Source organism: Samsonia erythrinae (assembly GCF_004342665.1).
In the GTDB taxonomy this organism is placed as follows: Bacteria; Pseudomonadota; Gammaproteobacteria; order Enterobacterales; family Enterobacteriaceae; genus Samsonia; species Samsonia erythrinae.
The window spans coordinates 1-56,829 of sequence record NZ_SMBY01000014.1; the positions used below are offsets into that span (position 1 = coordinate 1).

At 53.2% G+C, this 56,829-nt stretch carries 53 protein-coding genes and 8 tRNA genes (1 of these 61 only partly in view); 29 read left to right on the forward strand and 32 right to left on the reverse strand.

Annotated features, from left to right (window positions below):
* Positions 1–17: 17 nt before the first annotated feature.
* Together EDC54_RS15870 and EDC54_RS15875 are read left to right on the forward strand one after the other, a co-directional pair.
* Positions 18–94 (forward strand) — tRNA-Asp (locus EDC54_RS15870).
* A 239-nt stretch (positions 95–333) separates the two neighbouring features.
* Entirely contained in the window at positions 334–1,125 is a 792-nt protein-coding gene (locus tag EDC54_RS15875) for an endonuclease/exonuclease/phosphatase family protein (RefSeq protein WP_132458543.1), read from the forward strand.
* 63 nt (positions 1,126–1,188) lie between these two features.
* Here the strand turns inward: EDC54_RS15875 and mltD are convergent, their stop codons facing one another.
* Both mltD and gloB read right to left on the reverse strand, forming a co-directional pair.
* On the reverse strand, positions 1,189–2,568 hold the full coding sequence (mltD, locus tag EDC54_RS15880) for a murein transglycosylase D (protein ID WP_132458546.1): 1,380 nt from the start codon (positions 2,566–2,568) through the stop codon (positions 1,189–1,191).
* A 70-nt stretch (positions 2,569–2,638) separates the two neighbouring features.
* Entirely contained in the window at positions 2,639–3,394 is a 756-nt protein-coding gene (gloB, locus tag EDC54_RS15885) for a hydroxyacylglutathione hydrolase (protein WP_132458549.1), read from the reverse strand.
* 43 nt (positions 3,395–3,437) lie between these two features.
* Between gloB and EDC54_RS15890 the strand changes: the two genes are divergently transcribed.
* Positions 3,438–4,148 carry a class I SAM-dependent methyltransferase gene (locus EDC54_RS15890; protein ID WP_132458552.1) on the forward strand — a complete coding sequence of 237 codons (711 nt, stop codon included), beginning with the start codon at positions 3,438–3,440 and terminating at the stop codon, positions 4,146–4,148.
* Positions 4,149–4,153: 5 nt separating this feature from the next.
* Here the strand turns inward: EDC54_RS15890 and rnhA are convergent, their stop codons facing one another.
* Positions 4,154–4,735 (reverse strand): ribonuclease HI, encoded by a 582-nt coding sequence (gene rnhA, locus EDC54_RS15895; RefSeq protein ID WP_165904330.1) that lies wholly within the window; start codon positions 4,733–4,735, stop codon positions 4,154–4,156.
* Here rnhA and dnaQ point away from each other — a divergent pair.
* Both dnaQ and EDC54_RS15905 read left to right on the forward strand, forming a co-directional pair.
* The gene (gene dnaQ / locus EDC54_RS15900) at positions 4,689–5,429 is read left to right on the forward strand and encodes a DNA polymerase III subunit epsilon (protein WP_132458727.1); all 741 of its coding nucleotides are present in this window, start codon (positions 4,689–4,691) and stop codon (positions 5,427–5,429) included. The two genes, rnhA and dnaQ, sit on opposite strands and share 47 nt — an antisense overlap.
* 169 nt (positions 5,430–5,598) lie before the next feature.
* Positions 5,599–5,675 (forward strand) — tRNA-Asp (locus EDC54_RS15905).
* Between the two features lie 100 nt (positions 5,676–5,775).
* On the opposite strand, the gene nrdF is transcribed toward EDC54_RS15905, so the two are convergent.
* From nrdF to EDC54_RS15940, 7 genes are all read right to left on the reverse strand, one after another.
* Entirely contained in the window at positions 5,776–6,738 is a 963-nt protein-coding gene (gene nrdF, locus EDC54_RS15910) for a class 1b ribonucleoside-diphosphate reductase subunit beta (RefSeq protein WP_132458558.1), read from the reverse strand.
* A 24-nt stretch (positions 6,739–6,762) separates the two neighbouring features.
* Complete coding sequence (nrdE, locus tag EDC54_RS15915) at positions 6,763–8,928, reverse strand: class 1b ribonucleoside-diphosphate reductase subunit alpha (RefSeq protein WP_132458561.1); 2,166 nt, start codon at positions 8,926–8,928, stop codon at positions 6,763–6,765.
* Entirely contained in the window at positions 8,907–9,314 is a 408-nt protein-coding gene (gene nrdI / locus EDC54_RS15920; RefSeq protein ID WP_132458564.1) for a class Ib ribonucleoside-diphosphate reductase assembly flavoprotein NrdI, read from the reverse strand. Before nrdI ends, nrdE begins: the two co-directional genes overlap by 22 nt.
* Positions 9,315–9,323: 9 nt before the next feature.
* A complete protein-coding gene (gene nrdH, locus EDC54_RS15925) occupies positions 9,324–9,563 on the reverse strand; it encodes a glutaredoxin-like protein NrdH (RefSeq protein WP_132458567.1) in 240 nt (79 codons plus the stop codon).
* A 619-nt stretch (positions 9,564–10,182) separates the two neighbouring features.
* The gene (gene speD, locus EDC54_RS15930) at positions 10,183–10,977 is read right to left on the reverse strand and encodes an adenosylmethionine decarboxylase (RefSeq protein ID WP_132458570.1); all 795 of its coding nucleotides are present in this window, start codon (positions 10,975–10,977) and stop codon (positions 10,183–10,185) included.
* 45 nt (positions 10,978–11,022) lie between these two features.
* Positions 11,023–11,886: a polyamine aminopropyltransferase gene (gene speE, locus EDC54_RS15935; RefSeq protein ID WP_132458573.1), complete on the reverse strand. Its 864-nt coding sequence runs from the start codon at positions 11,884–11,886 to the stop codon at positions 11,023–11,025.
* Between the two features lie 106 nt (positions 11,887–11,992).
* The gene (locus EDC54_RS15940) at positions 11,993–12,340 is read right to left on the reverse strand and encodes a YacC family pilotin-like protein (protein ID WP_132458576.1); all 348 of its coding nucleotides are present in this window, start codon (positions 12,338–12,340) and stop codon (positions 11,993–11,995) included.
* Positions 12,341–12,635: 295 nt separating this feature from the next.
* Between EDC54_RS15940 and EDC54_RS15945 the strand changes: the two genes are divergently transcribed.
* A complete protein-coding gene (locus EDC54_RS15945) occupies positions 12,636–14,243 on the forward strand; it encodes an ABC transporter permease (protein ID WP_132458579.1) in 1,608 nt (535 codons plus the stop codon).
* 4 nt (positions 14,244–14,247) lie between these two features.
* On the forward strand, positions 14,248–15,333 hold the full coding sequence (locus EDC54_RS15950) for an ABC transporter ATP-binding protein (RefSeq protein WP_132458582.1): 1,086 nt from the start codon (positions 14,248–14,250) through the stop codon (positions 15,331–15,333).
* On the opposite strand, the gene EDC54_RS15955 is transcribed toward EDC54_RS15950, so the two are convergent.
* The gene (locus EDC54_RS15955) at positions 15,334–15,768 is read right to left on the reverse strand and encodes a GNAT family N-acetyltransferase (RefSeq protein WP_132458585.1); all 435 of its coding nucleotides are present in this window, start codon (positions 15,766–15,768) and stop codon (positions 15,334–15,336) included.
* A gap of 151 nt (positions 15,769–15,919) precedes the next feature.
* Here EDC54_RS15955 and hpt point away from each other — a divergent pair, with 151 nt between their 5' ends.
* Positions 15,920–16,456 (forward strand): hypoxanthine phosphoribosyltransferase, encoded by a 537-nt coding sequence (hpt, locus tag EDC54_RS15960; RefSeq protein ID WP_165904331.1) that lies wholly within the window; start codon positions 15,920–15,922, stop codon positions 16,454–16,456.
* Between the two features lie 57 nt (positions 16,457–16,513).
* On the opposite strand, the gene can is transcribed toward hpt, so the two are convergent.
* Positions 16,514–17,155 carry a carbonate dehydratase gene (gene can, locus EDC54_RS15965; protein ID WP_132458588.1) on the reverse strand — a complete coding sequence of 214 codons (642 nt, stop codon included), beginning with the start codon at positions 17,153–17,155 and terminating at the stop codon, positions 16,514–16,516.
* 384 nt (positions 17,156–17,539) lie between these two features.
* On the opposite strand from can, the gene EDC54_RS15970 reads away from it, so the two are divergent.
* The gene (locus tag EDC54_RS15970; RefSeq protein ID WP_132458591.1) at positions 17,540–18,472 is read left to right on the forward strand and encodes an ABC transporter ATP-binding protein; all 933 of its coding nucleotides are present in this window, start codon (positions 17,540–17,542) and stop codon (positions 18,470–18,472) included.
* Positions 18,469–19,239, forward strand: coding sequence for an ABC transporter permease (locus EDC54_RS15975; protein ID WP_132458594.1), 771 nt, complete (start codon positions 18,469–18,471; stop codon positions 19,237–19,239). Before EDC54_RS15970 ends, EDC54_RS15975 begins: the two co-directional genes overlap by 4 nt.
* Positions 19,240–19,291: 52 nt before the next feature.
* Here the strand turns inward: EDC54_RS15975 and panD are convergent, their stop codons facing one another.
* The 9 genes from panD to thpR form a co-directional block, all read right to left on the reverse strand.
* On the reverse strand, positions 19,292–19,672 hold the full coding sequence (gene panD / locus EDC54_RS15980) for an aspartate 1-decarboxylase (protein ID WP_132458597.1): 381 nt from the start codon (positions 19,670–19,672) through the stop codon (positions 19,292–19,294).
* A 16-nt stretch (positions 19,673–19,688) separates the two neighbouring features.
* Positions 19,689–20,543, reverse strand: coding sequence for a pantoate--beta-alanine ligase (panC, locus tag EDC54_RS15985; protein ID WP_132458600.1), 855 nt, complete (start codon positions 20,541–20,543; stop codon positions 19,689–19,691).
* Between the two features lie 71 nt (positions 20,544–20,614).
* Positions 20,615–21,409 (reverse strand): 3-methyl-2-oxobutanoate hydroxymethyltransferase, encoded by a 795-nt coding sequence (panB, locus tag EDC54_RS15990; protein WP_132458603.1) that lies wholly within the window; start codon positions 21,407–21,409, stop codon positions 20,615–20,617.
* 123 nt (positions 21,410–21,532) lie between these two features.
* Entirely contained in the window at positions 21,533–22,027 is a 495-nt protein-coding gene (gene folK / locus EDC54_RS15995) for a 2-amino-4-hydroxy-6-hydroxymethyldihydropteridine diphosphokinase (protein ID WP_132458606.1), read from the reverse strand.
* Positions 22,027–23,439: a polynucleotide adenylyltransferase PcnB gene (gene pcnB / locus EDC54_RS16000; protein WP_132458733.1), complete on the reverse strand. Its 1,413-nt coding sequence runs from the start codon at positions 23,437–23,439 to the stop codon at positions 22,027–22,029. The genes folK and pcnB overlap by 1 nt, the downstream gene beginning before the upstream one ends.
* 137 nt (positions 23,440–23,576) lie before the next feature.
* The gene (gene gluQRS, locus EDC54_RS16005; RefSeq protein WP_132458609.1) at positions 23,577–24,527 is read right to left on the reverse strand and encodes a tRNA glutamyl-Q(34) synthetase GluQRS; all 951 of its coding nucleotides are present in this window, start codon (positions 24,525–24,527) and stop codon (positions 23,577–23,579) included.
* Positions 24,528–24,653: 126 nt separating this feature from the next.
* Positions 24,654–25,109, reverse strand: a complete 456-nt coding sequence (gene dksA, locus EDC54_RS16010) for an RNA polymerase-binding protein DksA (RefSeq protein ID WP_132458612.1) — start codon at positions 25,107–25,109, stop codon at positions 24,654–24,656.
* A 262-nt stretch (positions 25,110–25,371) separates the two neighbouring features.
* Positions 25,372–26,079: a DNA/RNA nuclease SfsA gene (gene sfsA / locus EDC54_RS16020; protein ID WP_132458615.1), complete on the reverse strand. Its 708-nt coding sequence runs from the start codon at positions 26,077–26,079 to the stop codon at positions 25,372–25,374.
* A 20-nt stretch (positions 26,080–26,099) separates the two neighbouring features.
* Entirely contained in the window at positions 26,100–26,630 is a 531-nt protein-coding gene (thpR, locus tag EDC54_RS16025; RefSeq protein ID WP_132458618.1) for an RNA 2',3'-cyclic phosphodiesterase, read from the reverse strand.
* 74 nt (positions 26,631–26,704) lie between these two features.
* Here thpR and hrpB point away from each other — a divergent pair, with 74 nt between their 5' ends.
* The 5 genes from hrpB (at position 26,705) to fhuB (ending at position 35,737) form a co-directional block, all read left to right on the forward strand.
* Positions 26,705–29,149 (forward strand): ATP-dependent helicase HrpB, encoded by a 2,445-nt coding sequence (gene hrpB / locus EDC54_RS16030; RefSeq protein ID WP_132458621.1) that lies wholly within the window; start codon positions 26,705–26,707, stop codon positions 29,147–29,149.
* Between the two features lie 101 nt (positions 29,150–29,250).
* Positions 29,251–31,722, forward strand: a complete 2,472-nt coding sequence (mrcB, locus tag EDC54_RS16035; protein ID WP_132458624.1) for a bifunctional glycosyl transferase/transpeptidase — start codon at positions 29,251–29,253, stop codon at positions 31,720–31,722.
* Positions 31,723–31,976: 254 nt separating this feature from the next.
* The gene (gene fhuC, locus EDC54_RS16040; RefSeq protein ID WP_132458627.1) at positions 31,977–32,774 is read left to right on the forward strand and encodes a Fe3+-hydroxamate ABC transporter ATP-binding protein FhuC; all 798 of its coding nucleotides are present in this window, start codon (positions 31,977–31,979) and stop codon (positions 32,772–32,774) included.
* Positions 32,775–32,790: 16 nt separating this feature from the next.
* Entirely contained in the window at positions 32,791–33,714 is a 924-nt protein-coding gene (fhuD, locus tag EDC54_RS16045) for a Fe(3+)-hydroxamate ABC transporter substrate-binding protein FhuD (protein WP_132458630.1), read from the forward strand.
* On the forward strand, positions 33,707–35,737 hold the full coding sequence (fhuB, locus tag EDC54_RS16050) for a Fe(3+)-hydroxamate ABC transporter permease FhuB (RefSeq protein WP_132458633.1): 2,031 nt from the start codon (positions 33,707–33,709) through the stop codon (positions 35,735–35,737). Before fhuD ends, fhuB begins: the two co-directional genes overlap by 8 nt.
* Positions 35,738–35,834: 97 nt before the next feature.
* Here the strand turns inward: fhuB and hemL are convergent, their stop codons facing one another.
* Positions 35,835–37,115 carry a glutamate-1-semialdehyde 2,1-aminomutase gene (gene hemL / locus EDC54_RS16055; RefSeq protein ID WP_132458636.1) on the reverse strand — a complete coding sequence of 427 codons (1,281 nt, stop codon included), beginning with the start codon at positions 37,113–37,115 and terminating at the stop codon, positions 35,835–35,837.
* Positions 37,116–37,287: 172 nt separating this feature from the next.
* Here hemL and clcA point away from each other — a divergent pair, with 172 nt between their 5' ends.
* The gene (gene clcA / locus EDC54_RS16060) at positions 37,288–38,703 is read left to right on the forward strand and encodes a H(+)/Cl(-) exchange transporter ClcA (RefSeq protein ID WP_132458639.1); all 1,416 of its coding nucleotides are present in this window, start codon (positions 37,288–37,290) and stop codon (positions 38,701–38,703) included.
* Between the two features lie 79 nt (positions 38,704–38,782).
* The gene (gene erpA, locus EDC54_RS16065; RefSeq protein WP_132458642.1) at positions 38,783–39,130 is read left to right on the forward strand and encodes an iron-sulfur cluster insertion protein ErpA; all 348 of its coding nucleotides are present in this window, start codon (positions 38,783–38,785) and stop codon (positions 39,128–39,130) included.
* Positions 39,131–39,240: 110 nt separating this feature from the next.
* Here the strand turns inward: erpA and EDC54_RS16070 are convergent, their stop codons facing one another.
* The 3 genes from EDC54_RS16070 to mtnN all read right to left on the reverse strand — a co-directional run bounded on the left by EDC54_RS16070 (position 39,241) and on the right by mtnN (position 41,259).
* Positions 39,241–39,519 (reverse strand): hypothetical protein, encoded by a 279-nt coding sequence (locus EDC54_RS16070; RefSeq protein WP_132458645.1) that lies wholly within the window; start codon positions 39,517–39,519, stop codon positions 39,241–39,243.
* A gap of 210 nt (positions 39,520–39,729) precedes the next feature.
* Positions 39,730–40,557 (reverse strand): vitamin B12 ABC transporter substrate-binding protein BtuF, encoded by an 828-nt coding sequence (gene btuF, locus EDC54_RS16075; RefSeq protein WP_132458648.1) that lies wholly within the window; start codon positions 40,555–40,557, stop codon positions 39,730–39,732.
* Between the two features lie 3 nt (positions 40,558–40,560).
* Positions 40,561–41,259, reverse strand: coding sequence for a 5'-methylthioadenosine/S-adenosylhomocysteine nucleosidase (mtnN, locus tag EDC54_RS16080; protein WP_132458651.1), 699 nt, complete (start codon positions 41,257–41,259; stop codon positions 40,561–40,563).
* 122 nt (positions 41,260–41,381) lie between these two features.
* On the opposite strand from mtnN, the gene dgt reads away from it, so the two are divergent.
* From dgt to EDC54_RS16120, 8 genes are all read left to right on the forward strand, one after another.
* A complete protein-coding gene (gene dgt, locus EDC54_RS16085; protein WP_132458654.1) occupies positions 41,382–42,893 on the forward strand; it encodes a dGTPase in 1,512 nt (503 codons plus the stop codon).
* Positions 42,894–43,080: 187 nt separating this feature from the next.
* Entirely contained in the window at positions 43,081–44,520 is a 1,440-nt protein-coding gene (gene degP / locus EDC54_RS16090; protein ID WP_132458657.1) for a serine endoprotease DegP, read from the forward strand.
* Between the two features lie 234 nt (positions 44,521–44,754).
* Positions 44,755–45,912, forward strand: coding sequence for a CdaR family transcriptional regulator (locus EDC54_RS16095; protein WP_132458659.1), 1,158 nt, complete (start codon positions 44,755–44,757; stop codon positions 45,910–45,912).
* A gap of 351 nt (positions 45,913–46,263) precedes the next feature.
* On the forward strand, positions 46,264–47,274 hold the full coding sequence (locus EDC54_RS16100; protein WP_132458662.1) for a sulfate ABC transporter substrate-binding protein: 1,011 nt from the start codon (positions 46,264–46,266) through the stop codon (positions 47,272–47,274).
* Between the two features lie 155 nt (positions 47,275–47,429).
* The gene (cysT, locus tag EDC54_RS16105; RefSeq protein ID WP_132458665.1) at positions 47,430–48,242 is read left to right on the forward strand and encodes a sulfate ABC transporter permease subunit CysT; all 813 of its coding nucleotides are present in this window, start codon (positions 47,430–47,432) and stop codon (positions 48,240–48,242) included.
* Positions 48,243–48,254: 12 nt separating this feature from the next.
* On the forward strand, positions 48,255–49,136 hold the full coding sequence (gene cysW, locus EDC54_RS16110) for a sulfate ABC transporter permease subunit CysW (RefSeq protein ID WP_132458668.1): 882 nt from the start codon (positions 48,255–48,257) through the stop codon (positions 49,134–49,136).
* The gene (locus tag EDC54_RS16115) at positions 49,126–50,118 is read left to right on the forward strand and encodes a sulfate/molybdate ABC transporter ATP-binding protein (protein ID WP_132458670.1); all 993 of its coding nucleotides are present in this window, start codon (positions 49,126–49,128) and stop codon (positions 50,116–50,118) included. Before cysW ends, EDC54_RS16115 begins: the two co-directional genes overlap by 11 nt.
* 70 nt (positions 50,119–50,188) lie before the next feature.
* Positions 50,189–51,295, forward strand: coding sequence for an NADH:flavin oxidoreductase (locus EDC54_RS16120; RefSeq protein ID WP_132458672.1), 1,107 nt, complete (start codon positions 50,189–50,191; stop codon positions 51,293–51,295).
* A 140-nt stretch (positions 51,296–51,435) separates the two neighbouring features.
* Here EDC54_RS16120 and EDC54_RS16125 read toward each other — a convergent pair.
* The 4 genes from EDC54_RS16125 to EDC54_RS16140 form a co-directional block, all read right to left on the reverse strand.
* Positions 51,436–51,511 (reverse strand) — tRNA-Lys (locus EDC54_RS16125).
* A gap of 7 nt (positions 51,512–51,518) precedes the next feature.
* A tRNA-Val gene (locus tag EDC54_RS16130) sits at positions 51,519–51,594 on the reverse strand.
* 45 nt (positions 51,595–51,639) lie between these two features.
* A tRNA-Val gene (locus tag EDC54_RS16135) sits at positions 51,640–51,715 on the reverse strand.
* A 45-nt stretch (positions 51,716–51,760) separates the two neighbouring features.
* Positions 51,761–51,836: transfer RNA gene (locus EDC54_RS16140), tRNA-Val, on the reverse strand.
* A 291-nt stretch (positions 51,837–52,127) separates the two neighbouring features.
* On the opposite strand from EDC54_RS16140, the gene gltX reads away from it, so the two are divergent.
* Positions 52,128–53,543, forward strand: coding sequence for a glutamate--tRNA ligase (gltX, locus tag EDC54_RS16145; RefSeq protein WP_132458675.1), 1,416 nt, complete (start codon positions 52,128–52,130; stop codon positions 53,541–53,543).
* A 73-nt stretch (positions 53,544–53,616) separates the two neighbouring features.
* Here gltX and EDC54_RS16150 read toward each other — a convergent pair whose 3' ends face one another.
* Positions 53,617–54,486 (reverse strand): alpha/beta hydrolase, encoded by an 870-nt coding sequence (locus EDC54_RS16150; protein WP_230514544.1) that lies wholly within the window; start codon positions 54,484–54,486, stop codon positions 53,617–53,619.
* A gap of 264 nt (positions 54,487–54,750) precedes the next feature.
* Here EDC54_RS16150 and EDC54_RS16155 point away from each other — a divergent pair.
* Positions 54,751–54,826 (forward strand) — tRNA-Ala (locus EDC54_RS16155).
* Positions 54,827–54,873: 47 nt separating this feature from the next.
* Positions 54,874–54,949: transfer RNA gene (locus tag EDC54_RS16160), tRNA-Ala, on the forward strand.
* A 129-nt stretch (positions 54,950–55,078) separates the two neighbouring features.
* On the opposite strand, the gene ung is transcribed toward EDC54_RS16160, so the two are convergent.
* Entirely contained in the window at positions 55,079–55,765 is a 687-nt protein-coding gene (ung, locus tag EDC54_RS16165) for a uracil-DNA glycosylase (protein WP_132458682.1), read from the reverse strand.
* 376 nt (positions 55,766–56,141) lie between these two features.
* Between ung and grcA the strand changes: the two genes are divergently transcribed.
* Positions 56,142–56,525, forward strand: a complete 384-nt coding sequence (gene grcA, locus EDC54_RS16170; protein WP_132458685.1) for an autonomous glycyl radical cofactor GrcA — start codon at positions 56,142–56,144, stop codon at positions 56,523–56,525.
* A gap of 91 nt (positions 56,526–56,616) precedes the next feature.
* Here the strand turns inward: grcA and srmB are convergent, their stop codons facing one another.
* Positions 56,617–56,829, reverse strand: partial view of an ATP-dependent RNA helicase SrmB gene (srmB, locus tag EDC54_RS16175; RefSeq protein WP_132458688.1) — the 3' portion only. Its footprint extends 1,113 nt past the window's final position; only the last 213 of its 1,326 coding nucleotides appear in the window; its start codon lies off the right edge, out of view — the gene reads right to left on this strand; the stop codon is at positions 56,617–56,619.

The window sequence follows — 56,829 nt, forward strand, 5'->3', positions numbered from 1 at the left end:
TTGTAGAGAAATTCGGTGGAGCGGTAGTTCAGTTGGTTAGAATACCTGCCTGTCACGCAGGGGGTCGCGGGTTCGAGCCCCGTCCGTTCCGCCACTTATTCGCACTAGCCTCAAGCATTGGCTTGAGGCTTTTTGCGTATATGCGGCATTAAAATTTAACGGGATTCTCTTTTTCCTCCCCCTCTTTGCTGACTATTCCTTTCTGGCTGCAACACTGCTCATCTTTTCTTTTTTGCCAGCAGGCATACATTGCAAGTCTGCGATAAAATCCCTATAACAGAGGAGTACCTTTTGGTGAGGTATTTAGCGAATTTAATGACTAGCGGATGAGGCGTGCGGAAAAGAACTTATGCAATGAGGTATGTTGCCGGCCAGCCAGTGGAACATATCTTTCCTCCTGGGGAGATGTATTACCCGGAACAAACAACGTTACCAACAGGCTCACTATTGCTGGAGGGCGATGTTTTACGCGTCATGGTATGGAATATTTTCAAGCAGCAAAGAACTAATTGGCTATCTGTATTGCAGAACTTCGGCAAAGATACTCAGTTGGTGCTTTTGCAGGAGGCGCAAAGTACGCCGGATCTTATTCGTTTTGCAACGACCAATTACCTTTCTGCTGACCAAGTGCCCGCTATCATTCTCCCGCAGCACCCCTCCGGAGTGATGACGCTCTCGGCCTCTCAACCTGTATATTGCTGTCCCTTACGGGAAAGAGAGCCTCTGTTGCGGTTGTCTAAATCGTCTTTGGTGACGGTCTATGCGCTTCAAAACGGTCAGAGGCTGATGGTGATCAATATCCATGCGGTGAATTTCAGTTTTGGCGTTGAGATCTATACCAAACAATTGGCCGCAATTGGCGAGCAGCTCACACATCACCAAGGTCCTGCGATTATGGCTGGCGATTTTAATGCATGGAGCCGGCAGCGTATCAATGCGCTTTATCGGTTTGCGGCAGAAATGAGGTTACAAGAAGTCCGCTTCGTTGATGATCACCGCCGCAAAGCATTTGGCAGACCGCTGGATTTTATTTTTTATCGCGAGCTGGCTGTCAAACAGTCTTCTGTATTGGAAACCGAAGCCTCGGATCATAACCCGTTGCTGGTTGAGTTTAGTCTGGTCTAGTCGCTATAAAAAAACGGCTCTCTGTGTGTAGAGAGCCGTTTCTTGTTTCTGAACCAGATTATACTAGGAGTCCGGTTTGATATTGCTGCTGACGTAGAGCGTCAGACGATCGCCTGGCTGGATATTAGCATTCTTGTTAATCACCGTATTCCAACGCATCACATCTGCAATATTCACGCCATGGCGTTTGGCGATGCTTGACAGAGAATCACCCTTACGAACCTGATAGGTGATAGAACTGCCTTGTGCATTGCTTTTGCCCGTAGCTTTGGCAACCTGCAGTGTCTGTCCCACTTTGAGTGAGTTAGTCCTGCGAAGATTATTCCAACTTTGCAAATCTTTCGTGCTGACATTGAGCCGTGCTGCTATCGTTGATAACGTATCGCCTGAACGAACCTTATACTGCTGAGGCGCAGTTGTTGACTGTGCCATACGCGTTGGTTGCACCGCAGCAATGTCGCCATCAGCCAGTGAGTCTTTCAACTGTTCAACATGCGCTTTAGGCACCATGATGTAATGTGGCCCGTTTGGGGCGGTAACATTACGCTTATAGCCCGAGTTATAGCTCTTTAGCTTATTCAACGACAAGCCTGCCATTTCAGCCGCTTGCGTCAACTCTATCTGCTGCCCCAACTCCACCTTCGCTAATGCCCGGCTTTCATTCGGTTTCGGCAGACTCACGCCATATTTTTTGCTGTTCTTGAGAATATCACTCAGAGCCAACATTTTAGGTACATAAATTGACGTTTCACGTGGTAACGCCAGTGCCCAGAAGTTGGTCGGTTTCCCTTTCGCTTTATTCGCTTTCATCGCCTGCATGACGCGACCTTCACCACTGTTATAAGCGGCAACGGTTAATAACCAGTCGCCATCAAACATTGTGTTGAGACGTTGCATCATATTCAGTGCTGCCGTTGTAGACGCAATCACGTCGCGGCGCCCGTCGTACCACTGGTTTTGTTTCAAACCATAATTACGTCCTGTACCAGGGATAATCTGCCATAGCCCTGCGGCGTTGGCGGATGATGTGGCACTGGGATCAAAAGCGCTCTCCACTATGGGTAGCAGTACCAGTTCCATCGGCATTTTACGTTGCTTAATCTGCTCGACTATCCAGTACATGTAGGGCTCTGCCCGTAATGTTACATCGTGGAGATAGCTCTTATGTTTCAAATAACGCATTTTTTGTTCGCGGACCCGGGCGTTATCCGGAACCTCCATCTTCAGCTCGTCGCCAATGAAGTTCCACAGATCTCGTTGCGCGAGGCTTTCATCATCCAGCCATCGCGCGGAGGTCTCTCGAGTTTCTGTGTAGTTTCCTGCTTCACTTTGACTTGCCGAAGACAAACTCTGTGCATGCTGCTTGGGTTGCGAGGTGTCATGAGGGGAGACCTGACAACCCACCAGCAAGACTGAGGCGATGATTATCGCTTTAGCCTTCATATGTTGGTCAATAGTTGCTTAAAAGACGAGCAAGGATACTTTGATTAGGGCGATAGTACAACCTAAACCTTCAGAAGCAGTCTTTCTTGCTGCGTAAGATCTCAAAAGCTCGCCAGTGTTCTATCTTTTCCGGTTCTGTTGATAATTTTCTTTTTAAATCAAATTCATGGCAACGGAGAAATAGATTGATTTTTCTCTCCAGCCCTAAGGTTGTCGGTAGACTTGATTGCGATTTTTCTCGTATCTGGCTGATTTTATGGAGGTAAGCTGCAATATTTGGCTCTTCTGGCCATATTGCATTAGAGAACGTTAAGTTTGCCAGCGTGTATTCGTGTGCGCAGCACACTACCGTATCATCAGGAAGATTGGCTATTTTTTGAATTGATTCATACAGTTGTTTCGGGGTTCCTTCAAAAATCCGCCCGCATCCTGCGGAAAATAACGTATCGCCGCAGAACAAAAAAGGGGCATTATAATAAGCAATATGACCAGAAGTATGCCCCGGAACCTCAAAGATAGAAAATTCCGAATTCAACACAGACACGTTATTTCCCTCTGCAACCAGATGGGTTGCACCGCATTTTGCGGTTTCCTTCGGGCCGAAAACAGGCAGGCCAGGGTAGTGATTAACGATTTCACTCACGCCCCCTACATGGTCAGCGTGATGGTGCGTGAGTAAAATTGCTTCGGGCGTAAGCTGGTTTTGGGTGAGAAAATTCAGTGCGGGCGCGGCCTCGCCGGGATCGACAATCGCACAGCGGTTTTCTTTATTACTCAATAACCAGATGTAATTGTCCTGAAGAGCGGGGATACTGGTAAGATTCATTCATCACCTCTTTTTGCTGGTAGCCTGAGGACGATAACAAAAGATGAAACTGGCACAAATCCCTCAGACCGTTATTGCGCCCGACTCATGGGATGATATCACCTGTGGGCGGTTTTATCGCGAATCGCTTGAGCAGGCTTTGCTGCCGTGGTGGCCGAAAATCTTTGGCTTTCATCTTGTGAAGGTTGGGGCATTGAGCGCGGAAGTGTGCGTGACGGAATGTGCGATCGCGCATCAGGTCAATGTGGCTCCGCACGGTGAAAACCTCCATGTTGTGGCTGATGTTCACCAATTGCCTTTCTCTGAAAAATCTATTGATGCCTGTTTGTTAGCTCAAACGCTCTCTTACTCTGCGGATCCGCATCGCATTTTGCGCGAAGTTGATCGTGTTCTGGTGGATGATGGTTGGTTAATACTAAGCACGTTTAATCCAATCAGTTTGGTCGGCATGGGGAAACTGATCCCCGGGCTGAATAAAAAGCACCCTTACTGTAGCCGTATGTTTACCCAAATGCGTCTTGTGGACTGGCTGGGATTATTAAATTACGAAATTATCTGCCAGACGCATTTTCACGTGACACCCTGGAGAAGAAACAAAGGAAAGCTGAACAAGCACGTGCCGATATTGGGCTGCCTGACGTTGATCATTGCCCGTAAGCGCACGATCCCTCTGACATTCACGCCGCTGCGGATGCGGTTGCGTAAAGCGCCGGTGCGCCGTACGCTGGGCGCAACAAAGATATATCGGCGGTAAGGTCGTTATCCTGCGGCGATCGACTCTGCCAGATAACCTGTGTCATCAAGCGTTGGCGCACCGGCGGCGGCGCGAGCCAGTTCGTCGCAGCGTTCGTTTTCCGGGTGCCCGGCATGCCCTTTCACCCATTCCCAATTCACCTGATGACGTTGAATCGCGATATCCAGCCTTTGCCAGAGATCGATGTTTTTTACTGGTTTTTTGTCGGCGGTTTTCCAGCCGCGTTTCTTCCAATTATGAATCCATTGGGTGATCCCCTGACGAACATACTGACTGTCGGTACTGAGTACGACGTCACAGGCGCTCGTCAGCGTTTCAAGCGCAACAATGGCGGCCATCAACTCCATCCGATTGTTTGTGGTAAGGCGATAGCCCGCGCTTAACATTTTTTCGTGCTGCTTATAACGCAGTAAGGCGCCATAACCGCCGGGCCCCGGATTACCGAGACAAGATCCGTCGGTGAAAATTTCTACCTGTTTACGCATCTCTGGTAGACTCTTCCTCATGGTGAAAACGGTAAGTCTGACATAAACGAAAATGATGAGCACTGAAATTACGCGACAAATCGTCCTGGATACAGAAACCACGGGTATGAACCGAGTGGGTGTTCATTACGAGGGACACAAAATTATCGAAATCGGCGCGGTTGAAGTGATTAACCGTCGTTTGACCGGTCGCCATTTTCACGTTTATATCAAGCCAGACCGTCTGGTCGATCCTGAAGCTTACCAGGTACATGGTATCAGCGATGAGTTTCTCGCGGATAAGCCAGCTTATGCCGATATTGCCGATGATTTTCTCGATTTTATTCGCGGTGCGGAATTGGTTATTCATAACGCGATGTTTGATATCGGCTTTATGGATTATGAGTTTCGCCTGCTGAATCGGGATATCCCCAAGACGGAGACGTTCTGTAAGATCACCGACAGTCTGTTAATGGCGCGGAAGATTTTTCCCGGTAAGCGCAACAGTCTGGATGCCTTGTGCGATCGCTATCAGATAGATAACAGTAAGCGTACTCTGCACGGCGCACTGCTCGATGCCGAAATTCTCGCGGAAGTCTATCTGGCGATGACCGGCGGCCAAACGTCTTTGGCTTTTTCGATGGACGGTGAATCGCGGCAACAGGAAAATGAGAGCAGCGAAACGATCCAGAGGATTGTGCGACCCCAGTCGGCGCTAAAGGTACTTTATGCTGATGAGGCTGAGCTGCTGGCGCATGAACAACGTCTGGATCTGATTGCTAAAAAAGGCGGAGCCTGTCTGTGGCGAGCTGAGTGATGTTTTCTAATCGTGTTTTTGCGTATGAAAATAGAGGCGATTACAACGGTATGGAGAGAGAATAATCAGCGAGATGAAATTATAAGCAAACGGAAGCGATTGGTTATAAAAAGGATTGACGTAATAGTGCCATCATCTTAGTATTCATCCCGCTTAAACAGCACAGAGTGGAGCGGTAGTTCAGTTGGTTAGAATACCTGCCTGTCACGCAGGGGGTCGCGGGTTCGAGTCCCGTCCGTTCCGCCACTTATTATGAAAAAGGCCTGAATCATTACTGATTCAGGCCTTTTTCATTGTCAGCCGCTATAGCGGAATGCGGTCACCGGGTTTGGTGACCGTCGTGTATTTAAAAATCCCAATCTTCGTCTTCGGTGTTGACGGCTTTACCGATCACATAAGATGACCCCGAGCCGGAGAAGAAATCGTGATTTTCATCGGCATTAGGTGAGAGCGCAGAGAGGATGGCGGGGTTCACGTCCGTCATACTGGCTGGGAACAGCGCTTCATAGCCCAGATTCATCAGCGCTTTATTCGCATTATAGTGGAGGAATTTTTTCACATCTTCCGTCCAACCCACGCCGTCATAGAGTTCCTGAGTGTACAGCACTTCATTGTCATATAAATCCTGTAACAGGTCATAGGCGAAATTTTTCACCTGCTGCTGGCGCGCGGGATCGGCCTTTGCCAGACCGCGCTGGAATTTATAGCCGATGTAGTAACCATGTACCGCTTCATCACGGATGATGAGCCGGATTAAGTCCGCCGTGTTGGTGAGCTTGGCGCGGCTTGACCAGAACATAGGCAGATAGAATCCAGAGTAGAACAGGAACGATTCCAGAAACACACTGGCGACTTTCTTCATCAGCGGATCGTCACTGCGATAGTGCGACAGGATGATCGCAGATTTTTTCTGTAGCGCCGGATTCTCTTCGCTCCAGCGATAGGCATCGTCCACTTCGCTGGTCAGGCACAGCGTCGAGAAAATAGAACTGTATGAGCGCGCGTGTACCGCTTCCATAAAGCTGATGTTAGAGAGTACGGCTTCCTCATGCGGGGTCACCGCATCCGGTATCAGTGCGGGGGCCCCCAGAGTGTTCTGAATGGTATCCAGCAGCGTCAGACCGGTGAAGACCCGAATTGTCAACTGGCGCTCGTGGGCGTTCAATGTACTCCACGACGGAATATCATTCGACAGGGGGACTTTTTCCGGCAGCCAGAAGTTAGAGGTTAACCGGTTCCAGACTTCCAAATCTTTATCGTCTTCAATTTTGTTCCAGTTAATCGCCTGGACGCGAGTGAGTGCGGTCATGCTTCGATTTCCTTCCGCGATGGCTTAGAGCGCACAGGACACGCAGCCCTGAACTTCAGTACCTTCTAATGCCATCTGCCGTATGCGAATGTAATATATGGTTTTAATGCCTTTGGTCCAGGCATAGATCTGCGCTTTATTGATGTCACGCGTGGTGGCGGTATCGCGGAAAAACAGCGTCAGCGACAGCCCCTGATCGACATGCTGGGTTGCGGCAGCGTAGGTATCGATAATCTTCTCCGGCCCAATGTCATAGGCATCCTGGTAATACGCCAGATTGTCGTTATTCATGTAAGGAGCGGGGTAGTAGACGCGGCCAATCTTGCCCTCTTTACGAATTTCAATACGCGAGACAATCGGGTGAATGCTGGATGTCGAATGGTTGATATACGAAATCGAACCGGTCGGCGGTACAGCCTGCAAGTTCTGGTTATAAAGACCGTGCACAATCACGGATTCGCGTAGCGCCGCCCAATCCTGCTGGGTGGGGATATGAATGCCGGCGTTTTCAAATAACTCCCGGGCACGCGCCGTGGTCGGCTCCCAACGTCGTTCCAGGTATTTATCAAAATACTCGCCCGATGCATATTTCGAGTGTTCGAAGCCCGAGAAGGACTGCTGGCGCTCTATGGCTAACTGATTGGATGCCCGAATCGCGTGGAAAGCGACCGTATAGAAATAGATATTGGTAAAATCAATGGCCTCTTCTGATCCGTAAAAAATACGCTCTTTCGCCAGATAGCCATGCAGGTTCATCTGCCCTAAACCAATCGCGTGCGATTCGTCATTGCCTTTTTCAATCGACGGAACAGAACGGATGTGGCTCATGTCGGAAACGGCGGTCAGCGCGCGGATTGCGATTTCAACCGTCTGACCGAAATCGGGTGAGGCCATGGCGCTGGCGATATTCATCGAACCGAGGTTACAGGAAATATCTTTACCGACATGGCGATAGCCAAGATCGTCGTCGTACAGGCTGGCGTCGTTGACCTGCAAAATCTCCGAGCACAGGTTGCTCATATTGATGCGGCCATGAATCGGGTTTGCGCGGTTCACGGTATCCTCAAACATCATGTAGGGATAACCCGATTCGAACTGGATTTCAGCGAGGATCTGGAAGAACTCACGCGCCTTGATCTGGGATTTTCGGATACGTTTGTCGTTCACCATCTCGTGATATTTCTCGGTGACGCTGATTTCCGACAGCGGTATACCGTAGACCTGTTCGACATCATAGGGCGAGAACAGGTACATCACCTGATTATTCTTTGCTAACTGGAACGTGATATCGGGAATGACGACACCCAAAGACAGCGTCTTGATACGGATTTTCTCATCCGCATTTTCCCGTTTGGTATCCAGAAAACGCAGAATATCCGGGTGATGCGCATGAAGGTACACAGCGCCAGCGCCCTGACGCGCCCCTAACTGGTTGGCGTAGGAGAAGGCATCCTCCAGCATTTTCATGATGGGGATAATGCCGGACGATTGGTTTTCGATGCGTTTGATTGGCGCGCCGGTTTCGCGGATATTACTGAGCATGAAAGCCACGCCGCCGCCGCGTTTAGAAAGCTGGAGCGCGGAGTTAATGGCGCGGCCAATCGACTCCATATTATCTTCAATGCGCAGCAGGAAGCAGGAGACCAGTTCACCGCGCTGCTTTTTACCGCAGTTGAGGAAGGTGGGGGTCGCAGGCTGAAAGCGCCCGCTGATGATTTCGTCCACCAGCGCACTGGCCAGCGCGGTATTACCTTTTGCGAGGGTCAGGGCGACGAGGCAGACGCGATCTTCGTAGCGCTCCAGATAGCGCTTGCCGTCAAAGGTTTTCAGCGTATAGCCGGTGTAGTATTTGAACGCGCCTAAAAAGGTTTGAAAACGGAATTTGTGCGCGTATGCCTGCTGGAAGAGTCCCTTGATGAAATCGAAGTGATATTGATCCAGCACTTCCGCTTCGTAGTAGCCTTCTTCCACCAGATAACGCAGTTTTTCTTCCAGATTGTGGAAGAACACGGTGTTCTGGTTGACATGCTGTAGGAAATAACGGCGTGCCGCGAGCTTATCCATGTCGAACTGGATATTTCCCTCTGCGTCGTAGAGGTTTAGCATTGCGTTTAGCGCGTGGTAATCGAGCGAGTGGGCATCCGTGTCGGTCTTGGTTGCCTTCGCGCTCACGAGGTCTGTTGTTGCCAAAATTCAGTTACTCCCTTACGCACATTTGCAACGTCTTCTGCTGTGCCGAGTAGCTCAAAGCGGTACAGGTAGGGCACCTGACATTTCTGCGCGATGATGTCGCCGGCGATGCAGTACGCTGCACCGAAATTGGTATTGCCTGCGGCAATCACGCCGCGCAGGTAAGCGCGATTATGCGGATCGTTGAGAAAGCTGATGACCTGACGCGGTACAGCCCCTTTCGTGCTGCCTCCGCCATAGCTGGGGACGACCAAAATATAGGGGCAATCAACTTTCAGTGCAGGTTGTTCTATCGCTATCGGAATTCGCAGGGCCGGCAAGCCAACCCTGGAAATGAAGCGATGGGTGTTTTCCGACTGGCTGGAAAAATAGACCAGCGGGTTCATATCGCCCCCTTATTGCAATTGCAGGGCGGCATTCAGCGTGCTGATCTTATCCGGGCGGAAGCCGCTCCAATGGTCGTCAGCCGTCATCACGACAGGCACCTGCTGATAACCCAACGCTCTCACCTGCTGTAACGCCTGTTCATCTTCCGTTAAGTCCACCAGTTGATAGTCAATGCCCTGTTTATCCAACGCGCGGCATGTAGCGTTGCATTGAACACAATCCGGTTTAGTGAAAATAGTAATACGCATGATTCGTATTTACCTTTTGGCGTGAAAGAAGTTTGTCGGAGCGGTTATCTTCAAGGCATAAGTGCCTGAACCGATCCACTGGGTAGCGATCGCTTTACGCGATGGTTACATAGAGAATACTAGATGTGGGTGTTTTAAATTTCAACCACACAAGATATATGATTTTTAGTTGGCCTTATACAAATTGACGCAAACCCTGATGTAGCAAGGCCGACAGAGAAGGCAAGTAAAAAATACAGAAAGAAATAAATGTGATGCGCATCTTTTTTGATGAAATAGTGTGCGACGAAATGAAGGGTAATGTGGGAAAGACAAAAGCCAACATGACTACTCCAGCTTTCCTTTGGTAAAAGGTGGCTTCTTAGTAACGTTTTTTTATGCTGACTAAGAGACAGTTTCGTGCGCAATGATACCGGCATTTTTATGCTACTTCATAGCACGCGCCCGACGCAGGGCGCTCAGTCGCCGCCGCCCTGCGAACCCAGGCTTCCGGCTAAATTATGCCGCTACGCGGAGCCATCGGTGTTCATGCACACCGCTGGCATAATTTTTACGCCGGATAACGGCAAAATCCTTGATGCCCTTATATTTGTGCTAAGAGATACACCCTATATATTAATTACAGGACGGGCAGGTTTCTGCCGTAATAGATCTCCTGCATTTCATGATACAGCAGATCGGTGATTCTTTTCCGTTCTGCTGCGCTGAGTGCTTCTGGCGCGACGTTGAACAGATAGTGTTTCAGGTCGAAGTCTTTCAATAGCATCTTGGTATGAAAGATATTTTCCTGATAAACGTTCACATCCATCATGTGATAGAGCGATTTCATGTCTTCGGACATGAAGTTCTGGATTGAGTTGATTTGGTGGTCGATAAAATGTTTTATCCCATGGACATCACGGGTAAATCCCCGCACGCGATAATCAATGGTGACAATGTCGGATTCAAGTTGGTGGATGAGGTAATTCAGCGCTTTCAGCGGTGAAATCACACCGCAGGTTGACACCTCAATATCCGCCCGGAAGGTACAAAGCCCGCCTTCCGGGTGACTTTCCGGATAGGTGTGTACACAGATATGGCTTTTATCCAGATGCGCAACGACGGAGTTTGGCAGCGGACCGGGGTGTTCTGAGGTATCGACATCTCGTGGGTCAATGGGCTCTTCACTGACCAGAATGGTCACGCTGGCTCCCTGTGGCTCATAGTCCTGACGCGCGATGTTAAGGACATTTGCGCCGATAATAGCGCAGGTTTCCGTGAGAATTTCCGTCAGGCGATTCGCGTTGTATTGTTCGTCGATATAGGCGATATAGCTGTCACGATCGTCAGCGGTTTTGGTGTAACAAATATCATAAATACAAAAACTCAGGCTTTTCGTCAGGTTGTTAAAGCCGTGTAGTTTTAGCTTGTGCAATTTAAGTCACCCCCTTGTGGCCGTGTGATTAACCGAACTGATGGATTATTGCGCATTTTGTAGCGCGCTTAACAAATACTGAGGCAGGGCAAAGCTACCGGTATGTACCTCTGGCGTGTAATAGCGACAGGCGAGCCCTGATTGCGTAAAACGCTGGCGCACGGTCGCAACGTCCAACTGGCGCAGTGCCGGATGATGACTGGCCCAGGCGAAAGTCATGATGCCGCCGTAATACGTCGGGATTGCCGCCTGATAAAAGCTGACGTCCTTGAAATAGCGACTGAGTTTTTTGTAACTGCCGACGGCTTCATCCTGTTGCAGAAAACTGACGCCGTTTTGGGCGACGAAAATACCGCCTTCGTTCAGACAACGGGCGCAGCCCTGATAGAAATCGGAGGTGAACAGACTTTCACCGGGGCCGATAGGGTCGGTGCAATCGGAAATAATGACGTCATACTTTTCGCTGCACTGATTGACGAAGTTAACACCGTCATCAATCACCAGAGTAAAGCGTGGGTCATCATAAGCGCCGGCACTGTGGTTGGGCAGATACTGACGACAGAACTCCACGACGCCCGCATCGATTTCCACCATCGTGATCTGTTCGACGCCACGGTGCCGGCAGACTTCCCGCAGCATACCGCCATCACCGCCGCCGATAATCAGGACGCGTTTGGCAGCGCCGTGTGACAGAAGAGGGACATGGGTGAGCATTTCATGATAGATGAACTCATCGCGCTCGGTAGTTTGTACCACGCCGTCAAGCGCCATGACGCGGCCTAATGCGTCATTTTCAAAAATGATCAGATCCTGATGATCGGTTTTTTTATGGTAGAGCACCCGATCGACTGAAAAATACTGACCAAAGTGGGTATGCAGGGTTTCATGCCACATCTCTTTTCGGGACATGTTAGGGCTTCCTCCGCGATAACAGCCAGGAAAATTGGCGCGCCATCATAGCCGACTCTTTTGTCGCTTGCACGGTCAATTTTCGGTCAGTGTGAGGATAAAAGAATTATTGCGCGTAGGAGAGCAATCCGAGCGAATTACGCGCCAGGGACTGGCATTTTTTCGGCGTCGGGATGGCGATGTTACTGAGATCGCGATAGCTGTCTTCACCCAGAGCCGTCATGTCGTAGGCGTTGTAATTGCTGAGATCCCAGCGATTTTGTTGAGCGAATGCCACCAGCGTCCGGCGAATTTGTTCATTCGGCAGGTCTTGATAACCACAGTGATTTTTCAGATAAACAAAAATCGCGGTCAGATCGGCCAGATCTTCCGCTTCGAATTCATTCAGCGCCTTGCTGGCGGAAGAGACGCTCATCAGGCTTAGCAGGAGCAGAGCCAGCGCAGAGTTTTTCATGGTTGAACCTGTTCCAGATATCGTTTGACGACGTTATCACAGATATCCCATAGGGTTCCAAGTTTTCTTATGGGAAATATCCGATCGCGATAAAAAAGTCGCGTCGAAACAGAGGGAAAAAGAACAGTGCTAATCTATTGAAAATATTGTTGTTTATTTTTATGGTACGGCCTGATGAAAATGATCTTGAGTTAATCGTGGGATTAAGGCCCATTTATCACCGTTTGATACGATGATGTTCCCGGCGGGCTCTGTTATTAATAGCGGTGATATTTCCTAATATACTTTTCATTCTATGATTTCCGGTGTCTGGCGCGTCAGTAGTTGGTTGTTGGCGGGGCTGTTGCTGCTTGCTGTGGCAACGGTGTTTTATCCGGCTTTTTTTGCCAGCGGGTTAGGGGTCACTCAGCTATGGCAAGCGGGGTTGCCCGCTTATCTGATACATTCGACCGCTATCGTTGTTGGCTCGGTGCTCTTCAGTCTGCTGTTCGGCTTACCGACCGCCTGGTTTATCGCGATGTACCGCTTTCCCGGTCACCGGGTGTTGCAATGGGCGCTGTGTATGCCGCTGGCTATGCCCGCTTTTCTGCTGGCCTTTCTATACCATGATGCATTACGCCATTTTCCCTTGTTGTTGGGAGAACATGAGGCGTGGAGAGACGTCCACTCTGCCGGAGTTGTCGCGTCGTTATGCGCGGTGAGTTTGGTATTGGCGCTGGTGTTGTATCCCTATGTTTATTTACTGGTACGTGAAGCATTAATCAAACAGCCAGCCAGCCTTATCCACGCCGCGCATTTACTGAACCAGACGCGTTCTCAGGTATGGCGCCGTGTGTGTGTGCCACTCGCTAGACCAGCGATGGCCTGCGGCGGCGCGCTGGTGGCGGCTGAAGCGCTGGGTGACTATGGAGCCGCGTCTTATTTGGGTATTCCCACCATGACGACAACGGTGTTGGATATCTGGCAGAGGCAGGGCGATTTGGGGGCGGCGGCACGCCTTGGGGTGTTGATTTTACCTGTTATCTTTCTCCTGATGTTTCTGGTTAATCGCTGGCGCTGGAAACAGCAAATATATCAATCCCGATTGAACGCCTCTCCGCTTGTTCCACCAACGCTGACCGGATGGCGCGGCAGAATGGTTCGCGGCTACTGCTGGGGGATCGTGTGTTTATCATTTATTTTCCCTGTGCTGTACCTGCTGTTTCTGGCACTTCGCCACATGATGTCGGTATGGGACAGCGCGTTTTTGCAAGCTGTGATGAATAGTCTGTTGGCATCCGTCAGCACGACGGTCGTTATTACCCTGATGGGACTGTCATTTATCTTCTCTACGCGCACAGCGAAAATTCAGGCCGATCAGACGCCCGTGAAATTGCTCAGCCTGAGTTTCGCCCTGCCTGGCGCCGTACTGGCCGTCGGGCTATTTACTTTGCTGTCGCTGGTCGAACGCGGCATTACTCTGTCTGCCAGCGCCGCAGGAGGGATGTCCGCAGACGCCTGGCTGACCGGCTCGCTGTTTATTCTTATCCTTGCCTATGGCGTTAAATTTGGTCGGCTGATGTTAGACAGCCTTGAGCGCCACATGGCTGCTATCCCGCGATCGCTGGACAGCGCCGGCCTTGCTCTGGGGGCTTCTCCCACCAGCCTTTGGGCGCGTGTTCATATACCGCTGTTGCGGCGCAGTTTGTTCATGGGAGCATTGCTGATTTTCACGGAAAGTATGAAAGAGCTGAATGTGTCACTGGTATTACGCCCGGTGGGGATTGATACGCTGGCCACCTATGTGTTTCGCTTGACGGTGAGTGAACCGGTTATCTCATTCGCCGTTCCTGCGCTGCTACTGGTTGCGATAGGGCTGGTGCCGGTTTTTGTGCTGCATCGCGCACTGAACATAAAAGGATAAGTATATGGCCGCATCGATAGATATTCTGAGCGTTCAGGCGGTAAGTTGCACTTTGCAGCAGTCAACGGTGCTGGAAGATATCACGTTTTCCGTGCGCAGCGATGAGGCTATCTGTCTGCTGGGTCGAAACGGTAGTGGTAAGACGACGCTGTTGCAGGCGATTGCGGGTCTGCTGCCGATCTCGCAGGGTAAGATTCTGCTGAGTGGCGAACCGCTCAGCGGGCCTCAGGGATCTGTTTTGCCCGAGCGCCGACAAATCGGGCTGATTTTTCAGGATTATGCGCTGTTTCCTCACCTGACGGTGGAGGGGAATATGGCGTTTGGCTTATATGGACGACCAGAGAGCGAAGTCAAACAAATCTGTGCGGACATGCAGGCGCTCTTGCAGCTTGATGAGGTCGCTTCCCGCTATCCCCACGAGCTGTCCAATGAACAGCAGCAGCGTTTGGCGATTGCCCGCGCGTTGGCCTGCGCACCAAAGTTACTGTTATTGGACGAACCGTTTCCCGGGTTGGACAGCCAGACGCGCTATCGTCTGATTGCCGAACTTCGGCAGATCCTCAAACAGCGCCATATTGCGGCGATTTTCGCCACGCATAGCCGGGAAGATGCGTTTGCCTGTGCTGACCATCTGGTGTTGCTCCATGAAGGGAAAATCATGCAGCAGGGCTACCCTTCTGAACTGTATCACCACCCGAACAGCCGTTTCGTGGCTGACTTTATGGGAAGCACGAACTATCTCCCCGTGAAGATCCTGAGCGATCGTCAGTGGCAGAGCGTATTGGGCGATCACCATGCGACGCATTCCCTCAATCAGCCGATCGACTCGCCGTGCGACTGGATGGTGCGTCCGCTTGATGTGGCGCTGGCGCTCGATCCTGACGGTCTTGCGACGATTGAGGATCGTTTGTTTATGGGGAGCTCAAACCTGTATCGGGTGAAACTCGGAGAACTGATGCTGCTGGTACAAACCGGAAACTGGTTTGAACCGGGTCAGCAGGTGCGCTTAAGCATTAAGACGGATCCGCCAGTCTTGTATCCTGCGTTGCCGGTCGTTAACAGTACGGTTGAAGATCCTGAAAAGAAATGACTATGCCTCTGAGTGTAGATCTGATGCCAGCATGAGCCAGGCGCTGTTATGCTTTTCAAAGCCTAATTTCGGGTAGTAATCCACCGCCAACGGCGCGGCCAGCAAAATGATTTTGCAGCCTTTTTCCAACTGCTGAGCGGTTTGTTGAATAAGTTTTTTTCCTATCCCCGCATGCTGACAGTCGTCTGACACCGCCAGATCGGACAGATAACAACAGTAATGAAAATCCGTTACGCTACGCGCAATGCCAACCAGCGTTTCCCCTTGCCATGCGGAAACCAGCAGGTTAGCGTGCTTAAGCATACCTGCAATCGCTGTCTCATCATCCAGCGGGCGACGCGGCCCCAGGGAGGTTTTCGCCAATAGCTCAATGAACTGCTGGCTGGAAAGCGGGGCGTTCACTTTGTAGCAAACATCCACGGGTGCTGGGCTCATGATGCCTCCTTCATGGTGTGGTTTCTGATATACTTCGCGCGCGTCTGGGCATTGCCCAGACTGATTTAAACGTCAGCATTGGCGCATCATCGATAATGAGTCCGTTATTTTTCCGATGATGCTGAATACCTTACTTCAAAGAGTTATCAGTATGATGAAACATACCGTGGAAGTCATGATTTCTGAGCAGGAAGTGATGGCGCGGATTACCGAGCTGGGACGACAAATCAGCGAACATTACCGTGATAGCGGTAGTGATATGGTGCTGGTGGGCTTGTTGCGTGGCTCGTTTATCTTTATGGCCGATTTATGCCGGGCCATCGATGTCCCTCACGAAGTGGATTTTATGACGGCATCCAGCTATGGCCGCGGTATGAACAGCACGCGCGATGTTAAAATCCTTAAAGATCTGGATGAAGACATTCGCGGTAAGGATGTGTTGATTGTGGAAGATATCATCGACTCGGGTAATACGCTGAGCAAAGTGCGGGAAATCCTGCAACTGCGGGAGCCGAAATCATTGGCCATCTGTACGCTGCTGGATAAGCCGGAGCGTCGTGAAGTGGCGGTAAAAGTCGAATGGGTCGGGTTCTCTATTCCTGATGAGTTTGTCGTGGGTTACGGCATCGACTATGCCCAGCACTATCGTCATTTACCATACATTGGTAAGGTCATAGCGCAGGAATAATAAAGACAAAGGCCGGTACGGTGAGCGACGCCCAGTGAACGGGCGTCAGTCTGTCAATCAAAGCAGAGAAGAGATCGCGCGGCGGTAACGTTGTTCCAGCGTCTCCCGGTTGGTGGCGGTGACTTCCAGATCGCGCAGTCGGCCATCCTGAATACCGTAAACCCAGCCGTGGATCATGACTTTTTGCCCACGTTTCCAGGCGGATTGCATAATGGTGGAATGGCCGAGGTTGTAAACCTGTTCGATGACGTTGATTTCACACAGCGTATTCAGCCGCTGTTCAGGAGGCAACTCCCCCAACAGCGAGCTATGCTTGTACCACAAATCACGGATATGCAGCAACCAGTTGTTAATCAAACCCAGTTCCGGGTTTTCCACCGCCGCCTGAACACCGCCGCAACCGTAGTGGCCGCAGATGATAATATGTTCAACTTCAAGAACTTCGACAGCATACTGTACGACAGACAGGCAGTTGAGGTCTGTGTGAATAACCAGGTTGGCCACGTTACGGTGAACGAATAACTCACCGGGTTCAAGGCTGGTCAGACTTTCTGCAGGTACGCGACTGTCCGAGCATCCAATCCATAGAAAACGCGGTCGCTGCGCCTGCGCCAGACGTTCAAAATAACCAGGATCCTCTTCCACCATCGTTGTTGACCAAACCTGGTTATTCGCGATGAGTGTTTCAATATCTTTCATGAAAGTAAATGACCTGTAACAAACAAGGAGCAGAAGGGGTAATATAAGGCAACATGCATCGTTTGAAAAACGATAGTTTATACTCGTCATCCTTCAGGTTGCGCTTATGTTGGCTGCGTGACTCGACACTCTTACGAGTATCTCGCTCCTAAGGGGCCGCTGCGAGCAGCGTTCAAATCAGCCTTCGGCGGATTTGTCTGTCATCTGGATCGCTTATCTGAGTAAGCTCATAGGGATGGGATTCCCTCACTTGCCCTGAAGGGGGCGCGTTTTGCGTTGTGCAAAACGTTCACGTTTTGTCCTGAAACTTGAATGATTGAGAGTAGGTATTTGTCACACCTCGAATCTATAGAACTCACTGAATAATAAGGTAATCCATTTCTTATGACATATGCACTGGAACTGGCGCAACTCACCAAATCGTATCCGGGGGGCGTCAAGGCGTTACGGGGGATCGATCTGAGCGTGGAGGCAGGAGATTTCTATGCGCTACTGGGGCCGAATGGCGCAGGAAAATCGACCACGATAGGGATTATCAGCTCGTTGGTGAATAAAACCGCGGGTAAAGTTCGGGTCTTTGGCTATGACCTTGATCTGGATAAAGTCAATGCAAAGCGCCAACTGGGGTTGGTTCCGCAGGAATTTAACTTCAACCCGTTCGAAACGGTATTGCAGATTGTCGTTAATCAGGCCGGCTATTACGGCGTGAAGCGTCAGGATGCGTTACAGCGTGCGGAAAAATACCTGAAACAGCTGGATTTATGGGAAAAACGCAGCGAAAAAGCCATGATGTTGTCCGGTGGGATGAAACGTCGCCTGATGATTGCACGCGCGCTGATGCATGAGCCTAAGCTGCTGATCCTTGATGAGCCGACGGCGGGGGTGGATATTGAGCTGCGTCGTTCGATGTGGGGCTTTCTGAAAGCGCTGAACGCACAGGGCACCACCATTATCCTGACGACGCACTATCTGGAAGAAGCGGAAATGCTGTGTCGCAATATCGGCATTATTCAGCGCGGAGAGCTGGTGGAGAATACCTCCATGAAGCAACTGCTTGCCAAGCTGAAATCAGAAACGTTTATTTTCGATCTGGCGGCGAAAAGTCCGTTACCGCAGCTTGAGGGGTATGTCTTCCGTCTGGTGGATACCTCAACGCTGGAGGTGGAGGTGATGCGTGAACAGGGGTTGAACGCGTTATTCAGCCAGCTAAACGCACAAGGGGTACAGGTATTGAGTATGCGCAACAAAGCCAACCGGCTGGAAGAACTGTTTGTCACGTTGGTGAACGGAGCAAATGGTAAGGGAGAAAAGGCATGATGCAGTTATATTGGGTCGCGCTCCAGAGCATCTGGGTTAAAGAAGTCACCCGATTTGGGCGGATCTGGATCCAGACACTGGTGCCGCCGGTGATCACCATGACGCTGTACTTTATTATTTTTGGCAACCTGATCGGTTCACGTATTGGCGAGATGCATGGTTTTAGCTACATGCAGTTTATCGTGCCGGGATTGATTATGATGGCGGTGATTACTAACGCCTACGCTAACGTGGCGTCTTCCTTTTTCAGCGCGAAGTTTCAGCATAATATCGAAGAGCTGCTGGTGGCCCCCGTCCCCACCCACGTGATCATCGCAGGCTATGTGGGCGGCGGGATCGCGCGCGGCCTCTGCGTTGGCGTGCTGGTGACGGCGGTGTCGTTATTCTTCGTCCCGCTGCACGTTCATGCCTGGTGGATTATTGTACTGACGCTATTGTTAACGGCGACGTTGTTTTCGCTGGCGGGTTTGTTGAATGCCGTGTTTGCCAAAACCTTTGATGATATCAGCCTGATCCCAACCTTTGTATTGACGCCGCTGACCTATCTGGGTGGGGTGTTTTACTCGCTGACGTTGCTGCCGCCGTTCTGGCAGGCGGTGTCCAAACTGAATCCGGTTGTATATATGATTAGCGGTTTCCGTTACGGTTTCCTCGGCATTCAGGATGTACCGCTGTTGTTTACGATGTCGGTGCTCATCGCCTTTATCGCGGTGTTTTATCTGCTGGTCTGGTGGTTAATTGAACGCGGGCGCGGACTGCGGACCTAGTGTGTCTATTCTGTGCATGAGAAGGCGGGGTACCGCCTTCTCAATTGTCTCATCAGGCGACCTGGACCGGAATCGCTTTTGCCTGACGGCTTAACTCGTTATCACCGGAGAAGTAGGCCACCCTGGGGCGATGGCTTCTGGCCTGTTCGTCGGACATCTGTACGTAGGAGCAAATAATCAGCTTGTCTCCCACGCAGGCGAGACGCGCGGCAGCCCCGTTTACAGAGATCATGCGTGAGCCTCTCTCACCTGCGATGGCGTAGGTAGAAAAACGCTGGCCGTTATCGACGTTATAGATGTCAATCGCTTCATATTCCAGGATACCCGCAGCATCCATAAAATCCTGATCGATGGCGCAAGAGCCTTCATAATGCAAGTCAGCCTGAGTCACTTTCACCCGGTGCAGCTTGCCTTGCAGCATAGTACGTATCATCGCTTGTTACCTCGGTTCATACAGTCAAATCGACCTGATGGTTGTCAATCAATCTGGCCTTGCCTAACCAGGCTGCCATCAAAATGACCGCCCGCGTGCTGGTGGCGGTCAGCGGTTGCAGCGTATCGGCATCGCGGATGAACTGCTCATCGGGCGTAAAGCCCGCTTCGCGGAGTGTCTCCGCCGCTTGCGCCAGCAGCGCGTCTATCTGCCGGTCGCCGTTTTGCAGCTGTGTGGCAATTTCCATCATCACCTGATAAAGCCGCGGTGCAAGCTGGCGCTCCTCGGCGCTGAGATAGCCATTGCGTGAACTTAATGCCAGCTTGTCTTTTGCACGAACGATTGGTACGCCGACGATATCAATGTCATAGCCCATATCGCGGACAAGCTGACGAATGAGGGCTAATTGCTGGTAGTCCTTCTCGCCGAAGCAGGCCAAATCGGGTTGTACCAGATTGAACAATTTGCTGACGATGGTGGCGACGCCACGAAAATGACCGGGACGATTGGCGCCTTCCAGTATGGCGGACAGTCCGGGTACCTCGACATAAGTTTGTGATCCCAACCCATTTGGGTATATCACATCCGGGCTCGGTGAGAAAACCAGATCGGCGCCGCGGCGGTTCAGTTTTTCGCAGTCCTCCTGCAACGTCCGCGGGTAGTGGGCTAAATCATCGGGCCGTTCAAATTGCATGGGATTGACAAAAATGCTGACAATGACGATGTCGGCACGCGCTCTGGCTTCATCGACCAGCGTCATGTGCCCGTCATGTAAGTTGCCCATTGTGGGAACCAAAGCAATACGTTTCCCTTCCTGACGCCAGCGACGAACCTCACGGCGCAATAGCAGAGGGGTTTCGATAATCAACACACCCGTACTCCTTAAACGAATAAAAAGATAGCCTGATTCGTGAACGACCTGTTTTTATGCCATCAACATGTTCAGTGAAATGAATGTTCTTCGGCGGGGAAGAGGCCCTGTTCAACGTCCTGCACATAGGTGCGTACCGCCGCACGGAGATCGCCGCTCGTCGCCAGAAAATCCCTGGCGAACTTCGGCGCAGCGTCTCCGGTAATACCCAACGCGTCATGCATGACCAGAATCTGGCCGTCGGTAGCGTTGCCTGCGCCAATACCAATTACGGGGATCGATAGCGCTTCTGTTACGCGCTTGGCCAGCGCCACGGGTACGCATTCCAGCACAAGCAGTTGCGCACCGGCTTCTTCAAGCGCAAGGGCATCGGCCAGCAGTTGATTGGCATCGCTTTCGCTCCGGCCCTGAATTTTGTAGCCGCCGAAGATATTTACGGACTGCGGCGTCAGGCCTAAGTGACCACACACCGGCACGGCGCGCTCGGTCAGCATTTTTACCGTCGGGGCAAGCCAGCTTCCGCCTTCCAGCTTCACCATATTCGCGCCGGCACGCATCAGTTCCGCCGCCTGACTGAATGTCTGTTCTGGCGTGGCGTAAGTCATAAAGGACATGTCGGAAAAAATCAGCGCCAGCGGGGCGCCTCGGCGCACGCAGCGCGTATGGTAAACGATATCGCTGGTCGTGACGGGCAAAGTGGAGTCGTGCCCCTGCACGGTCATGCCGAGTGAGTCGCCGACCAGCATCACTCGAATGCCTTGTTCGAAAAATAAACGGGAAAAGCTGGCGTCGTAAGCGGTGATCGCTGCAAATTTCCGCTGCTCTTGTTTCCATTGGCGCAAATGGGAAATAGTTGTCGGTTTCATGACGGTCTTCCTATGTCAATAGGGCAAAGAATGAAGGGGAATATTCTAATGTAAGCCGACGAGTAGCGATATACCCGCCAGGCTTCAAGTTGCAGATGTGAGACGCGTCGACGAGCCAGAGTATCAGATGGTCTCGTCAGCCCATAGCGTTAAGCCATTGCGATCGACAGAGGTTAAACGCTGAGTGAGGGGCTCGCCGTCGGGAAAAACCAATTCTGGCGCAATCTCCGCCAGCGGATAGAGGATAAATTCACGGTTCTTCATATCATAGTGGGGCACCGTCAGGCGTTCTGTCTGGATAACGGCATCACCGAACAGCAGAATGTCCAGATCCAACGTGCGCGGCCCCCAGCGATGGGCTTTGCGTTCGCGGCCTTGTTCCCGTTCGATAGCCTGCGTGCGATCGAGCAGCGCTTCAGGCGCTAAGCCGGTTTCCAGCTCGACGACGGCATTGAGATAATCCGGCTGATCCTGCGGGCCGAGTGGGCGGCTACGATAAAGCGAGGAACAGCGAACGATGCGGGTTTGTGGCACCGCGTCCAACGCGGTCAACGCGGCGCGCACCTGTTGCAACGGCTGGGCAAGATTACTGCCCAGCGCCAGATACACGCGTGTCATCAGGCTTGATCCCTGCGTGCCGCGTTGGGTTTGCGTGACCGACGCGGACGGGAGCGACGATGTGGCGTGGGGCCGTCATCCAGCGTTCTCAGCATGGCTTGCTGTTGTGGCGGGGCCGCAACCTGGAATTCACCCCACCACTGGGCCAGACGCAGCAGTTCCTGATGGTTTTCGATTTCGGCGCGTAAACAAAGCAGGTCGTAGGCGGCGCGGAATTTAGGGTGTTCCATCAGCTTATAGGCGCGCTTACCTTGGCGGCGTGACAAACGCATCTGCAACATCCAGATATCACGAACCAGTGAGGTAATGCGTTTAGGGATCGCCAGTGAACGGCACTGTTCATCCAGCACATCGTTCATCGCCAGCGAGAATGCATCAAAATAGGTCAGGCCGCTTTCCTGCGCCAGCTTTTGCGCGTGTTCAATCAACGGATACCACAACATGGCGGCGAACAGAAACGCCGGATTGACTCGCATATTGTTTTGCAGACGCTGATCGGTATTTTTCAGCACCTGCGCGATCATACGTTCCAGCGTGGAGTTGCCGTCTGCGGTGAAATGACGGCTGAGCAGCGGGAAAAGCGGCTGAAACAGTTGGTATTCACACAGCATTTTATACGTTGGATAACCATAGCCTGATTGCAGCAGCTTCAGCGACTCCTCGAACATGCGCGCTGCCGGAATGTCATGCAGCAGTGACGCGAGGCGGGGAATGGGTTCCGCGGTTTCCGGGCTGACGGTCATATTCAATTTGGCGGCGAAACGAACGGCGCGCAGCATGCGCACCGGATCTTCACGGTAGCGCGTTTCGGGATCGCCAATCATACGAATCACCCCCTGGCGCAGGTCGTTCAGGCCGTTGGTGTAATCGCGCACGGTGAAATCGGAAATGCTGTAGTAGAGGCTGTTGATTGAGAAGTCACGACGCTGGGCGTCTTCTTCAATCGAACCGAAAATATTGTCGCGCAACAGCATGCCGCTCTGGGCCTGCTGAGAGGAATTTTTGGCTTCCTGTTGTTCCTGATGTTGATCGTGGTGACCACGGAACGTGGCAACTTCGATCACTTCCGGCCCAAACATGACGTGTGCGAGGCGAAAACGACGTCCCACGAGACGACAGTTACGGAATAACTTGCGCACCTGCTCGGGCGTGGCACTCGTGGTGATATCAAAATCTTTCGGCTTTTTACCCAGCAGCAGATCGCGAACGCCTCCGCCCACCAGATACGCCTCAAAGCCCGCTTTGTTCAGGCGATAAAGTACTTTCAGCGCGTTATCGCTGATATCACTGCGTGAAATATTATGTTGGTCTCGCGGGATCACCGTCAGGTGCTGAGGTGGTTCCTCTGATACGACCAGGTCGTTCTCACGATTCAGTACTTTACGGCAAAAATTAGCAACTCGGGTAAAGATAATACACCTCGATAGTGATGGAAAAATCAACGGTACAACAAAAACTTCGGCAAGAAGTTTTTAACGGCGCATCAGCGACGGCCCGCAAAGGGCGGCGAACAGGGATACGCACACGAAAAATAGCGGCTAATCATAGCTTACCAATGGCCCTTTGAGAATGCTGAAGTGATCGCTGATGCGTTTATCGTTGTTTCTAACGGAATGGCATCAAGGGACCAATGTGCCACAGACCATGCCAGCAGCGCCGTAAGCGTCATATCCTGCCAGCTTTCCGGCAAAGGCTGATTCAGAAATTGCAGCGCAGCCAGCAGCACGGGACGCGGATCGCGTTTTGGCAACGCAGGCGCGTGATTCTGTTTAGACAGTTTGCTTCCGTCCTCATTCCGCACCAGCGGCAGGTGGATATAAGTGGGTACCGCATAGCCGAGCAACTGATAGAGCGAGATCTGCCGAACGGTTGGTTCGATAAGGTCTGCGCCGCGCACGATTTCCGTGATTCCCTGATCGTGATCGTCGATGACTACGGCAAGATTGTAGGCGAATAGCCCGTCCCGGCGGTGGATGATAAAATCTTCCTGAGCGAGCGCCTTATCGGTGTACAGCTCGCCGCGCAATCGGTCGTGAAAGTGAAATACCGGTGTCGTCTGGCGCAGGCGTAATGCGGCGTTATCGGCGGGCAGGTTACGCGTCCGGCAATAACCGTCATAGTGCCCCCCTAGCTGTTGAATACGACGACGTGTACAGGTGCAGTAATAGCTCATGCCCTGCTGCTGAAGCTGTTGAAGGATCTCAAGGTAGCGCGCATGACGCTGTGACTGATAAATCACCTCGCCATCCCAGTGCAGGCCATAGTGTGCTAACTGGGCGAGTATGCGAGAAGCGGCACCGGGAATTTCCCGCGGCGGATCGATATCTTCGATGCGCACCAGCCAGCGGCCTTGTTGAGCGCGAGCCTGAAGATAGCTGCCGAGTGCGGCTATCAGTGAGCCAAAATGCAGCTCGCCGGAAGGCGACGGCGCAAAACGCCCGACGTAACGGCGGGTTTCAACGGCGTGTTCTGTTTGAGTAAAATGCGCGGTTACAGGCATAAGACGTTAAAGCTGTCTCGTCAGCATTTAGCGAGACGGAAAAGCATATGAGGAACATCATTCATTAATAATAACGTAATCAGAATCGGCTCCGGTGATCACCGGAGCCGGTTCTGAATGGGAAAATCAGCCAGCCATCTGCTTTTCGCGTATCTCTGCCAGCGTTTTGCAGTCGATACACAGATCGGCCGTCGGGCGCGCTTCCAGACGACGAATACCAATTTCGACGCCACAGGATTCACAGAACCCGAAATCCTCATCTTCGATTTTTTGCAGTGTTTTCGCGATCTTCTTGATCAATTTACGCTCGCGATCGCGGTTACGCAGCTCAAGACTGAATTCTTCTTCCTGCGCCGCACGGTCCACGGGATCGGGAAAATTAGCTGCTTCATCACGCATATGCGATACGGTACGATCCACTTCATCCCTGAGTTGGTTGCGCCATGCTTCAAGAATACGCTTGAAATGAGCCAGCTGAGCGTCGTTCATATACTCTTCGCCAGCTTTCTCCTGGTACGGCTCTACTCCGGCAATTGCGAGAATGCTCAGAGAAGATGTCTTACGGTTTTGCCCTTCTTGCATGTTGCTTCTCCTACATAACACGACACGCACAATACCCTTTTATACAGTGATGTTGCGGCGTTCTCGGCCATAACGTCAGCTATCTGGGGTATTTCGGCCCCCAATGGGGGAAAAACAGGCCGCTATAAATAGCAGATGGCGATGGGGTTGGCAATGCTTCCTGACACCGGCCTGATAAAGTGTGAGGAACAATCTACATACATTAAATGATAAACAACGTGTTACGTCTTTTGATGAAGCTAATGTAATGTGTTAGGCCCACTCACTCTTTCAACAACGGCAACGGATGCGTCAACTTGATACCGTCCGGGCATAACGTGACGCCATAACATAAAATTTCAACCCCTGCCCGCTGCGCCTCGGTAAATAACTCCGCATAGCGTCCATCAATATGTCGGGCGGGGGCGACCTGCTGAATACCGGAGTGGAGCACGGCGAAAAACAGTACGGCACGTTCTCCTGCCATCACCACCTGCTGTAGCTCACGCAGATGCTTTTGTCCTCTTAGCGTAACAGCATCGGGGAAGTAACCACATTCATGTTGCAATAATGTGACGGTTTTCACTTCAATATAGCAGTTAATCCTGTTCGGCGCCTGTAAGAGCAGGTCAATCCGGCTGTTTTCCGTACCGTATTTCACCTCTGTTGTTATGGTCTGATAGCCAGCCAGCTCAGCGATGCGATTTTCTAATAAAGCCTCGCGTAATAATGTGTTGGCACGCAGAGTATTGACACAAATCCAGTGATTTTGCTGTGTTTCAGTCAGTTCCCAACTGTGGGGATATTTCCGCTTTGGGTTGTCAGAGGTGGAGTACCAGACGGTGTCACCGGGGGTGGCGCAGCCGGTCATCGCACCGGTATTGGCGCAGTGCAGCGTGAGCATTTCACCTTCGGGCGTCACGACGTCGGCTAAAAAACGTTTGTAGCGCTTAACCAGTCGGGCGGGGTGTAAGCGTGGGATATATTCCATACGTATCCTGTTCTCTTCGTCTATTCAATAAACGACCAGCTTTCGAGCCGCTGATAGCGGCTTTTACCGTTGTCAAAATGCGATTGATAAAGCGAAAAATGCGTCATGTCGATCGGCCAACTGAAATTGGCTGGCGGTATCGACACCGGGCGGGTCGCGCCGCGCAGTAGCGTGACGTGGGGATGAAAAGGCAAGGCGGATTGATAGCAGCCATTGCGCGCCGCCTGGGCGCGCAGCAGTTCCGCCAGTTGCAGCAACCCGCGCGGCGCGCGGCGGCAGCCCAGCCAGACGACGCCGGGCCGCGGCCAGTGCCCCGCATCATTCAGATTGACGGAAAACGCAGGCTGACGGATACGGCCAGCCAACGTTCTCAGAACCTGTTCTTTTTGCTCACTGACGTGACCTAAAAAAGCCAGCGTCAGATGCAGGTTGGCGGCGGCGATCGGGCGGCCTGCTTCCGGTGAGAAGTTTTCGGCACGCCAACGGATAATCTCCTGTTGTGTGGTTTCCGGCAGCGGTAAGGCAAAAAACAGACGGCGGGTGTCAGGCATGGCGATCTCTCTGTTCTGATTCCATCCGATGCTACAATGCCCGTCGCTGAAAGTTAACCTTTACGGAGATGTCTGTGATTTTACCGCCCGTCAGCGCCGTGCTGAATGATGTCATAACGGCGCTACATACCGCGCCTCAGGTGCTGCTCAATGCCCCAACGGGGGCGGGGAAATCTACCTGGCTGCCCTTGCAGTTGCTGCAACAAGGCAACCTGAACGGGCGCATTATCATGCTGGAACCGCGTCGTCTGGCGGCGAAGAGCGTGGCCTGGCGGTTAGCGCAGCAGTTAGGAGAAGTGCCGGGGAAAACGGTCGGTTATCGGATGCGCTCAGAAAGCTGTGTGAGCGATGCGACGAAACTGGAAGTCGTGACCGAGGGCATATTAACGCGTTTGCTGCAACACGATGCGGAGCTGCAAGGCGTTGCGTTGGTCATCCTTGATGAATTTCATGAACGCAGCGTACAGGCCGATTTGGCATTGGCGCTTTTGCTTGATGTGCAGCAAGGGCTGCGTGACGACTTAACGTTGCTGATCATGTCCGCGACGCTCGATAATGCGCGACTGGCGGCGCTGTTGCCGGACGCCGTCAGCGTGGTTTCAGAAGGGCGCAGCTATCCGGTCGAACGCGGTTATGCGCCACTCAACAGTCAGGAGCGTTTAGAAGAGGGCGCGGCGCGGCAGGTTCGGCGTTTGCTGAATGAAGAAACGGGCTCCCTGTTGCTGTTTTTACCCGGCGTAGCGGAAATTCGCCGCGTCCAGATGCTGCTGGAAAATCGCGGGGCGGATGATGTGGTGCTGTGTCCACTCTACGGCGCGCTGACGCTGGCGGAGCAGCAGAAAGCGATTCTGCCCGCTGAACCGGGTCGCCGTAAAGTGGTGTTGGCGACCAATATTGCTGAAACCAGCCTGACGATTGAGGGGATTCGGTTGGTGGTCGATAGCGGGCTGGAACGGGTGGCCAGTTTTGATGTAAAAAGCGGGCTTACCCGACTGGTAACGCAGCGTATTAGTCAGGCTTCCATGATCCAGCGCGCCGGACGAGCCGGGCGCTTAAGCCCCGGTATCTGCTGGCATTTATGTTCCCGTGAGCAGGCAGAGCGTGCGGCGGCGCAACAGGAGCCTGAGATACTGAATAGTGATTTAAGCAGTATCTGGCTGGATTTGTTGCAGTGGGGATGTACCGATGTTACGCAGTTAACCTGGCTGGATGCGCCGCCGGCACCGGCGCTGACGGCGGCTCGCCGATTGTTACGTCAGCTTGGCGTTACCGATGAACAGGATAGGTTAACGGTCGATGGTCGCAAGATTGCGGCGCTGGGCTGCGATGCTCGCCTGGCAACGATGCTCTACGCCGCCTCACGGCAGGGGGCGGATACGCTAGCTACCGCCGGCTGTCTGGCCGCCATACTTGAAGAGCCTCCGCGTAGCGGGTCGATCAATTTGGCCGACTGGCTGGATCGCCCGTTATCTCACTGGCTACGACGGGCAAAGCAGCTGACGCGTCGTTTATCGACGGCGGCGGGACGCCCTGATCGCAGCGAGGCCGATTGGTTGCTGGCGCAGGCTTTTCCCGACCGTATCGCCCGGCGGCGCGGTCAGGATGGACGCTATCTGCTGGCTAACGGCAGCGGCGCAATGATGCCGGTCGATGACGCGCTGTCCGGCAGCGAGTGGGTGATAGCTGCCGCGCTGTTACAAAATAATCAGAGTGCGGATGCACGGATTCAGCTGGCGTTGTCGCTGGATATTGAGCGGTTGGAACGTCGACTGCCCGGATTGATCAATGAACATAACGTGGTGCGCTGGGACGAAGAAAAAGGTACTCTGCGCGCCAGCCAGCGCGACCAGATCGGTTGTCTGACTGTGCGAACACGTCCGTTGAATAAACCTTCCGATGCGGCATTGCAGCAGGCGATGCTGTCATGGATCCGGGATCAGGGGATCGATGCGCTGCGCTGGGACGCCACCGCGTTGCAGTTGCGCGCCCGGTTACAGTGCGCCCGCCAATGGCTGCCTGAGGTCGAGTGGCCGAAAGTGGATGAGGCGACGCTGCTGGCAACGCTGGAGGTCTGGCTGCTGCCGTCGCTTTCCGGCGTGCGGGATTTACGCGCATTGCACCAGATTGATTTGCGCGATGCGCTGATGCGCCTACTGGACTGGCCGCTGCGCCAGCGTCTGGATAGCGCGCTGCCGACCCACTATACCGCCCCCGGTGGCAGCCGCTTGCCCATCGCCTATTATGATGAAAAGCCCCCGGTGCTGTCGGTACGGATACAGGAAATGTTCGGCGAGCGGCAAAGTCCGCGGTTGGCGGAAGGGCGGGTGTCGTTGGTGCTGGAACTTTTATCTCCCGCGCAGCGGCCATTACAAATTACGCAGGATTTAGCGGCATTTTGGCAAGGCGCTTACCGTGAGGTACAAAAAGAGATGAAGGGGCGTTATCCCAAGCATGTCTGGCCGGACGATCCGGCGAATACGACGCCGACAAGACGTACCAGAAAATATCAGAATCACTAATTTCAGACGTTTCCGCTTTCACGTAACCGGGCTGGAAACAGAGTATGCGGCTTGAGCGCAGAGCAGGTGGCCGTAAACAACCTGATGGAGAAGTTATTGTAATGTCTCGGGATGACCGCGAACCTATCGGACGCAAAAGTAACGCGTCAAAACGTAAGCCTGAACGTAAACAGGCGATACGACGTCGCAGGGATGACGACTATGATGATGACGACTACGACGATTATCAGGACGACTATGACGATGATGATGGCGGCGAAACCATGACGCGTAAACCGCAGAGAAAACGACGCTGGCTGGGGCTGGCGATTAAGCTGTTTCTGATTTTTGCCGTGACGATGGCGATTTATGGCGTCTATCTCGACAGTCAGATCCGCAGCCGTATTGAAGGCAAGGTCTGGCAACTGCCTGCCGCCGTTTATGGCCGTATGGTCAACCTTGAACCCGGTATGGCCTATAGTCAGAAAGAGATGATCAGCCTGCTGGAGGGGATGCAATACCGTCAGGTGAGCCGCATTACCCGACCGGGAGAGTTTAGCGTGCGTGGTAACAGCATCGACATGCTGCGCCGTCCGTTTGATTTTCCCGACGGGAAAGAAGGGCAGATTCAGGCGCGCCTGACGTTTGCCAATGATCGGTTGTCGCAGATCCAGAATCTGGATAATCAGCGTCAGTTCGGCTTTTTCCGTCTCGATCCGAAGCTGATCACCATGATGCAGTCGCCGAACGGTGAACAGCGTCTGTTCGTCCCGCGTGCGGGTTTCCCCGATCTGCTCGTTGATACGCTGATCGCGACCGAAGACCGCCATTTCTACGAACATGACGGCATTAGCCTGTACTCCATCGGGCGGGCGTTTCTGGCGAATATCACCGCCGGGCGTGCGGTACAGGGCGGCAGTACGCTGACGCAACAGTTAGTCAAGAACCTGTTCCTGACCAACGAGCGCTCGCTGTGGCGTAAGGCTAACGAAGCCTATATGGCGCTGATCATGGACTACCGTTATAGCAAGGATCGTATCCTTGAGCTGTATCTTAACGAGGTCTATCTCGGACAGAGTGGTAACGATCAGATCCGGGGCTTCCCGCTGGCGAGCCTGTACTATTTTGGCCGGCCGGTAAATGAACTGAGTCTCGATCAGCAGGCGCTGCTGGTGGGGATGGTGAAAGGCGCGTCGCTATATAACCCGTGGCGTAACCCGAAGATTACGTTAGAGCGGCGTAATCTGGTGCTGCGTCTGTTACAGAATCAGCAGGTGATTGATGCCGATCTGTATAACATGCTGAGCGCGCGTCCGCTGGGCGTGCAGCCGAGAGGCGGCGTCATCAGTCCACAGCCTGCGTTTATGCAATTGGTGCGTCAGGAACTGCAACAGCGGCTTGGCGACAAAGTTAACGATCTGTCCGGCGTGAAGATCTTTACGACGCTCGATCCGGTCTCGCAGGATGCGGCGGAAAAAGCCGTGGAGGTTGGCGTTCCGGCACTGCGTGCCGGCCGTAACGTCAGCGATCTGGAAGCCGCGATGGTGATTGTCGATCGCTTCAGCGGTGAAATCCGCGCGATGGTCGGTGGTTCGCAGACGCAGTATGCCGGGTTTAACCGGGCGCTTCAGGCGCGCCGTCCCATCGGGTCGCTGGCGAAACCCGCAACCTATCTGACGGCGCTGAGCCAGCCGGATACCTATCGCTTAAATACGCTGCTGGCTGATGAACCGCTGTCGATCAAGCAGTCCAACGGGCAGTTGTGGCAGCCGAAGAACTACGATCGCCAGTTCCGTGGTCGTGTCATGTTGGTTGATGCGCTGGCGAATTCGTTGAACGTCCCGACGGTAAATCTGGGGATGGCCGTGGGGCTGGATCAGATCACCGCGACGCTGAAGCGTTTGGGGATCCCTGAGAGTGTGATTCAGCCCGTACCGGCGATGCTGCTGGGGGCGATCAGCCTGACGCCGATGGAAGTGGCGCAGGAGTACCAGACGATCGCCAGCGGCGGCAACCGCGCGCCGCTGTCTTCACTGCGTTCGGTGATTGCGGAAGATGGCACGGTGCTGTATCAGAGCTTCCCGCAGGCTGAACGCGCCGTTCCCGCTCAGGCGGCATACCTGACGCTGTACGGTATGCAGCAGGTCGTCGCGCGCGGCACATCGCGCTCGCTGGCGGTGAAATTCCCGAATTACCATCTGGCGGCGAAAACGGGGACGACCAACGACCTGCGTGACAGCTGGTTTGCCGGGATTGACGGCAAAGAGGTGGCGATTAGCTGGGTGGGGCGCGATAACAACGGCCCGGCCAAGCTGACCGGCGCCAATGGCGCGCTGACCATTTATCGTCGCTATCTGGAAAATCAGACGCCGCTGCCGCTGATGCTGACGCCGCCGGAAGGCATTACAACCATGACGGTTGACCCCAGCGGTAATTTCATCTGTAACGGCAGCAGCGCCGGACGCGTCTTGCCGGTCTGGACAGATAACCCACAGGCGTTGTGTCAGACCAGCCAGCCGCAGCCTTCCGCGCCGCAGGAAGAGCAAGAGGGTGAAGGCGTGCCCGGCTGGATCAGACAAATGTTTGGTCAATAACCTTTCTCTCTGCCCCCGGTGTTCCCGGGGGCTTTTTCTTGTGATTGTCGCCGTTGACTGACCGCGACGGCTTTCTCCGCTCGCGCATTCTGACGCCAACGGGTAAATGTCTTGCGATTGATATTCCGTTGCGCCTATCATGCTGCCTTTATCGAAATCATTATCGTTCTCTTTTAGCTCAATGATTGCCCGTATCGATTGCCGTTCACCTCTTTTTTACGGTCTACGGGCGACATGAAAAACTCAAAAACGCTATGCAAAATCAAACTGTATTGCCTGATACCACCTTCAGACTGGACGACGTTAGCTTTTCCGTTGCCGGACGTACGCTCTTACATCCTTTGTCCATTACGTTTCCCGTCGGGAAGGTGTGCGGTCTGATCGGGCACAATGGTTCCGGTAAATCCACGTTGCTGAAAATGTTAGGACGCCATCAGGCTGCCTGTAGCGGCACCGTATTGTTGGGGGAACAAGCCGTCGAACGCTGGGACAGCAAAGCCTTCGCCCGTCAGGTTGCCTATTTGCCGCAACAGCTTCCCGCCGCTGAAGGGATGACCGTGCGCGAACTGGTTGCCGTGGGGCGCTATCCGTGGCATGGCGCATTAGGCCGTTTCGGTAGCGTCGATCGGGAAAAGGTCGAAGAAGCTATCATGCTGGTGGGACTGAAGCCGTTCGCTAACCGTCTGGTCGACAGCCTGTCCGGTGGGGAAAGACAGCGCGCCTGGTTGGCGATGACGGTGGCGCAGGATAGCCGCTGCCTGTTGCTGGATGAGCCAACGTCTGCGCTGGATATTGCGCATCAGGTCGAGGTGCTGGCGCTGATTCAACGTATGAGCCGCGAACGCGGCATCACGGTGATTGCGGTGTTGCACGATATCAATATGGCGGCGCGTTATTGCGATCGTCTGGTGGCGCTGCGCGGCGGTAACATGATCGCGCAAGGTGAGCCTGTCGCGCTGATGCAAGGGGACGTGCTGGAAAGTATTTACGGTATTCCTATGGGAATTCTGCCTCATCCGGCTGGTGGCGCACCGGTCAGCTTTGTTTGTTAACTCGGTTTACTTGCTAATGATGCCTGAATTTTTTTCTTCTCGTTCTCCTGACCCCCTGCGTCGCCGGTTACTGACCGCGCTGATGCTGTCGCCACTGATGTATTCAGCCGTGAGCCGCGGGGCGATGGTCAGCACGCCCGATCTGACGCGGATTGTGGCGCTGGAATGGCAGCCCGCGGAGTTGCTGTTGGCGCTGGGGATTGTACCGTTCGCCATCGCGGACAAGCGTAACTATACCCAGTGGGTAGAAGAGCCGGCACTACCCGATTCGGTGATTGACGTCGGGATGCGTACCGAGCCTAATCTGGAATTGCTGGCCCAGATTGCGCCGTCGCTCATTCTTTACGCCGAGGGGTATGGGCCGTCGGCCACAAAAATGTCGCGTATCTCGCCGATGATGGGCTTTAACTTCAACAACGAGCAGGGAAAACCGTTGACGACGGCACAGGTGTCATTAATGAAACTGGCCGATACGCTCAATATAAAAACGACCGGAGAGCGGCATCTGGCCGAGCTGGAACAGTTCCTCCAGCAGGAAAAAATCACGCTCCAGCCGTATACCCAGCGGCCTTTGTTACTCATCACGATAGTCGATAGCCGCCATATTCTGGTGATAGGTAAAAACAGCCTGTTTCAGGAAGTGATGGATCGCATCGGGATAGAGAATGCCTGGCGTGGCGAAACCAGTTTCTGGGGGAGTACGATTGTCGGGATTGAGCGTCTGGCGGGCATCGGTGATGCCAACGTCATCTGTTTTGAGCATGACGATAGCGCCACGTTCGCGCAGCTTGATGAGAACCCGATCTGGCAGGCCATGCCGTTTGTACGGCAACGGCGTTTGCAGCGTGTACCCGCCGTCTGGTTGTATGGCGGAACACTGTCTGCGATGCGCTTCTGCCGCGTGCTGAACCAGGCGCTGGAGGCGAAACATCATGCCTAATCCTCTGTCGGTGAAAACCCTGCACGGGTCAAGGCGCGCAGTCCCTGCGCTGCTACTCCCGACGATGCTGTTCGGGGGATTGTTTGTCGCACTATTGGCGATAGGCGCCCACAATTTGCAGCAGCAATTGCCGTTTTCGCAGTGGTTACGCGGGCTCACGCAGCCGGCATTAGACGATATGCCGCAGCTCCTGTTTCATTACAGCCTCTTACCGCGTATGACGCTGGCGCTGCTGATTGGCGCGGGGCTGGGGCTATGCGGCGTACTGTTTCAGCAGGTTTTGCGCAATCCGTTGGCGGAACCGTCGACGCTGGGCATTGCGACAGGCGCGCAGCTCGGGATCACGATCGTGACGCTGTGGGCGCTGCCCGGCGGCGCATGGCTCCATCAGGTGGCGGCGATGCTTGGGGCGCTGGTCATCGGGGGGCTGGTCTTTGGCGTCGCCTGGGGTAAGCGGCTGTCACCGGTGACGCTGATATTGGCGGGGCTGGTGCTGAGCTTCTACTGTGGTGCGGTCAACCAACTGCTGGTGCTCTTCCACCACGAACGTCTTCAGGGCGAGTTCCTGTGGAGCAGCGGGGTGCTGAATCAGCAGAGCTGGAGCAATGTGCTGTTTGTCCTGCCGCGTCTGTTGGTGTGTTTTGTTCTGGCGCTGTTGCTGATTCGTCCGTTAACCCTGCTGGGATTGGATGACGGTGTTGCGCGCAATCTGGGGCTTGGGTTATCGCTGGCGCGGTTGAGTGCGCTGGGATTGGGGATCTTCCTGTGCGCGCAGTTGGTGAATGCCGCAGGCATTATTGGTTTTATTGGCCTGTTTGCACCGCTGTTGGCGAAGATGTTAGGGGCGCGCCGTTTATTCCATCGCCTCTTGTTAGCGCCGCTGCTGGGGGCGCTGCTGCTGGGCGTAACCGATCAGTGCGTTATCTGGCTGAGCCGGGTGTGGTTCGAGGTGCCTACGGGGGCTGCGACCGCGTTGATCGGCGCGCCATTGCTGTTATGGCTGCTACCTCGCCTGCGTAATAACGCTCAACCTGCGCCGGTCGACAATCATCAAACGCTAACGGTCGAGCGCCGATTGTGGGGAAAATGGCTGGCGATCGGCATTGTATTGCTGGCGCTGGTGCTGGTTATCGCGCTGATGTTAGGAAAAGGTGCGGCGGGCTGGCAGTGGGGGGGCGGGGATATCTCCGCATCGCTTCTCTCATGGCGCTGGCCTCGGGTTCTGGCGGCGCTGACGGCTGGCGCAATGCTGGCGGTGGCGGGGACGCTCATCCAGAAGCTGACGGGCAACCCGATGGGGAGCCCGGAAGTGCTGGGGATCAGTTCTGGCGCATCGTTTGGCATTGTGATTTTGTTGCTTTTCATTCCCGGCAACGCGTTCATCTGGCTGCTTCCTGCCGGTAGTGCCGGTGCGGCCTTGACGCTGCTTACCATCGTCATTGTCGCCGGGCGGGGCGGTTTTTCCACCCAGCGTATGCTATTGGCCGGGATCGCGCTGAGTATGGCGTTTTCTACGGTGATTGCACTGTTGCTAGCCAGCGGCGATCCGCGCATGTCTACCGTGCTGACCTGGCTGTCAGGCTCCACCTATGCGGTTGAGCCTGCCGAGGCGATACGCACGGCGTTGCTTGCTGTCTTGTTACTGCTCATCGTCCCGCTCTGTCAGCGCTGGCTGCGTATTCTGCCGCTGGGGTCGACAACGGCGCGATCGCTGGGGATGGCGGTGACGCCGGTCCGTCTGCTGGTTTTGCTTCTGGCCTCGATACTGACCGCGATGGCCACGCTGCTGGTCGGGCCGATGAGCTTTGTTGGTTTAATGGCGCCGCATATGGCGCGGATGCTGGGCTTTAACCGCGTGTTGCCACAAGTTGTCAGCGCGGCATTGATTGGCGGGGCGCTGATGGTGATGGCGGACTGGTTTGGCCGAATGATCCTTTTCCCTTTCCAGGTTCCGGCAGGGCTACTGGCGACATTCATTGGCGCGCCTTACTTTGTCTATTTACTGCGCCGGCAGGTGAAATAAGGCGCGTCAGGTGTCGGCGCGCTGGTGGAAGGAACGCTGGATAATCGTCTGACGATCAGCGGCGGTATCCGCGAGTGACGCCGCCGCTGAGAGGACGCTATAGGCGTGCGAAGCAGAGCTGTGCGGCTTCGATAGTACGTTCGATATCCTGCGGCGTATGGGCCAGCGACATAAAGCCGGCTTCAAACGCGGATGGCGCGAGATAAACGCCTTCTTCGAGCATCATGTGGAAGAAGCGTTTAAAACGCTCGACGTCGCATTTCATCACATCCTGATAGCAGGTGACGCTCTCGGCATCGGTAAAGAATAGACCGAACATGCCGCCCGCCTGATTCACCACCAGCGGAATGTTTTCCGCTTTCGCCGCCGCTAACAAACCGTCAGCCAACTGATGGGTTAACGCGGTGAGCTTTTCATGCACGCCGGGCTTCGCCACTTCCGTCAGGCAGGCAAAACCCGCTGCCATGGCGATCGGGTTGCCGGATAGCGTTCCCGCCTGATAAACCGGACCGGTTGGCGCCAGCGCCTGCATCACTTCACGCTTGCCGCCGAATGCGCCGACAGGCATCCCGCCGCCGATGATTTTCCCCAGACAGGTCAGATCCGGCACCACGCCGTAGTGCGATTGTGCGCCTGCCAGCGCGACGCGGAAACCGGTCATCACTTCATCGATGATGAACAGCGCGCCAAACTCGTCGCACAGAGAGCGCAGGCCGGGCAGGAAGTCGGGCAGCGGCGGCACGCAGTTCATGTTGCCGGCGACCGGTTCAACGATAATCGCGGCGATTTCATCGGGGTATTGTTTAAACGCGGCGCGTACCGATGACAGATCGTTATAGACGCAGGTCAGCGTATGGCGGGCAAAGTCGGCCGGAACGCCGGGAGAGTTTGGCTGGCCCAACGTCAGCGCGCCGGAACCGGCTTTCACCAGCAGGCAGTCGGCGTGGCCGTGGTAACAGCCTTCAAATTTGATGATCTTATCGCGACCGGTATAACCCCGCGCCAGACGAATGGCGCTCATGGTGGCTTCTGTTCCGGAGTTGACCATCCGCACCATGTCCATGCTGGGCACCAGCGATGTTACCAGCCGCGCCATCTGCACTTCCATTTCCGTCGGCGCGCCAAAGCTCAGGCCGCGCTGTGCGGCGGCGATGACCGCGTCGCGAATTGCCGGGTGATTGTGCCCCAGCACCATCGGCCCCCAGGATCCGACGTAATCAATGTACGCTTTTCCGTCCGCGTCGTGGAGATAGGCGCCATCAGCCCGTTCGATGAACAACGGGACGCCGCCGACACCATTAAACGCGCGCACGGGGGAATTCACGCCGCCGGGAATAAGCTGCTGCGCCGCAGCATACAGACTTTCAGATTTATTCATTACGCAGTCCTGACTGGTCTTAATCGTAAAATGTACGGGTATTCTAATGAACTGACTGCCGTTATGAAATCGTTGTTCAACAGATGCAGGTCTCTTCGTATTCTATTTTGGTCACATAGGCAGTTTCATCCTTAAGGGGTAACATAGTTACTCTTATTTCTCTTTTTTGGTTATGACCGTTGTGATCAGACTTTCTGCACCCGTTTTTTCTGCGGTGGAGCGTCGTGCTGCCATCGCACAATTTGTTCGGCGCGATAAAACCCCTGTGTTGATTCTTCTGCTGGCGGCGATAGTGGGGACGTTAACCGGGTTGCTCGGTGTGGCATTTGAACGTTCGGTGAACTGGGTAATACAGCAGCGCGTAGAACTCTTGGCACACTTGCCGGAAAGTGGAATGAGCTGGCTTGTTGCCGCAGCGATGTCTGCTGTACTGGCGGTGTGGGGATATTTTCTGGTTCGGCGCTTCGCTCCAGAAGCCGGCGGATCGGGGATTCCCGAGATTGGGGGGGCTTTAGAAGAACTCAGACCGGTACGTTGGTGGCGCGTATTGCCCGTTAAGTTTTTTGGCGGCATTGGCACGCTCGGGTCGGGAATGGTGTTGGGGCGTGAAGGGCCGACGGTACAGCTGGGGGCAAATATTGGTGGTATGGTTGCGGACATGTTGCCCAAAAGGCAGCAGGATGGACGTCACTCATTACTGGCTACCGGCGCGGCTGCCGGGCTATCCGCCGCCTTTAATGCGCCATTGGCCGGAATACTTTTTATCATTGAGGAAATGCGGCCGCAGTTCCGCTATAGCCTAATCTCGATTAAAGCGGTATTCATCGGCGTCATTATGTCGAGCATCGTATTTCGTCTCTTCAACGGCGAGCAGGCGGTGATCGATATAGGGCAACTCCCTTCCGCACCGCTCAAGACGCTGTGGTTATATTTGATGCTTGGGATTATTTTTGGCGTCGTCGGTGTGGTGTTTAATGCCATGGTTTTACGTACTCAGGCGCTGTTTTTGGCTTTTCATGGTAAACGGATGTCACGTTTCCTGCTGGTTGGCGCGCTGGCGGGCGGTCTTTGTGGCGTGCTGTCTGTCGTTTTTCATGAAGCAACCGGAGGCGGGTTTACGCTTATCCCACTCGCGTCGGCGGAGCATTACAGCATCAGTATGCTATTGGGGATCTTTATAATCCGCGTCTTCATGACGCTGCTTTGTTTCGGATCGGGCGCTCCAGGGGGGATTTTTGCGCCGATGCTGGCGTTGGGAACGCTGCTCGGCGCCGCGTTTGGTATGGTGGCCAGCCAGTTATTTCCTGATTATGCCATTGGAGCCAGCACGTTTGCTGTGGCAGGTATGGGGGCGTTGTTCACGGCATCGGTTCGCGCTCCGCTCACCGGCATCGTTCTGGTTTTGGAAATGACTGACAACTATCAATTGATCTTACCCATGATCGTGACGTGTCTGGGTGCGACGCTTTTGGCGCAGTTCCTGGGAGGGAAGCCGCTATATTCTTCTATTCTGGCGAGGACGTTGCAGCGACAGACGTTGGCTGAGCAGGAGCAGCAGATTAATTCAACAAGTTCTGTCAAATCTTGAACGTTTTCGTTTCCTGCCGGATAATAAGGCGATGTGTGTGGGCCTATCACCTGATAAGCCCTGAGTGGGGAGTTAAGATATGAGCGACGATATGGCAGCACTGCCTCTGCAATTTACCGATGCAGCGGCGAACAAGGTGAAAAACCTGATTGCTGATGAAGAAAACCCGGAGCTGAAACTGCGCGTGTATATCACGGGCGGCGGCTGTAGCGGTTTCCAGTATGGTTTTACCTTTGACGATCAGGTCAATGACGGCGATATGACCATTGAGAAACAAGGCGTGTCGTTGGTGGTTGATCCGATGAGCCTGCAATATCTGGTTGGCGGCGCGGTGGATTATACCGAAGGTCTGGAAGGTTCCCGCTTCATCGTGACGAATCCGAATGCGAAGACGACCTGCGGTTGCGGCTCTTCCTTCAGCATCTGATAGCGCATTGTCGCTATTGATGAGCGATAAAACCGTGTCTCTAATCAGACACGGTTTTTTTATGTTATGAGATCGGCCTGACGTTAAACACCGGCATTAAATGACGGTGACTACCATTCAACCGTCACCAGACGGACGTCCGCATTCGACTCCATTTTTGCCACGGTAGTTGCCTTATTCATCTGAGTTTGCAGAATGCGCGACTCGGTGATTTTAGGCTGAGGTACGGCAAGCGCGTTGCATTTCATTTGATATTGGCCGAAGTGGGATACCACACCACATGACGGAAAAATCGTTAATCGGGCATTAATTTGTCCACTGAGATTTCCTGCATAGGTGGGGCCGCAGGCTGCAATCAGCAAACCTGCGCAGAGCAACGCACGTTTCATATTTTTACCTGGCGTTAAAGGAACCTGTCGATGCAACATTATTTAATGTTGTTAGTACGAGTGGTCATCAGCGCACCGAGAGCGGTCTCTATGATCCTATCGTCATGTCCAAGTTATCGGCAGGTGTTGGCGAAGCTATAGACGGTTAGTGTTACAACTTGTGAATGAATGATTCTGTTTTCATCGCTTTGATTTTACTGGAGTAGTTATTTATTTCGTGAAGGGTTTAGTCTGTTTTAAGGCCGTCAGTTGAGCGCAAATATGCTGCGCCGCCAGTAACAAACGGGGACCGCTGCGGCTGAACCAGCTCTCATTAACCTCGATGACCGGAACCGTTAACTGCGGCTGCCAGAATGCCTGCGTAGCCGCAAGCTTATCTGAGGTTCCGCTGACGATAATGACCTGTGGCTGCCGTCTTAATACCTGCTCGCGGCTGACCTGCGGCCACGGAACCGGGCTGTCGGCAAAGATGTTTTCTGCCCCACAGAGTGAAAGGATTTGGCTTTGCAGCGTTGTCTTTGACGAAGTAAACAGCGGCTGCGTGCCAAATTGAATGAAGACTCGCAGCGGTGAGGCCGTTGCGTGAGGGCGGCGGCGGAGCGCCTTCATTTTCCGCTGAAAATCTGCGGCGGCCTGTTCGGCTTGTTCTGGATGCTGGCTATAGGCCGCTAACTGCCGTAACGCGGCGGGAATATCATCCAGCGTTTTGGGATCCAAATAAATAATGGGAATGGCGAACCCTGCGAGCTGCTCCAGCGGACGCTGCGAATTCCCTTCTCGCCAGGCCAGAATCAGGTCAGGCTTGAGAGCAAGGATTCGCTCAAGGTTGATTCCTTGCCAGGACGCGACCTGTTCCAGCTTTTTCGCTTCAGGCGGATAATCAGACCAGGCGCTGACGGCAATCAGTTGAGCGCCCATACCTGCGGCATAAGCCATCTCCGTCGCGTGTGGGGCGAGACTGATCACCCGTTGCGGAATGGCATTCGCGCTGGCGCAGAGCAGCAGTCCGACCAGCCAGCAGAGTAACCTGAAGCGCATCGATTAACGAGTGGTCAGCTTGGTCAGAATGGTTTCCACCATGCGCGTGGATTGCTGTGCCGCCACGCTCAGGAACTCATCGAAACTCTGGTGTGATTCCTTATCCGCCACATCGGAAATGGCGCGCACGACCACAAACGGCACGGCGAACTGGTGGCAGACATGGGCGATTGCGGTTGCCTCCATTTCCACGGCAATGGCCTGAGGGAAGGTGCTGCGAATACGCGCCAACGGTTCTGCGCCATTGATGAAGGCATCACCGCTGACAACCAGACCGCGAACGGCATTGAGCTGTAAATCGGCAATCGCCTCCTGCGCCAGCGCGATGAGTTTTTCATCGGCGAGGAATGCGGCAGGGCAGCCCGCCATCTGACCGGGTTCATAACCAAATGCCGTGACGTCGGCATCGTGATAGCGTACTTCATCGGAAACGACGATATCACCGACATTCAACGTGGGGGCCAGCCCGCCCGCAGAACCAGTGTTAATGACGACATCCGGCTGGCTGTGTTCCAGCAGCAGCGTGGTGCCGAGCGCGGCGGAGACTTTACCGATGCCGGATTTCAGCAGCGCGACCTCTACGCCGTTAATTTGGCCGGTGTAGATTTCGCAACCTGCGCGCTGGAAGGTCTCACGGTTTTCAATCCGATCGCGCAGCAGCGTTACTTCTTGTTCCATCGCACCGATAATACCGACTTTCATAAGGTTCCCCGCAAATTCTGTTATAAATGGAAGGCGTGTAGCGGGGGTTAGTCTATCATGGCTAGCGGGATGAGATGGAGTGTCCATCATTGTGCTGTAGCGGGTATGACATGGAGAACCGTATGTCTGAGATCGATTTCGCCAAAAAAATGAGTTTTCAGCGGTATTTCAGCCGGCCAAAAACGGCGGACGATGCGTATACGATTGTGCGTCAGTTCGAGAGCGATCGTGGACGTATTATCAACTCCGCCGCTATCCGTCGCTTACAGCAAAAAACGCAGGTCTTCCCGCTGGAGCGTAACGCAGCCGTTCGTTCTCGTCTGACCCACTCGATGGAAGTGCAGCAGGTTGGTCGTTACATCGCAAAAGAGATTTTGCACCGTCTGCACGTTGAAGGCCGACTGGCGTCGCTTGGTCTGTTGGATAAAGAAACGCCGTTTGAAAGTATGGTCGAAATGGCGTGTCTGATGCACGATATCGGAAATCCGCCGTTTGGTCATTTTGGTGAATCCGCGATCAATCAGTGGTTCAGAAAATTGCTGGATAGCCATTATCTGGACGGTGAATCCCCGGATCGCGGCGATAATTGTAACGTGCCGACGTTAAGGATGCAGCGGGATGGGTTAGACGAACTGCGCGGACAGATCCGTCAGGATCTGAGCCACTTTGAGGGGAATGCGCAGGCGATCCGTCTGGTACACACGCTGCTAAAACTTAACCTGACTTATGGACAGGTCGCGTGCATCCTGAAATATACCCGCCCTGCGTATTGGCACGGCGCGCTCCCGTCCGGTTACGACTATTTGATGAAGAAACCGGGTTATTATCTGGCGGAGGAAGCATTCGTCGCCAGACTGCGTGAAGAGCTGGACATGGGGGAGTTTCACCGCCATCCGCTGAGCTACATCATGGAAGCCGCTGACGACGTTTCCTACTGTATTGCGGATTTGGAGGATGCCGTCGAGAAAGATATCCTCACGATCGAAGCCCTTTACGAGCGCCTGCGCGAAAATTGGGGTGCGGGCGCTGACAAGGATATTTTCGCCAGAACGATTGAGCGCGCCTATAAAGAGCGTGAGCGCTTTCAGTGGCGCAGCCGCGACGATCTGTTCTTCATGAATCTGCGCGTTTATACCGTGGGGCAGATGGTGCCCCACGCCGCGTTGCGTTTTATTGAAAATCTGCCGGAAATCTATTCCGGGGCGTTCAATCAGGCGTTGCTGGAAGACGATAGCCCGCAAAATCGTCTGTTAGGCATCTTTAAGCGTGTCGCCGTAAAGCATGTCTTTAACCATCACGAAGTTGAGCAGTTGGAGCTTCAGGGCGACCGTGTCATTCGCGGGTTGCTGGATATCTATCGCCCGCTGCTTGATATGCCTTATCAGGACTTCAGCCAGCTCGTCAGAGACGACGTGCACAAGCAATATCCGATTGAAACTCGTCTTTACCACAAGCTCTCCAGCAAGCATTGTCTGGCCTATCGCGAAGCGGTTAGCGGACTGGATGCGTTACCTGAAACCGAGCGGATTGTCCGCGAATATTATTATCGGGCTCGCCTGATTCAGGATTACATCAGTGGGATGACGGATTTGTACGCCTACGACGAATACCGCAAGCTGATGGCGGCGGATTAACGTGCAACAGGCCGCATTGGCATCGCGAGTTTTGTAAAGTCGTTCAATATTTTCTTACGCTTCATACTCTTCCCCTTGGGAACATTGTTGCGTCATATTTATCTCATACAGCACGACCATTGCGTGTACCCGGTGTTGGTACACGGGCCGTACAACTCGCGTGTTGATCATTATGAGAACGATTCCGATGAAAAGAAAATCACTGGTTCTGAGTGCGTTGGCGTTAAGTCTGGTAATGGCGACGGCTGCGGGCGCCGCGGAGTCTGCGGCGTCTTCTACGTCTTCCGTTTCTTCCGGGCAAATACCCAGCCTGGCCCCCATGCTGGAAAATGTTATGCCCTCTGTTGTGAGCATTTATGTAGAAGGGCATACCAGCGCGGGAAAACAAGACATTCCTCCACAGCTTCAGCCGTTCTTCGGCGAAAACTCACCGTTCTGTCAGGAAGGTTCTCCGTTCCTTGGGTCGCCGATGTGTCAGGGCGCGGGCGATGACGATGAGGGGCAGCCATCCGAACAGGAGCGCTTTCAGGCGTTGGGCGCGGGCGTGGTGATTAATGCGGAAAAAGGCTACGTGGTGACCAATAGCCATGTGGTGGATAACGCCGATAAGATTCAGATTCGGCTCAGCGATGGTCGAAAATATGACGGCAAGGTATTGGGCAAAGACCCACGTTCAGATATCGCGCTGGTACAACTGAAAAATTTTAAAAACCTGACGGCCATTAAGATGGCGGATTCTGACCAATTGCGGGTTGGCGACTACACGGTCGCGATCGGAAACCCCTACGGTCTGGGCGAAACGGCGACATCAGGCATTGTCTCGGCGTTAGGGCGTAGCGGGCTGAATATTGAAAACTACGAGAACTTCATTCAGACCGATGCGGCGATCAACCGGGGGAATTCCGGCGGGGCGCTGGTGAATCTGAACGGGGAACTGATTGGGCTGAATACTGCGATACTGGCGCCGGACGGCGGTAATATCGGGATTGGTTTTGCCATTCCCAGCAACATGGTGAAAAACGTCGTTGCACAGATTATTGAGTTTGGCGAGGTGAAGCGTGGTGAACTGGGTATTACCGGAACAGAATTAAATTCCGAGCTGGCGCAGGCGATGAAGGTCGATGCACAGCGTGGTGCGTTTGTGAGTCAGGTGCGGCCGAAATCGGCGGCGGATGAGGCGGGCATCAAGGCGGGCGATGTGATCGTGACGTTGAACGGTAAAGCGATCGAGAGTTTCTCCGCGCTGCGCGCACAGGTCGGTTCGTTGCCGGTCGGGAGCAAGGTAGCGCTGGGGCTGCTGCGTGATGGCAAACCGCTGACGGTGAGTGTCACGTTGCAACAAAGTCATCAGGCTCAGGTCGATTCCGGTAACCTCTACGCGGGCATTGAAGGGGCCGAGTTGAGTAATACTCAGGTGGACGGTAAAAAAGGCGTCAAAGTGGATAACGTCAAGCCCGGCTCTGCCGCTGAAAAAATCGGCCTGAAGAAAGAGGATATTATTCTCGGGGTTAATCAGCAGGCGGTACAGAATATTGGCGAACTGCGTAAAATTCTGGATAGCAAGCCGTCGGTGTTGGCTTTGAATGTTCGTCGCGGCGACAGCACGATTTATCTGCTGGCCCAGTAAGTGAATGATGCAGAAGATGAATTTACATTATCAATAAAAACAAAATCTTATATTGATTTTCTGGCCTGGCGATTGGTTGCCAGGCCGCTTTCCCTCATGACCTCATGAATGTACTTTTGTGAGTTCTCCCACAGATTTAACCTAATTCCCGCTTCTTTGTTACTTTGCACAATGTGTGGCGCTTCCTGCGGCGCTATGCTGGTGCAATTGTCAATGTTCCTCTCAGAGGTAGAAATGGCGTCTTATCATCTTAATGCCCGGATGGCACAGGATATCGTCGCACGAACCATGCAAATTATTGATAGCAATATCAACGTGATGGATGCTCGCGGTAAGATTATCGGCAGTGGCGATCAAGACCGGTTGGGGGAACTGCATGAAGGGGCGCTGCTGGCGCTTTCGCAGGGGCGCGTCGTCGATATTGATGACGCGGTGGCGCGGCATCTGCACGGCGTGCGGCCGGGTATCAATTTACCCCTGCGTATCGACGGCGAGATTGTTGGCGTTATCGGCCTGACGGGCAACCCCAGCCACTTGCGGCAATACGGCGAGCTGGTGTGTATGACGGCGGAAATGATGCTGGAACAGGCGAGGCTGTTGCATATGTTGGCGCAGGATAGCCGCCTGCGCGAAGAGCTGGTGTTAAATCTGATCCGCACCGATGATCTGTCACCTGCGCTGATGGAGTGGGCGCAGCGTCTGGGGATCGACCTCAACAAGCCGCGCGTCGTTGCCGTTATCGAAGTGGACAGCGGGCAGCTCGGCGTGGACTCCGCGATGGCTGAACTACAGCAGCTTCAGACGCTGTTGACCACGCCGGAACGTGACAACCTGATCGCCATTGTCTCGCTGACGGAAATGGTGGTGCTGAAACCGGCATTGAACAGCCACGGGCGTTGGGATGCGGAAGATCACCGACGTCGCGTGGATACGCTGATGTCGCGTATGGAAGAGAGCAGCCGGCTGCGAGTGCGATTGGCGCTGGGGAACTATTTTGTCGGCCCCGGCAGTATCGCGCGCTCGTACCGCACGGCGCGAACGACAATGAGCGTGGGCAAACAGCGTATGCCAGCTCAGCGCTGTTATTTTTATCAGGACCTGATGCTGCCCGTATTGTTAGACAGCTTGCGCGGCGGCTGGCAGGCAAACGAGCTGGTGAGGCCGTTGTCGAAGCTCAAAGCGATGGACGGTAATGGCCTGCTACGCCGGACGCTGGGCGCCTGGTTTCGTCATAACGTTCAGCCGGGGGCGACGGCGAAAGCGCTGTTTATCCACCGCAATACGTTGGAATATCGTCTTAATCGGATCTCTGAACTGACGGGATTAGATCTGGGGAATTTTGATGACCGCTTGCTGCTGTACGTTGCTTTACAGTTGGATGAGGAAGAATAGCGCCTCCCTTGGTTTATCTCGGTCTCCACGATATGTTACCTGATGCCGCACAGCCCGCGGCGTCAGGGCTTTCTGTGGCTGGCAGGACATGCTTAGACTGAAAACTGTTACATAATGACTAACAATATAACGCGATAGCATAAATTATCGCGAAACAATATTTTTGCCCCTTTCCTATATCCACTATTGTCACTTCCATATTGTCAGCCTGATAACCCGTTATCTTTCGAGCTGCATGTGCATTATTCAAATCATCACGTTTTGCCCTGCAAATTGAGTTATTAAGGTTACGAGTCAGCCACATTCACCATGATTTCATTTGATGCTTTCAAATATTAGGGAGTGATAAGCATGTCAATACGTCGTCTGGGGTTATCTGTTGCCACGGCAGCGCTGTTGTTTTCCGGTGTGGCCTCGGCGGCTACCGAATTATTGAACGTGTCTTACGATCCGACGCGTGAACTGTATCAGCAATACAATGCGGCATTCATTAAGCACTGGAAAGCGACCTCCGGCGAGGACATCACCATCAAAAACTCGCACGGCGGCTCTGGAAAACAGGCGCGTTCAGTGATTGACGGCTTGCAGGCTGATGTAGTGACGCTGGCGCTGGCGGGGGATATCGATGCGTTAAACCTGAATCAACAGTTGATCGATCCCAAGTGGCAGGCGCGTTTGCCGGACAACAGTACGCCGTACACCTCTACCATCGTTTTTCTGGTGCGCAAAGGTAATCCGAAGCAAATCAAAGACTGGAACGATCTGGTGAAGCCGGGCGTGGAAGTGATTACGCCAAACCCGAAAACCTCTGGCGGCGCGCGTTGGAACTTCCTGGCGGCGTGGGCGTATGCCAAAGCGCAGCCCGGCGGCAATGACGAAACGGCACTGAAATTCGTCACTGAACTGTATCGCCATGCACCCGTGTTGGATACGGGGGCGCGTGGCTCAACCATCAGTTTTGTGCAGCGTCATTTAGGCGATGTGTTGTTAGCGTGGGAAAACGAAGCCTATCTGTCTCTGAAAGAGCAGGGCGGCGATCAACTGGAGATCGTCACTCCGTCACTGTCGATTCTGGCGGAGCCGCCTGTTGCCGTCGTAGACAAGGTGGTTGAACGTAAAGGCACGCAAAAGCAGGCCGAGGCCTACCTGCAATATCTCTACAGTGATGAAGCGCAGCGCATTATCGGTAAAAATTTCTACCGCCCGCGCAATGCCAAGATTGCCGAAGAGTTTAAGGATCAGTTCGCGCCGGTGAGTCTGGTGACGATTGATAAAGATTTCGGCGGCTGGAAAGCCGCGCAGGATAAATTCTTCAACGATGGCGGTATCTTCGACAAGATTTTCCAAGAGATCAATAAATAAGTTTTAAACGCCTGGATGGATTAAAGGCCGCTATTTCCCTAGCGGCTTTTTCAGATTAAGAAGGCAGATAACCCTTCCAGAGCAAATCTGCCAGGTAGCGCATGTCGGCAAGCAGTTGTTGGCTGGAGAGTGAATACAAAAATGAAAGGCACGGTATGTCACAGCGTTCTTCCTCAGTGATTCCCGGTTTTGGGCTAACCTTAGGGTTTAGCCTGAGCTATTTAGGACTACTCGTTCTCATTCCGTTGGCAGGAATGTTTTTATATGCCAGCCAACTCACATTCGGCCAGTTTTGGGAACTGATCACCAGCCGTCAGGTGCTTTTTTCTTTGCGGCTTTCGTTTGGTACGGCATTGGCGGCGGCATTTATCAACGGCATTCTCGGGACGTTGCTGGCGTGGGTGCTCGTCCGTTATACCTTTCCCGGTCGTAAAGTCATTGATGCCATGATTGATATGCCTTTCGCGTTGCCAACCGCCGTCGCGGGGATTGCACTAACCGCGCTGTATGCGCCGAATGGCCTTATCGGTTCATTGTTCCCGTTTAAAATTGCTTATACCGGAATTGGCATCACGCTGGCGCTGATCTTTGTCACGTTGCCCTTTGTCGTCAGAACGCTACAACCGGTGCTGGCCGATATTCCTAAAGAGGTCGAAGAGGCCGCCGCCTGTCTTGGCGCGCGACCGTTTCAGGTTTTCCGCCATGTACTGTTGCCGGCGCTGTTGCCGGCCTGGTTGACGGGCTTTGCGTTGGCCTTCGCCCGCGGCGTGGGGGAGTATGGTTCTGTGGTGTTTATTGCCGGGAATATTCCGTTTAAAACCGAAATTCTGCCGCTGCTGATTGTCTCCAAGCTCGATCAGTATGACTACAAGGGGGCGACCGGAATTGGCGTATTCATGCTGCTGGTTTCTTTCATTATGCTGCTGCTGATTAACCTGTTGCAGCGCCGCATTCAACCGAAACTGTAAGGGCTGGTCGTCATGGAACACGTTATTTCTGCTCAGGCCAGCGTGGCTAAAAGAAAAAAGCAGCCGGTGGCCTATTACATTCTGGTTTCACTGGCATGGGTGGTCTTTTTCCTGATTCTGGTGTTACCGCTGATGATGGTGGTGACGCAAGGGTTAGATAAGGGGATCGGCGCCTTTTGGGATGCAATTACTGAACCGGATGCGATCTCCGCACTGAAGTTGACGCTGCTTGCGACCGCTATTTCCGTGCCGCTGAACGTGGTGTTTGGACTGGCGACGGCGTGGTGCGTGACGAAATTCGAATTTCGTGGCAAGAGTTTTCTGCTGGCGCTGATTGATTTGCCTTTCTCCGTTTCGCCCGTGGTCGCGGGGCTGGTGTATGTGCTGCTGTTTGGCGCGCAGAGCAAGCTTTATCCCTTCTTGCTGGAATACAACCTGGAAATTGTTTACGCCGTGCCGGGCATCGTGCTGGCGACGATTTTCGTCACGTTGCCTTATGTCGCCCGTGAGCTGATTCCGCTGATGGAAGAACAAGGCTCTCAGGAGGAGGAGGCCGCACGTCTGCTGGGGGCGAACGGCTGGCAGATGTTCTGGCATATTACGTTGCCGAATGTGAAGTGGGCGCTGATTTACGGGGTGGTGCTGTGTACCGCCCGGGCGATGGGAGAATTTGGCGCCGTTTCCGTTATTTCCGGGCACATTCGCGGCCTGACTAATACGCTGCCGCTGCATATCGAAATTCTTTATAACGAATACAATATCGTTGCGGCCTTCAGCGTAGCGATTTTGCTGCTGGTGATGTCGCTGGTGGTCTTGCTGTTGCGCCAATGGAGTGAAAGCAGATTGACGAAGCAAATACAGAAACAACAGGAGTTGGCCAAAAATGAGCATTGAGATTCACAATATAAATAAACAATTTGGCCAGTTCCGGGCGCTGAACGAGATTAATCTGTCGATCCAAAGCGGTGAGTTGGTGGCGTTGCTGGGACCTTCAGGCTGCGGCAAAACAACGTTGTTACGTATTATCGCCGGGCTGGAGCAGCCCGATAGCGGCAGTATTATTTTTCACGGTCAGGATGTGTCTGTTCATGATGTACGCAAACGCAACGTCGGCTTTGTGTTTCAGCATTATGCGCTGTTTCGCCATATGACCGTGTTTGATAACGTTGCGTTTGGGTTGCGAATGAAGCCGAAGAATATCCGCCCATCGAAACGTGATATCGAAAAGAAAGTGCATGAATTGCTGAGTCTGGTGCAGTTGGACTGGCTGGGGGATCGCTATCCTGAGCAACTGTCTGGCGGTCAGCGTCAGCGTATTGCACTGGCGCGTGCGTTGATCGTCGAGCCCAGCATTTTGCTGCTGGACGAGCCTTTTGGCGCGCTGGATGCCAAAGTGCGTAAAGAGCTGCGCCGCTGGCTGTCTCAATTGCATGAAGATATCGATCTGACGTCGGTGTTTGTCACCCACGATCAGGAAGAGGCGATGGAAGTGGCCGATCGCATCGTACTGATGAACAAGGGCGTCATCGAACAAATTGGGACGCCGGCGGAGGTTTATAACAATCCGGCGAGTGAATTTGTTTACCATTTTCTTGGTGACAGCAACCGACTAAAAGTGGCACAAACGGAAGAAACCATTCTGTTCCGGCCGCATGAAGTGGCGTTATCCGTTCAGGAACAGGACGGCTATCAGGCGGTAACGGTTCGCGATATTCGTCCACTCGGCGCCTTAACGCGCCTGTCGTTAAAGTTAGGTGGGCAGTCGGAGCTGATCGAAGCGGAAGTTGCAAAAGACGATGTCAGTTTACAAGGGTTAAAGAAAGGTGATGTGATTCAGTTCAAACCCAAGCGTTACAACCACGACTGGGAAATCTGATTGGCATTCGACCGATGGCAAAAACCCGCAAATTTGCGGGTTTTCTTTTATGCTGCAAAAGGAAATAGTGATGTCTGACGATATTCTGTTTAGTCCCTTTTCTCTGAAAAGTTTGACGCTCCCAAACCGCATTGTGATGGCGCCAATGACGCGGAATATGTCGCAAGACGGTATTCCCAGCCCGGAGAATGCAGCGTATTACCGCCGCCGTGCCGAAGGGGGCGTGGGGTTGATTCTGACGGAAGGCACGGTTGTCGATCGCCCCGCTTCACGTAATATGCCGGGGATCCCGCTGTTTCATGGTGAAGCCGCGCTGGCAGGATGGGAAGCGGTAGCTAACGCGGTTCATGGCGCGGGAGGACGTATTGGCCCGCAACTCTGGCACACGGGGTCAACGCGAGGCAAAGACTGGGAACCCGATGCCCCCGTTGAAAGTCCCTCGGGATTGATCGGCCCGAATGAACCTCGCGGCGTGGTGATGACGGAGGAGGATATTGCCGATACCGTGGCGGCTTTCGCCCGTGCGGCGGCCGATGCTAAACGGTTAGGCTTCGATACGCTGGAACTGCATGGCGCACATGGGTATTTGATCGATCAGTTTTTCTGGTCGGGCACCAATCAGCGTACCGATGCTTTTGGCGGTGCCACGCTCCGCGAGCGTTCTCGCTTTGCCGCAGAGATTATCCGCGCTGTCCGGGCAGCAGTCGGCCAGGATTTTCCGCTGACTTTATGCGTGAGCCAGTGGAAGCAGCAAGATTACAGTGCGCGACTGGCTGATACGCCACTGGCCATGGCAGACTGGCTGGCGCCGTTGGTTGAGGCCGGCGTGGATATTCTCCACTGTTCTCAGCGCCGCTTCTGGGAGCCTGAGTTTCCCGACATCGACGGGGCTGATGGGCTTAACTTTGCCGGATGGGCGAAGAAGCTGACCGGTGCGGCGACAATCAGCGTGGGGTCGGTAGGGCTGACATCCGATTTTTTTGCAGCGTTTGGCGGTGAAGGCTCAGGTACGGCGGCTCTGGACAACCTGTATGCTCGCATGGAGAGAGAAGAGTTTGATCTGATCGCCGTTGGCCGGGCATTGCTCTCTGATGCGCAGTGGGTGCAAAAAATACGAAGTGGACAGACCAATCAATTACGCGGTTTCGATGCAGCAGATTTAACGGTACTGGCGTGATGAGGCAGTGATTTCTGGCCTCATTTTTCCTTCAGGGAAAACGGGGCCTTATTTTAACAGCAGACATGCGTGAGGGAACCTTGCGTGTGAAATATGCCACATCAGGTGAATTTACGATAAATAGGGGAGTCATGCGGAAATGGTGGGTCGTGCAGGATTCGAACCTGCGACCAATTGATTAAAAGTCAACTGCTCTACCGACTGAGCTAACGACCCGCAGAAGTGGTGGGTGATGACGGGATCGAACCGCCGACCCCCTCCTTGTAAGGGAGGTGCTCTCCCAGCTGAGCTAATCACCCACTTCGTTACTTCACTTTTCCGTAAGAAGACAGCTGGTATGAGATTGGTGGGTGATGACGGGATCGAACCGCCGACCCCCTCCTTGTAAGGGAGGTGCTCTCCCAGCTGAGCTAATCACCCAATCTCAAATCTTCTTACTCTACACAGCGCGGCACTCGAAAAGAGTGGTGGGTGATGACGGGATCGAACCGCCGACCCCCTCCTTGTAAGGGAGGTGCTCTCCCAGCTGAGCTAATCACCCCCGCTGTGTGGAGTCGCATTATAGGGATACTTGAATATGAGTCAACGCTTTTTAAATCTAAAATGGTTGTTCGTTGTAAAATTAGGCAAGGCGCCGTATTTATCGCCGTTGATGCCGCATCCTCGCACAATTTTCCCTACCATCTTGCTTTTTCTGTCGTAATAAAGGTGCGTGTGGCGCGTTACGGCGTTGAGGAATCGAAGTAGAGTGATAGAATGTTGCCCACTTTTGTTCTCTGAGCTGATGTCGGTTTGTGCCGACAGCCGTTGCGTAATAAGGCTGTAATCCCAAATGAAAATCAAAACCCGTTTTGCCCCCAGCCCTACTGGCTATCTTCACGTCGGCGGTGCGCGTACCGCACTGTACTCTTGGCTATTTGCTCGCCACCATGACGGCGAATTCGTACTGCGTATTGAAGATACCGATTTGGAGCGTTCAACTCAGGATGCGATTGACGCCATCATGGATGGTATGAACTGGCTGGGTCTTAACTGGGACGAAGGCCCGTACTACCAGACCAAGCGTTTTGATCGCTATAACGCCGTGATTGACCAGATGCTGGAAAATGGCACGGCATATAAATGCTATTGCTCGAAAGAACGTTTGGAAGCCCTGCGCGAGCAGCAGATGGAAAATGGCGAAAAGCCGCGTTACGACGGCCATTGTCGTCACTCCCACGAACACCATGCCGATGACGAGCCGCACGTAGTCCGTTTTCTCAACCCGCAGGACGGTTCCGTCATTTTCAACGACCGCATTCGCGGGCCGATTGAGTTTAGCAATCAGGAGTTGGATGACCTGATCATCCGCCGTACCGATGGTTCACCGACCTACAATTTCTGTGTCGTTATTGATGACTGGGATATGGAAATCACACACGTCATTCGTGGTGAAGACCATATCAACAACACGCCGCGCCAGATCAATATTCTGAAAGCGCTGGGCGCGCCAGTGCCGGAATATGCGCATGTGTCGATGATTCTCGGTGATGATGGCAAGAAATTGTCCAAACGTCATGGCGCTGTTGGTGTGATGCAATACCGTGATGACGGCTATCTGCCGGAAGCGCTGCTGAACTATCTGGTGCGTTTAGGCTGGTCTTCCGGCGATCAGGAAGTCTTCTCTATTGATGAGATGAAAGCCCTGTTCTCGCTTGATGCGGTAAGCAAGTCTGCGAGCGCGTTTAATACCGAGAAGCTGCAATGGCTGAACCATCATTATATTAACCACCTGCCGGCGGAATATGTGGCGACGCATCTGTCATGGCATATCGAGCAGGCTGGGATCGATACCCGTAACGGGCCACAGTTGAGCGAACTGGTCGGTCTGCTGGGTGAGCGTTGTAAGACGCTGAAAGAAATGGCGGCTTCTTGCCGTTATTTCTATGAAGATTTTGCCGAATTCGATGTCGATGCCGCGAAGAAACATTTGCGTCCGGTTGCACGTCAACCGCTGGAACGCGTTCGGGAGAAGCTGGCGGCAATAACCGATTGGACGGCGGAAAATATCCATCATGCGATTCAGGGCTCTGCGGATGAACTCGGTCAGGGGATGGGTAAAGTTGGTATGCCGTTGCGTGTTGCGGTAACGGGAATGGGCCAGTCTCCGGGCGTTGATGTTACTGTGCATGCGGTTGGTCAGCAACGTTCACTGGCGCGTATCGATAAGGCGCTGGCGTTCATCGCCGAACGTGAAACCCAGCAGTAATCGCTATCGCATAAATCGCATGATAAAAATCAGCCCCGGCAGAAAACCGGGGCTTTTTTGTGCGCCATGGGAACTATTGACCGGCGATAGCGACCACTTTGCCGATCGCGTCAGGGATCACGTCGCCGTGCCCTTTGCCGGGGAACAAGATAAAATCGGTTTTAGTGTCTTGCGCGTTGAGCTGTGCGGCCAACGTTTTGGCTCTTCCCACCATTCTTCTTTGGTCGAGCCATTTTGCCCATTTTTCATCAACAGGTTTGCTGGTCTGCGTTTTGTCCGGATCATCCTCATTTCCCCCTACGGTGATGGTAATAGACTCTGGGGGCGCGGTGAGCAGCGGCGTTCTGTCTGGAATGACCACGCCATTTCCCCACCAGATTGATGGGCTGGCGGCAACGTAGCGCTGAAAGGCATCGGTGTGGTTGAAAAGTGTATAGAGCGTGAATAGTCCCCCAAACGAATGGCCCGCAAGCGTTTGTTTTTCCCTGTTGATGGAATAATTCGCCTCTACCCACGGTTTAACTTTGGTTTGCAGGAATTGATAGAACGCTTCAGCCTCACCCCCCATGGAAAAATCCGGATCGACAGGCGTAGTGGGCGGCGTGTAGTCACGCGTGCGGGAGTACATGTCATAAGGTTGATCAATGGGATAACCGATAGCCACAATCAGCGGGGCACGACCATTGGCCGTATTGTAGCTATTTACGGCGAAAGGAAACTGAGCGTTGCCGTCCAGCATATACAATACCGGGTAGCCGCCTTCCGGCGCGGGTTGGCGGGGGAGCGCAATGAAAACCCGATAGGCATGTTGTGCGTCGCTTTTCATCTCAACGTGTCTGATTTCAAATTGAGCGTTTGCTTGTTCGGTAATATCAGGAACGGTAAGCTGCGCCCGAACCGGCGAAACGCCAGACGCAGATACCATCAGAGAAAATATAATCATAAGGAAATAGTGCATGTGATGGGCTTATATTCAAAGACAGAAGTGTAACATGACGTGATGATAATAAATCGCGTTATCATTAGCAGCATTTTCTTGTGCTTTTGGCGAGAAAATCTCGAAATTGTTGCCCGTTTTTTCTCACCTTTGACGTCTTTTTCAGCGGTTAATCGGATAACCGGATTTAGCCGTTGACACTGTTAATCGGGTTTCATATTATGCGACCCGTTCGCACAGTACTTGCTATGCGGTAAGTCTGTAAGATACGGGGCTATAGCTCAGCTGGGAGAGCGCTTGCATGGCATGCAAGAGGTCAGCGGTTCGATCCCGCTTAGCTCCACCAAACACTCCCTCTGTTTGGTTGATTATCTTGAACATTCCACAGGTTGTGGGGCTATAGCTCAGCTGGGAGAGCGCTTGCATGGCATGCAAGAGGTCAGCGGTTCGATCCCGCTTAGCTCCACCAAATCACCGTGTTATTTCCCGCGTATTTCTGTTTTTTCTGATATTTCCGACATAGCATTTTGATGCACGCTTGCCAGACAGTGCTCGGGTTGCCCTCGTATCCGAAGGCAACGAGTTAGGTTGCAGTCGCTTACCCCTCTTCCGGGAGTCTCGGCGTCCAGTCTATGGGAGTCAGCCCTTGCTGTTCGAGCAGTTGATTAGCCTGAGAAAAATGTTTGCAGCCTAAAAAACCGCGGTGCGCCGACAGTGGGGAAGGGTGCGGCGATTTCAGAACATGATGACGCTGTCGGTCAATGATATTCCCCTTCTTCTGCGCATGCGATCCCCAGAGTAAAAAGACCAGACCGTCCCGTCGCTCGTTCAGCGCCGCAATCACGCGGTCGGTAAACGTCTCCCATCCCAGATTCGCATGTGAATGCGCGCGTCCGGCTTCAACGGTTAATACCGTGTTGAGTAGCAGAACGCCTTGTGCAGCCCAGCTCTGTAAAAAGCCATGCGGTGGAATTTCAAAACCGGGGATATCACTCGCAAGTTCTTTATAAATGTTGACCAGAGACGGCGGCGCGGGTACGCCGGGTCGTACAGAAAATGACAGGCCGTGTGCCTGATTTGGGCCATGATAGGGATCCTGCCCCAGGATGACGACTTTGACCTGATGAAGTTCGGTATAGCGAAACGCATTGAAAACATCTTTCTGCGGCGGATAAATAATTTTACCTGCGGCCCGTTCTTTCGCAACAAACTCAAGGGTATTAATGAAATAAGGCTGCTGTTTTTCTTGTGCCAGCACGTCATGCCAGGTGAGAGAGGTCGCCATCATGCACTCTTTTTTACAGGTTGAATGGTGTTGTAGGTAGCTTACCGATCTATCACGCGGAGGTAAAACCGTAATGGCCGCCAACGAAATGAAAGGGGGATTTTTCGAAAAAAAATTGAAAATTTACAAAAATATTTGTAATCATCCGTGCTGGTAAAATTGATATAAAACAATAAATTGACAGTGGCTAGTCGCTTGGTGGGTTTTATAAATTGATTTAAGTCAAAACCAACTGGTTGGCAGGCTGGTATATAAGTAAACAACGCTAAGCTTTTTTATATGATCGTTATAAAACATCGCCGTGTTTTGCTGATAGCGATTTTATATAAGCAAGTTTTTAATTAAGACAATAACACGCCGTTTTACGGAGGTAATTATGGTTACTGGTATTCAAATCACCAAGGCTAATGACAGCGCTCTGATCAATTCCTTCTGGCTGCTGGATGAAGAGAAATCACAGGCGCGCTGCGTATGCGCTAAATCTGTCTATAGCGAAGATCAAATCGTCCCGATGAGCGATCTGGGACAAATCGAATATCGTGAAATTCCGCTGGAAATTAAACCTGAAGTGCGTGTGGAAGGTGGTCAACACCTGAACGTTAACGTTCTGCGCCGCGAGACACTGGAAGATGCTGTTAAGCACCCGGAGAAATACCCTCAGCTGACCATTCGCGTATCCGGCTATGCTGTGCGTTTCAATTCATTGACGCCAGAGCAGCAGCGTGACGTTATCACCCGGACTTTTACAGAAAGTCTGTAAGTAACGGATTGCGTTTTACTCAGGTATCAAACAGGAAGGGAGCTAACGCTCCCTTTTCTGTGCTGTTATTTCTTTGGTTGTAAAGACCGCTTTATTCGCCGGAGGGGGGATTGGTTTTCTGCGTAGGTTGACGCCGTTTACCGATATTTTTGCTGTCGCGATGGCGGACTTTCACCTTAACTTTCTCTTTTTCCTTCTCTTTTTTCTCTTTCCGTTTGGCAAGCGCTTTCTTTGACGGTTTACCCGTCGCCGTGGCGTTTGGGGCGCGGGTAACCGGACGAAGCTCGTCGATGATACGCGGTTT

Excerpts from the sequence above, each read along its gene's own strand:
- mltD (WP_132458546.1), bottom strand. The coding sequence starts at position 2,568 with ATGAAGGCTAAAGCGATAATCATCGCCTCAGTCTTGCTGGTGGGTTGT.
- gloB (WP_132458549.1), bottom strand. The coding sequence starts at position 3,394 with ATGAATCTTACCAGTATCCCCGCTCTTCAGGACAATTACATCTGGTTA.
- EDC54_RS15890 (WP_132458552.1), top strand. The coding sequence starts at position 3,438 with ATGAAACTGGCACAAATCCCTCAGACCGTTATTGCGCCCGACTCATGG.
- dnaQ (WP_132458727.1), top strand. The coding sequence starts at position 4,689 with ATGAGCACTGAAATTACGCGACAAATCGTCCTGGATACAGAAACCACG.
- nrdF (WP_132458558.1), bottom strand. The coding sequence starts at position 6,738 with ATGACCGCACTCACTCGCGTCCAGGCGATTAACTGGAACAAAATTGAA.
- nrdI (WP_132458564.1), bottom strand. The coding sequence starts at position 9,314 with ATGAACCCGCTGGTCTATTTTTCCAGCCAGTCGGAAAACACCCATCGC.
- nrdH (WP_132458567.1), bottom strand. The coding sequence starts at position 9,563 with ATGCGTATTACTATTTTCACTAAACCGGATTGTGTTCAATGCAACGCT.
- speE (WP_132458573.1), bottom strand. The coding sequence starts at position 11,886 with ATGTCCCGAAAAGAGATGTGGCATGAAACCCTGCATACCCACTTTGGT.
- EDC54_RS15940 (WP_132458576.1), bottom strand. The coding sequence starts at position 12,340 with ATGAAAAACTCTGCGCTGGCTCTGCTCCTGCTAAGCCTGATGAGCGTC.
- EDC54_RS15945 (WP_132458579.1), top strand. The coding sequence starts at position 12,636 with ATGATTTCCGGTGTCTGGCGCGTCAGTAGTTGGTTGTTGGCGGGGCTG.
- EDC54_RS15950 (WP_132458582.1), top strand. The coding sequence starts at position 14,248 with ATGGCCGCATCGATAGATATTCTGAGCGTTCAGGCGGTAAGTTGCACT.
- EDC54_RS15955 (WP_132458585.1), bottom strand. The coding sequence starts at position 15,768 with ATGAGCCCAGCACCCGTGGATGTTTGCTACAAAGTGAACGCCCCGCTT.
- hpt (WP_165904331.1), top strand. The coding sequence starts at position 15,920 with ATGATGAAACATACCGTGGAAGTCATGATTTCTGAGCAGGAAGTGATG.
- can (WP_132458588.1), bottom strand. The coding sequence starts at position 17,155 with ATGAAAGATATTGAAACACTCATCGCGAATAACCAGGTTTGGTCAACA.
- EDC54_RS15970 (WP_132458591.1), top strand. The coding sequence starts at position 17,540 with ATGACATATGCACTGGAACTGGCGCAACTCACCAAATCGTATCCGGGG.
- EDC54_RS15975 (WP_132458594.1), top strand. The coding sequence starts at position 18,469 with ATGATGCAGTTATATTGGGTCGCGCTCCAGAGCATCTGGGTTAAAGAA.
- panD (WP_132458597.1), bottom strand. The coding sequence starts at position 19,672 with ATGATACGTACTATGCTGCAAGGCAAGCTGCACCGGGTGAAAGTGACT.
- panB (WP_132458603.1), bottom strand. The coding sequence starts at position 21,409 with ATGAAACCGACAACTATTTCCCATTTGCGCCAATGGAAACAAGAGCAG.
- folK (WP_132458606.1), bottom strand. The coding sequence starts at position 22,027 with ATGACACGCGTGTATCTGGCGCTGGGCAGTAATCTTGCCCAGCCGTTG.
- gluQRS (WP_132458609.1), bottom strand. The coding sequence starts at position 24,527 with ATGCCTGTAACCGCGCATTTTACTCAAACAGAACACGCCGTTGAAACC.
- dksA (WP_132458612.1), bottom strand. The coding sequence starts at position 25,109 with ATGCAAGAAGGGCAAAACCGTAAGACATCTTCTCTGAGCATTCTCGCA.
- sfsA (WP_132458615.1), bottom strand. The coding sequence starts at position 26,079 with ATGGAATATATCCCACGCTTACACCCCGCCCGACTGGTTAAGCGCTAC.
- thpR (WP_132458618.1), bottom strand. The coding sequence starts at position 26,630 with ATGCCTGACACCCGCCGTCTGTTTTTTGCCTTACCGCTGCCGGAAACC.
- mrcB (WP_132458624.1), top strand. The coding sequence starts at position 29,251 with ATGTCTCGGGATGACCGCGAACCTATCGGACGCAAAAGTAACGCGTCA.
- fhuC (WP_132458627.1), top strand. The coding sequence starts at position 31,977 with ATGCAAAATCAAACTGTATTGCCTGATACCACCTTCAGACTGGACGAC.
- fhuD (WP_132458630.1), top strand. The coding sequence starts at position 32,791 with ATGATGCCTGAATTTTTTTCTTCTCGTTCTCCTGACCCCCTGCGTCGC.
- fhuB (WP_132458633.1), top strand. The coding sequence starts at position 33,707 with ATGCCTAATCCTCTGTCGGTGAAAACCCTGCACGGGTCAAGGCGCGCA.
- hemL (WP_132458636.1), bottom strand. The coding sequence starts at position 37,115 with ATGAATAAATCTGAAAGTCTGTATGCTGCGGCGCAGCAGCTTATTCCC.
- clcA (WP_132458639.1), top strand. The coding sequence starts at position 37,288 with ATGACCGTTGTGATCAGACTTTCTGCACCCGTTTTTTCTGCGGTGGAG.
- erpA (WP_132458642.1), top strand. The coding sequence starts at position 38,783 with ATGAGCGACGATATGGCAGCACTGCCTCTGCAATTTACCGATGCAGCG.
- EDC54_RS16070 (WP_132458645.1), bottom strand. The coding sequence starts at position 39,519 with ATGAAACGTGCGTTGCTCTGCGCAGGTTTGCTGATTGCAGCCTGCGGC.
- btuF (WP_132458648.1), bottom strand. The coding sequence starts at position 40,557 with ATGCGCTTCAGGTTACTCTGCTGGCTGGTCGGACTGCTGCTCTGCGCC.
- mtnN (WP_132458651.1), bottom strand. The coding sequence starts at position 41,259 with ATGAAAGTCGGTATTATCGGTGCGATGGAACAAGAAGTAACGCTGCTG.
- dgt (WP_132458654.1), top strand. The coding sequence starts at position 41,382 with ATGTCTGAGATCGATTTCGCCAAAAAAATGAGTTTTCAGCGGTATTTC.
- degP (WP_132458657.1), top strand. The coding sequence starts at position 43,081 with ATGAAAAGAAAATCACTGGTTCTGAGTGCGTTGGCGTTAAGTCTGGTA.
- EDC54_RS16095 (WP_132458659.1), top strand. The coding sequence starts at position 44,755 with ATGGCGTCTTATCATCTTAATGCCCGGATGGCACAGGATATCGTCGCA.
- EDC54_RS16100 (WP_132458662.1), top strand. The coding sequence starts at position 46,264 with ATGTCAATACGTCGTCTGGGGTTATCTGTTGCCACGGCAGCGCTGTTG.
- cysT (WP_132458665.1), top strand. The coding sequence starts at position 47,430 with ATGTCACAGCGTTCTTCCTCAGTGATTCCCGGTTTTGGGCTAACCTTA.
- cysW (WP_132458668.1), top strand. The coding sequence starts at position 48,255 with ATGGAACACGTTATTTCTGCTCAGGCCAGCGTGGCTAAAAGAAAAAAG.
- EDC54_RS16115 (WP_132458670.1), top strand. The coding sequence starts at position 49,126 with ATGAGCATTGAGATTCACAATATAAATAAACAATTTGGCCAGTTCCGG.
- EDC54_RS16120 (WP_132458672.1), top strand. The coding sequence starts at position 50,189 with ATGTCTGACGATATTCTGTTTAGTCCCTTTTCTCTGAAAAGTTTGACG.
- gltX (WP_132458675.1), top strand. The coding sequence starts at position 52,128 with ATGAAAATCAAAACCCGTTTTGCCCCCAGCCCTACTGGCTATCTTCAC.
- EDC54_RS16150 (WP_230514544.1), bottom strand. The coding sequence starts at position 54,486 with ATGATTATATTTTCTCTGATGGTATCTGCGTCTGGCGTTTCGCCGGTT.
- ung (WP_132458682.1), bottom strand. The coding sequence starts at position 55,765 with ATGGCGACCTCTCTCACCTGGCATGACGTGCTGGCACAAGAAAAACAG.
- grcA (WP_132458685.1), top strand. The coding sequence starts at position 56,142 with ATGGTTACTGGTATTCAAATCACCAAGGCTAATGACAGCGCTCTGATC.